This window comes from Sodalis sp. dw_96 (assembly GCF_018449575.1).
Lineage (GTDB): Bacteria > Pseudomonadota > Gammaproteobacteria > Enterobacterales > Enterobacteriaceae > Acerihabitans.
Window position 1 is genome coordinate 230,383 of the sequence record NZ_JAAVUT010000006.1, and the last position, 46,169, is coordinate 276,551.

The window sequence follows — 46,169 nt, forward strand, 5'->3', positions numbered from 1 at the left end:
GCGGCGCTCAAGGTATTGAATCGCTTGAAACAGGAAGCCGGCGTGGAGAAGGTCAACTATCTCTCGCGCGAGGAAGCGATGGGTGAATTCCGCAACTGGTCCGGCTTTGGCGGCGCGCTGGATATGCTGGAGCAAAATCCGCTGCCGGCGGTGGCCATCATCACGCCGAAGCTGGATTTCCAAAGCGCCGACACCCTCAAAACATTGCGCGATCGGGTCGCGGCGGTAGCGGGTGTGGATGAAGTGCGAATGGACGACAGCTGGTTCGCCCGTTTGGCGGCCTTAACCGGTTTAGTGGGCCAGGTTGCGGCCACTATCGGCCTGTTGATGATTGTTGCGGTATTCCTGGTGATCGGCAACAGTATCCGTCTGAGTATCTTCAGCCGACGCGATACCATTAATGTGATGAAGCTGCTGGGGGCCACCGACGGCTTTATCCTGCGGCCCTTTCTTAATGGCGGGGCCTTATTGGGGCTGGGTGGCGCCATTGTGTCGCTGATTTTGTCGGAAACCCTGGTGTGGCGGCTTGAATCGGTGGTGGAAAAAGTGGCCTCGGTGTTTGGCACTACGTTTACCCTGCATGGGCTTGATTGGTCAGAAATTCTACTGCTATTGTTGATTTCCACCATGATCGGCTGGCTGGCGGCCTGGTTGGCGACGGTTCAACATTTACGTCGCTTTACACCCCAATGAGGTTTTTTTGTTATACTCGGGTAACGATATTACAACCGCACAAGCTGATCCACGTTGCTTTTTAACCTGAACTAATATGCTGCGAGTCGGTCTTAATATCGGCTGTTGATACAAAAGTATCCCGTAGAACAACGGTTGCTTGATGTGACAGCATCAGAGAATTTAGCGAGAGGACTTGAATGATTAAAGATATGCAAGCTTTAGCCCTGGTTCCCCAAGGCAGTCTGGAAGCCTACATCCGGGCAGCCAATGCCTATCCTATGCTTACGGCGGAGGAAGAGCGGTCTTTGGCTGAACAACTGCATTATCAGGGCGATTTGGAGGCGGCCAAGCGGCTTATCCTGTCCCACCTGCGCTTTGTCGTCCATATCGCGCGTAATTATTCCGGTTATGGTCTGCCGCAGGCGGATTTAATCCAGGAAGGCAATATCGGCCTGATGAAGGCGGTGCGCCGTTTTAACCCTGAAGTCGGGGTCCGGCTGGTTTCTTTTGCCGTGCACTGGATTAAAGCGGAAATTCACGAATACGTCTTGCGCAACTGGCGCATCGTGAAGGTTGCCACCACCAAGGCCCAGCGCAAGCTGTTCTTCAATTTGCGCAAAACCAAACAGCGCCTGGGCTGGTTTAATCAGGCCGAAGTAGAGATGGTGGCGCAAGAGCTCGGCGTCACCAGTAAAGACGTGCGCGAAATGGAATCTCGTATGGCGGCCCAGGACATGACATTCGATCCGACCCCGGATGAAGACGCCCGCGAAGGCCAATCCATGGCCCCGATGCTCTATCTGCAGGATAAGTCTTCCGATTTCGCCGACGGCATTGAAGAAGATAACTGGGATGATCATGCGGCGGACAAGCTCGGCCTGGCGTTGGAAGGCCTGGATGAACGCAGTCAGCATATTATCCGCGCCAGATGGCTGGATGACGACAATAAGACCACGCTGCAGGAACTGGCCGATAAATACGGCGTGTCAGCAGAGCGCGTGCGCCAGCTTGAAAAAAACGCCATGAAAAAAATGCGGATGGCGATAGAGTCGTAACAGCGTTTCTTCGCGCTCAGTTAAAGTTAAAGGCCGTCCTCATTGCTGAGGGCGGCCTTTTTGCTTCCGATGGTTAGCCCTTGACGCTCGCTATCACCTCGCGGGCGGTGCGCACGATAGCATCGGTTGTGATGTCGAACTTGGCGTACACGTCTTGAATCTTGCCCGACTCGCCGAAGTCGTGCATGCCCACGAATTTGCCCTCAAAGCCGATGTACCTTTCCCAACCCAGTTCCACCGCCGCCTCAATGGCAACTCTGGCCGCCGTATCCCCTAATACCGATTTTTTATACTGGAGATCCTGCTCCTCAAAAAGCAGACGGCACGGCATCGAAACCACCGCGGTGGGGATCCCTTCATTTTGCATGATTTCCCGTGCCTGCACGGCAAGATGCAGTTCGGATCCCGTGGCGATCAAGGTCAGTTGGCGAGGCCCGCCCTCCGCGTCCAACAGGACGTAAGCGCCCCGGGCCGATTTGTTTTCCACCCCGGCTTCTTTTCGCAATAGCGGCATGGGTTGCCGGGACAAGGCGATTAAGGCGGCGCGGCGCGGCTGCTCCAAAATGAGCTCCCAGCACTCAGCGGTTTCAACCGCGTCACCCGGCCGATAAACGCCGAGAAGGGGAATCGCCCTAAGCGCCGCCAGATGCTCAACGGGCTGGTGCGTCGGTCCGTCTTCCCCCAGGCCGATGGAATCATGGGTCATGACGAAAATGGTTCGTATACGCATCATCGCCGCCAGCCGAATGGCCGGACGGCAATAATCGGAGAAACACAGAAACGTGCCGCCGTAGGGTATCAAACCGCCGTGCAGCGCCAAACCGTTCATCGCCGCGGCCATGCCGTGCTCGCGCACGCCGTAATGGATATACGAGCCTTTATACTCACCCGGCTTGATCTCTACCTGGTTTTTCGCCTTGGTATTGTTGGACGGCGTCAGATCCGCCGACCCTCCCAGCATTTCCGGAATCGCATCGAAGAGATGGTTGAGCACGGCGCCGCTGGCTTGTCGGGTGGCCATGTCGGCTCCGCTTTTGATAAACTCTTCGCGCGCGGCGGCGATGGCGTCTTTCCAGTTTACCGGCAGCTCACCGCTGGTGCGCCGTTCGAACTCGGTACGCAGCGCATCCGGTGCCTGTTTCACCCGTTCCGCCCATGCCATCCTGGCGGTCCGGCCTTTCGAGCCGATTGCGCGCCATTCCTTCAACAGGTCATCCGGGATCACAAACGGCGGAGAATTCCAGCCAAGGATCTTGCGGGCACCGGCGATTTCCTCCTCACCGGGGGCGTCGCTATGCGCCTTCTGAGTCCCGGCCTTGGTGGGGAAGCCAAAACCGATGATGGTTTTGCACGCAATCAAGGTTGGCTGGTCATCTTTAGCCCGGGCGGTCTTAATCGCCTCACGGATGGCGTCGGTATCGTGACCGTCGATTTCCAGCACATGCCAGCCTGACGCGCGAAAGCGTTCGATCTCATTGTCAGAAACAGAGAGACTGGTGGCGCCGTCAATGGAGATGGAATTATTATCCCAAAACGCAATCAGCCGGCCAAGCTTGAGGTGGCCCGCAAGGGAAATCGCTTCCTGGCTTATCCCCTCCATCAAACAGCCGTCACCCAGGAAAACATAGGTAAAGTGGTTCACCAGGGAGTCGCTGAACGTCGCATTCATGATGCGCTCGCCCAGCGCCATGCCAACGGATTCGGCTATCCCTTGTCCCAGCGGTCCGGTGGTCAGTTCAATCCCATCCGCATGTCGATATTCCGGATGGCCCGGCGTCTTGCTTCCCACCTGACGAAATCGCTCCAGTTCCTCTATCGGCATGTCCTTATAGCCGGTCAAAAATAACAGGCTGTAGAGCAGCATCGACCCGTGGCCGTTGGAGAGAATGAATCGGTCTCGGTCCAGCCAGTGTGGATCCGCGGCATCGAACTGCATGAATTCTTTGAACAAGACGGTGGCGATGTCGGCCATGCCCATCGGCGCGCCGGGATGGCCGCTTTTTGCTTTCTGTACGGCGTCCATTGAAAGGAACCGGATGCAGTCCGCCATATCGCGAAGATGCTGATCGCGAGGTGCCGGTACGCTTTTTGGTGCTGTTGATGTTCCGGAAGGTTGTTCTGTCATCGGTAAGTATACCTCTTTAGTCATGAACGATTGGCGCTCATCGCCGCGTAACGTAAATAGGAAAGCGCAAGGCGTAAGACAACGGCACCATCACTTGAAATATCCAACCAGGTAGATCAAAAGGTAGCACAGCGTGGGGTTGAATGCTTCCCGCAACGTAATAACGGTTGTGAAGAGAGCCGTTTGTCCGGGTGGTACGACCTCATGCTGACCACGTCGACCGCTGGCCCATGCATGGCTTGCTGAAGACAGCCCTTTCCCCGGTGTCGTGACCATATAATGAAGACGCCTGCTGCCGGGCAACAAAGCTAATGAGATGCGTATTCGCCAGTTAGACTTGCAAGTTTAACTTGCAAGTCTAGCGGGTTGCCTTCATCCTGATTCTATCCACAACCCTGCTGAATGTGAAAAATCATGCCTGCCAATACATTAGAGCAAGATGTCAACGATCTCATGCATGCCGTAGGGCTCTTGGTCCGGCGCACCCGCAATGAATCTTATGCGGGCGAACTTTCCATGACCGAGTCTATGGTCATGGCGCGGCTGGCGAACGACGGGCCCGCCACTACCGCCGCGCTGGCGCGCGCCGAAGGCATAAAGCCGCAATCGATGGGAACCACCATAACTTCCCTTGAGGATATGGGTATCGTCAAGCGCACGCCCCATGCCACCGATGGACGGCAGATGTTGATCGAATTGACGCTGAAGGGCGTCCGGCTGCGCAACAAAAATCGCGAGGCAAAGCAGTTATGGCTATCCCGGGCCATCGCCGAACTCAAACCGGAAGAGCGCAACACACTGTTCAAGGCGGCCGGGATCGTTAAACGTCTGGCCGAGCAACCGCTGAAATGAGCAATCGCGATTCCGCCACCGCGATCAACGTTTCGCTGTCAACCATCAGTCATACCCTTGGTCCGTCCATTGCCACCGCGATCGTGGCGGTGGCGGGCCATTTGAGTCAAGTAGAAAATAAAGAGTTATATTCAGGCATTGCTTTACCCTAATTATATTAATTGTTATTTTAGTCTTCTCACGAAAAATATATCAATTTAATAAGCGTAAATATAAGTTATGATGAAATGATTTATATTTATTAATTATTATAAATAGTATTAAGAATAACTAATACTTTTGATTAAACTGTTTTTGAGGAGCTATATAATGAATTCTATGGGCTATTTTGATGCTTATTGTCAGTCGTATTTCTTACCTATATGCCCGCAACCCAGTCAACATAATATAATAAGAGCCCTGCCTTTTTGCCACTTCCCGGTTATGGACAATCATTATGTCCCGGTACTGCCCATGATGACTCCGCTGATTAATGTGGGTTATAGCTGGCCCGGACCCTATATTATCAGGTCTTTACCGGTGCATGTTCCCGTGAGAAACGCGGTTCTCGCAATAGGCGGACATCAGCAAAGCAGGCAAGCCGCCCCGCAATTACAGTGTTCATGCCTTTCCCGGCGTTCGTCGCAACACTTGCCGTTATATCCCAGAGGCGTATATGTTGCTCACTCCAGTGCGGTCAACCATCCCGCCCGGCAACGAGCCAGGACTCCCGGCTCTTTTAACTCTAGACAAAATGTCGTGATGCCGCTGACTTGCCGCAACCTCAAGCGGTGGGAACAGGAGCATCACGGCCAGTCCGGCAGGATATTCAGCTTACCGACGACGACCCCCCCCGTTTGTCCGCCGAAAGCCAAAAAATGAATCATGCGTTAATGCGTAAACAAAGGCGGGACGTCAACGGAGCAACATTAATGGATGATTAACAGCTGTGTTACTCACGTAGGGCTAAAACGGGATTACTTAACCTGCCGATAGGCTGGATCTCAATTTCCACACGGTCGCCGTGACGCAGAAATTTGGGCGGGCTAAAGCCGATTCCGACACCCGCGCATGTGCCGGTTGCAATGATATCGCCGCTCTCCAGGGACATGGTGCGGCTGATGGTTTCAATCAGCGTGGGGATATTGAAAATCAAATCAGCCACGCCGGCATTCTGCCGCAGCTCGCCGTTGACCCAGGTCCTGAGCTGTAGCCGCTCCGGGGCCGATATTTCGTCCGCCGTGACAAGCGTCGGTCCCATCGGACAATAACCGTCCAGGCTTTTGCCCAAATACCATTGGCGATGGGTTTGTTGCAGGGTGCGGGACGTCACGTCATTTACGATGGTGTAGCCAAACACATGTGCCATGGCGTCCGCTTTGGCGATATTTCGACCGCCTTGACCTATCACCACCGCCAGTTCGCCCTCGTAATCGGTGGATTCGCTATAGTCAAGATAGGCCGGTATGGCCGTGTCGGGGCCGATGACCGTGGACGGCGCCTTGGTGAATAACACCGGGGATTCGGGGATGCTCTCGCTGGCGCTGGCATCGAACCCGCTGGCCTGGAATTCCACCGCGTGCTGTCGGTAATTTTTCCCCACGCAAAAAATGTTGCGCGCCGGTCGGGGAATGGGGGCCAATAGCTGAACCCGGTCCAATTCCACCCAGTCTGTATGAGTTTCGTCGGGTTGATGCAACTGATCAAACAAACGGATCAGGGTCAGCATACTGCTGCCCGCATCACCGTGAAAAGCCTGTACCGCTGTGCCGGCGACATTAAGGCGGCCGACCCGCACCACTCCTTCGAAGGCATAACTTACCAATTTCATGATTGGTTTATCTCCTTTGATAGCTTGGTTCTGAGAAGTAACAGCTTAGAACCTCTGTTATAGCATGGTGGTTTTGCCGACGGAAACCATTACTGATAACCGGCGGTCTCCCTTTAACAGGCTCGGTTTAAGCATTGGTGATTGCGGGCCTGGCGTGCCCGCCTTAGCGCCTTTTATGCCAGCCGTCCTGCTCCGGGCAAAATCCGCAGGCGGCCATGAATTGCTCCATTACGGCCTGATCCTCCGCTGGCTGGGTATTGCTTAACCACCAGTGATTGATTTCCGGCAGCTGTCGCTGCGCTTCATTAAACAAATACAATCCCACGCCGCGGCGCCGGGTTACCGGCCTTACCAAGGGGGTAACCAGCCGGCCTTCCCCCCATTCATTATCAATGACCACTTGTACCGCACCTAGTAACCGATCGTTGAACCTGGCGGCGAATACCGCATATGAAGGTGAGAGTTTGTCCTCTAGCGAGGCGATATCCTGTTCCGGCCATATTTTGGCCAGATCAATTTTATCCTGTTCGGTAAAACCGGTGAGTCGTTCGATTGTCAATTTCATGCGTGTGATCACTTAATGACGTAAAGGAATAATGTAGCGAATTTGTTTATAAAAGATTATGTAAATCTTGCTATAGGAAAACTTAGGTAAAGCTTCTCATATTCAACCATTTTCGTGGCAATTAATCTTACATAAAACGACAATCTAGCATGACAATCTGAAAGTTTGTCGAAAGACGGATAATTATACCATTATTTTGTGCTACCAATGCAGCTTATTTCTTAAAGTATAAGTTGATTTACAGCATAATATTTCTGTTTAATAATATGAAAAATAAAAGCTTATTTTGGATCTTGCGTTCCAGAAGGCTAAATCACTATTACATATAATAAAAACATCTGGTTGCCGTGAAAAGCCGGTGAATAATCAGACAGCAAACACAACAAAAACGGAGAATAGGTGGATGAAATTCAACAAAGGTAACGCTTTGCTGGCCGGTTGTATGGCCATGGCGATGAGCCATACCGTCTGGGCGCAGGATATCAAGGTGGCGGTTGTCGGCGCAATGTCCGGTCCGGTTGCTCAATACGGCGACATGGAATTCACCGGCGCGCGTCAGGCGATTGCTGATATCAACGCCAAAGGCGGCATCAAAGGCAATAAACTGGTGGCGGTGGAATATGACGACGCCTGCGATCCTAAACAGGCGGTGGCGGTGGCCAATAAAGTGATCAATGACGGCATTAAATATGTTATCGGCCACCTCTGTTCCTCCTCCACCCAGCCGGCGTCGGATATCTATGAAGACGAAGGGGTTATCATGATCACCCCCGCGGCCACCAACGCCGATCTCACCACGCGCGGTTATAAAATGATCCTGCGCACCACCGGCCTGGATTCGGATCAGGGCCCCACCGCCGCGAAATATATTCTCGATCAGGTCAAACCCAAGCGTATCGCCGTGGTCCATGACAAGCAGCAGTACGGTGAAGGCTTGGCCAGGGCCGTACAGGACAGCCTGAAGAAAAACGGCGGCAATGTGGTGCTGTTTGAAGGCATCACCGCCGGCGACAAGGATTTCTCCACCTTGGTGGCGCGCCTGAAAAAAGAAAACGTCGATTTCGTTTACTTTGGCGGCTATTACCCGGAAATGGGCCAGATCCTGCGGCAGTCCAGGCAAGCCGGTCTGAATATTCAGTTCATGGGGCCGGAGGGCGTGGGCAACTCATCGCTGTCCAATATTGCCGGCGCCGCCTCCGAAGGCATGCTGGTTACCCTGCCGAAACGTTATGATCAGGTGCCGTCCAACCAGCCGATCGTTGCCGAGTTTAAAGCCAAAAAACTGGATTATACCGGACCTTTCGTCTGGACAACCTATGCGGCGGTGCAATCCCTGACCACCGGTATGGAACGGGCCGGCATGGACCCGGCGGATATCGTGAAAAACCTCAAGGCCAATTCGGTGGATACCGTGATGGGGCCGCTGAGCTGGGACGAAAAAGGCGATCTGAAAGGATTTGAGTTTGGCGTATTTAAATGGCACGCAGACGGTACTTCCACTCCGGTGAAGTAATCTGCCCCCTCCTCTTGTCATGAAAATTGCCGCCCCCGGTCTCTTTCCCGTACCGGAGGCGGCTACAAAGGTTACGGTATGTCCGAGCAGTTCCTTTATTTTTTGCAGCAGTTGTTCAACGGTTTGACGTTGGGCAGCACCTATGCATTGATTGCCATTGGCTACACCATGGTTTACGGCATTATCGGTATGATTAACTTCGCCCATGGCGAGGTGTATATGATCGGTAGTTATGTTTCGTTCATTGTGATTGCCGCATTGATGATGATGGGTATCGACGCCGGCTGGATATTGATTGGCGCCGGCTTCATCGCGGCCATCGTCATCGCCAGCGCGTATGGCTGGAGCATTGAACGGGTGGCCTATAAACCCGTGCGCTCTTCCAAACGCCTGATCGCCCTGATTTCCGCAATCGGCATGTCCATCTTCCTGCAGAATTACGTAAGCCTGGCGCAGGGATCGCGGGATCTGGCGTTGCCGAACCTGGTGAACGGCCAGTGGATCCTGGGACAAAAAAACGGTTTCGTCACCAGCATCAGTTCCATGCAATTTATCATCTGGCTGGTGACCTTTGTCGCCATGCTGGCATTAACGCTGTTTATCCGCTATTCCCGCATGGGACGCGCCTGTCGCGCCTGTGCTGAAGATTTAAAGATGGCCAGCCTGCTGGGCATCAGTACCGACCGGGTCATTTCGCTGACGTTTGTTATCGGCGCGGCGATGGCGGCGGTGGCGGGCGTGTTGCTGGGCCAGTTTTACGGCGTGATTAACCCCTATATCGGTTTTATGGCCGGCATGAAGGCGTTTACCGCCGCGGTGCTGGGGGGGATCGGCAGTATTCCCGGCGCCATGCTCGGAGGCTTGATTCTCGGCGTGGCGGAAGCCCTTACGTCGGCTTATCTGAGCAGCGAATATAAAGACGTGGTCTCGTTCGCGCTGCTGATTGTGGTGCTGCTGGTGCTGCCTACCGGGATTTTGGGCCGTCCGGAGGTTGAGAAGGTATGAGAATCAATACGTTTTTCGGCGCGCTGTTATCCGCGCTGATGTTATTGGTGCTGGCGTCGATCGTGATGGGGATGCAGCTTAGCCTGGATGGCACCCGGCTGGTGGTGCACGGTGCCGGACAGGTGCGCTGGTATTGGATCGGCGCCGGTTGCGGGGTGGTGTTCCTGTTCCAACTGTTGCGGCCTGTTTTCCAGCACAGCCTGCAAAAAATAAACGGCCCGTCCTGGGTGCTGCCCAGTTTCGACGGTTCCACGCCGCGCCAGAAATGGCTGGCGCTGGTGATGATCCTGGCCGCCATTGCCTGGCCGTTCCTGGTGTCACGCGGTACGGTGGATATCGCCACCTTGACCCTGATTTATATCATGCTGGGCCTCGGCCTGAACGTGGTGGTGGGACTGTCCGGCTTATTGGTATTGGGGTATGGCGGTTTTTATGCCATCGGCGCGTATACCTATGCCTTGCTGACCCATTATTACGGCTTGAGTTTCTGGGAGTGCCTGCCGCTGTCCGGGCTGGTGGCGGCGGTATTCGGCCTGCTGCTGGGATTCCCTGTATTGCGGTTGCGCGGCGACTATTTGGCGATTGTGACGCTGGGCTTTGGTGAAATCGTCCGCATCCTGTTGCTGAATAATACCGAATTGACCGGCGGCCCGAACGGCATCAGCCAAATCCCGAAACCGACCCTTTTCGGCCTTGAATTCAACCGCGAAGCCCGTGAGGGGGGATGGGATACCTTCCATCACTTTTTCGGCATGAAGTATGACCCCAACGACCGCATCATCTTTTTATATATGGTGGCGCTGCTGTTGGTTATCTTGACGTTGTTTATCATCAATCGCCTGCTGCGCATGCCGTTGGGACGGGCCTGGGAGGCGCTGCGGGAAGATGAAATAGCCTGTCGTTCCCTGGGACTGAGCCCGACCAAAATCAAGCTGACCGCCTTCACCATCAGCTCGGCGTTCGCCGGATTTGCCGGTACGCTGTTCGCCGCCCGGCAGGGGTTTGTCAGTCCGGAGTCGTTCACCTTCGTGGAATCAGCTTTTGTGCTGGCCATTGTGGTATTGGGCGGCATGGGGTCGCAGTTCGCGGTGATCCTGGCGGCGGTTCTGCTGGTGGTCTCCCGTGAATTGATGCGCGACTTGAACCAATACAGCATGCTGTTGCTGGGCGCCCTGATGGTGTTGATGATGATCTGGCGGCCGCAGGGTTTGCTGCCGATGAAACGTCCGCAAATGAAAATGAAGACCGGTAAAGGAGCGCAGGCATGAGCGACGCTGTTTTACAGCCGTTATTATCCGTCCGGCAACTGTCCATGCGTTTCGGCGGCCTGCTGGCGGTGAATCAGGTGGATTTGGACCTGTTCCCCGGCGAAATTGTCTCTCTTATCGGTCCCAACGGCGCGGGCAAGACCACGGTATTCAATTGCCTCACCGGTTTTTATCGCCCCAGCGGCGGCACTATTCTGCTGCGTGATCAGCATTTGGAAGGGCTGCCGGGCCAAAAGATCGCCCGGATGGGCGTGGTGCGGACGTTCCAGCACGTTCGGTTGTTCCGCGAGATGACGGTGATTGAGAATTTGCTGGTGGCCCAACACCAGCATCTGAAAAGCGGCGTTTTCGCCGGATTGCTCAAGACCCGCGCCTTTCGTCAGGCGGAAGCCGAGGCGCAGGATTATGCCGGCACCTGGCTGGAACGCGTGGGTTTGCTGGAGATGGCCAACCGACAGGCGGGAAATCTGGCTTACGGCCAGCAGCGCCGGCTGGAAATCGCCCGCTGCATGGTGACCCGCCCCTCGCTGCTGATGCTGGACGAGCCGGCGGCGGGCCTTAACCCGAATGAAACCGCCGAACTGAATAATTTGATCGCCGAATTGCGTTCACAGCATAACGTCTCGGTACTGTTAATCGAGCATGATATGAAGCTGGTGATGGGCATTTCCGATCGTATTTACGTGGTTAACCAGGGCATGCCCCTGGCGAACGGCACGCCCGCCGACATCCGTCGCAATCCGGACGTGATTCGGGCTTACCTGGGTGAGGCCTGATGAGTAAGAGAACAGAGATGCTGTCATTTAACCAAGTATCGGCCCATTACGGTAAAATCCAGGCGCTGCACGAGGTAAGCCTGCATATCGAACAGGGTGAAATCGTGACGCTTATCGGCGCCAACGGCGCGGGCAAGACCACCCTGTTGGGTACATTATGCGGCGATCCCCGGGCTACCGCCGGTGAGATTTTCTTCGACGGTAACGAGATAACCCACTGGCCGACGGCGCGTATCACCCGCGCCTCTATCGCCATCGTACCGGAGGGACGCCGGGTGTTTTCGCGCATGACGGTGGAGGAGAACCTGGCGATGGGGGGCTTTTTTGCCGACCGCGGACAGTACCAGCAGCGCATCAAACGGGTTTATGAACTGTTTCCCCGGCTGTATGAACGGCGCATTCAGCGCGCCGGCACCATGTCCGGCGGCGAACAGCAGATGCTGGCCATCGGCCGGGCCTTGATGAGCCAGCCCAGGCTGTTGCTGCTGGACGAACCCTCTTTGGGCCTGGCGCCGATTATCATCCAGCAGATATTCGACACCATCGAGCAGTTGCGCCAGGAAGGGATGACCATCTTCCTGGTGGAACAGAACGCCAACCAGGCGCTGAAGCTGGCGGATCGCGGTTATGTGCTGGAAAACGGCCGCATCGTGCTGGAGGATACCGGCGCTGCGCTGCTGGCTAACGAGGCGGTGCGCAGCGCGTATTTGGGGGGGTAAGGGCGGGGATTTGGTTCGGCTGAAAGGATGGCACGACAAGCGAAACCCGCAGGTTAAGAGGTGGTCGGGCCCGAAAGCCCGACCGGTGCTCAATTCGGCACCAGCTAATGTCGGCTCGTTATCTTACGAGATGTGTGCAGAACACGTATGATTTGCACGAGATTCGGTTCAACGGCATACACCATAATGAACGGCAGCCGTGTCATAACAAATTTGCGCCGAGAGCTTTTTTTTCCCGCTTGGACTCCGTCCAGCGGTGTTTTTTCCAGTAATGTTGCCATGGCGATGAACTTTTCATCCACCGAGTCGGCAACGTCCATTCCGGCTTCCCGGTAAAGATAGGCATAGATGGATTCCCGGTCTGCCTGAGCCTCTTTTGCCCATTGCACCACCGATGTCACAGTTTCCCCTGCATGGCGAGTTTCTTGAGTTTGTCCATTTGTGCATTCATTTCTTCATTGCTGATGAACTCGACTTGACCGGCATCATAACTGTCGAACGCTTCTTCTATCTGCTGTTCTAGCCAGTATTCATGCTCATGGCTCTGATGCTCCCGCTCTTCTTCCGCCAGCTCTTCCGCGCGTTGGCGCATCAGCTCCGTCAGACTCACTTTATGTCTTTCCGCCGCCTGCGTTGCCAAGCGTTTGGTCTCTTCATCGATTCGGAAGTGGATTGTGCTCATCTTGGTCCGCGACTGTGGTGTCATCTGTGTTGTCATTATGCATATTACCACCGTCGATGTCATCTAGACGCTTGAGCTCCGCCGGGTGGGTCGCTGCGTGTACCGCCGACAGCATCTTTCTTTTTCCAGCGTTTTCCGAGTACCGCGATTTGCGCCCGGTGCGGCGCGTCATGTTATCAACGGGATGATGGTGTTCCATTGGGTAATAAAGGGGCTGTGTTAGTCAATTCTGCCGACAATTGACTGTGAGATTAATCCCTTGCGTTGCCAGGCATCTATTCTATAAAGCTGACGTCCTGTAAGAATATTCACCTTATCAAAAGAAATGTTCAGGGTGATTTTTTATCAAAAAATTTACATAGATAGTGCCTCGAAAACTGATGTGCAAAGCCGCCAAGACTACCATATTCGACATAACCGAGCTTTTTATAAAGATCTGGCGCTTGAATACTTAGGGTCTGCAAATAGGCGAAGTGGCAGCCTCTTATCAACGCCTCATTTTCAGCCATCATCATAAGATTGCGTCCGTATCCTTTTTTTCTGTACTCATCCGCTACCCATAAATAGATAATATCAAGCCCACCCCACCAGGTTTTTGCGATAAGTCCTCCCTTCATCATACCCGTCGGATCTTTCATCGTGATTCTGAGCGGCTGAACATCAACGGGCGAGAAAAGACCGTTATGCCTTCTTAAAGCATTAAGAATCAGCTTTTCTTCGCTCTCATCAGCTACGTTGCTTAATATTAGTTCCATGATTATTCCTAAATTAAAAAATGTTACTATTTAGAAATGGCACGAGTCGGTTCTTGTCTTTTTTTTGAAAATTTCAGGATTTATGCAAAAAAATTATCCTAACGGAATATAAGGTTTAGGATTATCAAACCGATAAGGTGCAAATTTGTGATAGCCATTTTTAATACAAAACTCTACTAGGTTTGGTACGTCGTAGACGCCGGTTTTATGATAAATATTTTGCATATACAGATCAACGCTATCAGATGAAATGTCCAGTTTGTTAGCAATTTCTGTCATACTCAGTGATTGTAGCACCAAAAAAACCACATCGAATTCACGGTCGTTAAATAAACGGTCCGGATTGTAAAAATCCCCCATGGGTGAATATTGTTCTTGTTCAAAATCGTACATGGAATAAAGATCTAATTTTTTAGCTCTGCCGATGATACCAATGGATTTGCCGTTCTGCATCAGCGGGACAATATTTGCAAGAAAGGGCTGTATGATTTTTTCTTTGCGGCCGTGAATAAAATTGGTCAACACATCAACGCTTTTCTGCCGCTGCATAACGGTGCTGTCATTGGTTTGGATAATGTCTGCGATTTCCGACCACGGCGCGGGGCATTCGCTGTCGAGCCGGCCTTCAATATTGAATTTTTTGGGAAGATTATTGTAATAAAGAAAGGATTTATTAACATAAACGAATCTTGACTCGTGGTCCTTTATAGCCCATAGGTCGTTACACTGCTCCATATGCGATATAAACGCTTCATAACTATTTGAGCGAACATGTATTCCCGGTTTTAGGGAAAATTCCATTATTCCATTTTCCATTATGTATTCCATGATTTATAAGGTTGTTAATAAATATTCTCATGACATTCTTTGTTTTAGTAGCTGCGATATTGTGTGTCGTTGCTCTTTTTTTTAGGAAAAATAACGGCGTTATCGGCAAGTTTGTAACTTTATATAGACCGGCGGCGTTATTAATAATATCGCGTTGTAATTCATAGATCGGGCACTCCTTAAATTTTTTTTACTTAATAAAAATAGTGAATTATAAGTTTGATCATTATGTGCGTTAAAACTCATTTTTGAGTCATGCATTATGCTAAAGGTATATAGGGTTGAGGATTGATAAATCGATTGGGTGCAAATCGATGATAACCATTTTTGATACAAAAATCTATAAGCTGCGATAGGGCGCTGACGCCGGTTTTTTGATAAATATTTTGCATATGTTTATCGACCGTACCCGGCGTAATGCCCAATCGTTTGGCGATTTCTTTCATACTAAATGATTGCAGCGCAAAAAAAACCACGTCGAATTCGCGGTCGGTAAATAAACGCGAAGGATTGCCGAAATTTAAAGCGTCTGGCGGCTGTTCTTGTTCAAGGTGATACATTGAATACAGCTCTAATTTTTTAGCTCTACCAACAACGCCTATTGATTGGCCATTCTTTATCAACGGGGCAACATTGCCAAGAAAGGGTTGTACGATTTTTTCTTTGTTGCCATGAATAAAATTTGTCAATACATCAACGCTTTTTTGCCGTTGCATAACGGTGCTATCATTGGCTTGAATAATGTCTGAGATTTCGGCCCAGGGCGCGGGGCATTCGCTGTCAAGCCGGCCTTCAATATTATAATCTTTGGGAAGATTATTATAAAAGAGAAAGGGCTTATTGGCATAAACAAATCTCGACTTGTGGTCTTTTATAACCCATATGTCATTACTGTGTTCCATGTAGGAGATAAACGCTTCATAGCTCTCCGAGCGAACGTCTATCCCCGGCTTCAAGGAAAATTCCATTATATCACTTTCCATGTCATACCTCATAATTTGTAGGGTTGGTTAAAAAGGTTTTTTTGCCGAGATTAATCTTGTCTGAAGGACTATTTGACGTAAACAAAAATTCCTGCGTGCTTGGCCAAATTATCCTCTTTAAAAATTTTTAAACGAGCTGTCGTCTTATCAGATGTAATAAAAATTTTTACTTCCAGGCTGCTTCTGCGAGGGAATGCAGTCACAATTTATCTCTATCCGGTTGTATATCATGCCTAAATTTTCAAATCCCCTTTTTTCATCTTTCGCTTGCTAAGCTTAAATTGATTTTTTTATATCTTTTATCTCACAAAACAAGGTGACTTTATCTGGCTTATCACTTCCCCCTTTTCAGGATGATTTTTAGTGACCAGGTTCACAGCTATCCTTATCAAGTAAAACGTGGGAGAATTAAACTGAGTAGGGTGACTCTTCTACCATTAAACGCATAATAATAATCTATACAATTAAAAACTTAATCTTGACACTGTCGTTCTCTAATTAGCACAGCTCGGTCAATCAAATTGAAATGCGCATCATAAAATCTGCTGGGCCAGATTTCTGACGGATGAATGCTAAGCGCATTGGCGATAATAAATTCACCCTTGGGCCATGGACGATCCAGAGCATTGGCCAACGTATTTGATCTCAATCCCGCCTTGCGTGATTCGGCAGCTAAACACGTTCCTGCTTTTCGTAAAGCCGCGATAATATCTGCTTTATGCCAGTCTTTTCCCATTTTCTCACCGTAATATAATCGAAGTTTTTGTGAAAGAATTAAACTAATTAAAATAATCAGGTATATATTAATTAATTATTAGTTAAGTGAATTCATATTTGTCCAGAGTGATATTTACCCGGTTAACGCGTTAACAGTAGTTATAACGCAGAGGGTTGTCTATTCGCCGAAAACCGTGTTGACAAACCATATTGCATGTGCTTTTTCGGTTTGATAATAGGATGCAAAAACTCTATACATTATAATGAGTTTTCAAATGGAATATTTCGGCTCCTGTGAGATAAATGCCGGCAAGGATGAGGTATGCCAAGCAAGACAGGTTTAAATACGAAACGGGAAGTCGTGTGCTTCATCCCGCTGTCACAACGCTGTTCTATTTCTGTCATTTCGACATGTCATGTTACAGGCCGATGAATTTTTTTCGTTTGGCATTCAGGAGACAGGCATGTTGAAGCACAGTATCCGTATAACAACAATGAGCATTGCGCTGACGCTGGCGTTAACCACCGGTGCGCAGGCTGTAACCGAGATCCCTTTCTGGCATTCGATGGACGGTGCGCTGGGCACCGAAGTCGACTCACTGGCGACCCGGTTTAACCAGTCCCAGTCGGATTATCGCATTGTCCCTTCTTATAAAGGCAACTACGAACAAAGCCTGGCGGCGGGCATAGCCGCGTATCGCACCGGCAACGCGCCGGCGATTCTTCAGGTATATGAAGTCGGCACCGCCACCATGATGGCAAGCCATGCCATTAAACCGGTTTATCAGGTATTTGAGCAGGCCGGTATCAAAAACGATGAATCGGCGTTTGTGCCCACCGTCTCGGGTTATTACAGCGACAGCAAAACCGGCCACCTGCTTTCCCAGCCGTTCAACAGCTCCACGCCGGTACTTTATTATAATAAAGATGCGTTCAAAAAAGCCGGTTTGAATCCCGACGTCGCGCCCAAGACCTGGCAGGAACTGGCGGAAGATGCGTCCAAACTGCGCGCCAGCGGCATGACCTGCGGCTACGCCAGCGGCTGGCAGGGCTGGATCCAGATTGAAAACTTCAGCGCCTGGCACGCCCTGCCGGTGGCCACTGAAAATAACGGTTTCGGCGGTTTCGACGCGGTGCTGGTGTTTAATAAGCCCCTACAGGTCAAGCATATCCAGCTGTTGGAGGATATGAACAAGAAAGGCGATTTCAGTTATTACGGCCGTAAAGACGAGTCCACCGCGAAATTCTATAACGGCGAATGCGGGATGACCACCGCCTCCTCCGGTTCGCTGGCGGATATTCGCCAATACGCCAAATTCAACTACGGCGTCGGGATGATGCCTTACGATGCCGACGTGAAAGAGGCGCCGCAGAACGCCATTATCGGCGGCGCCAGCCTGTGGGTCATGAACGGCAAAGATAACAATACCTATAAAGGGGTGGCGCAATTCCTGCAATTCCTGACCAAACCGGAGATCGCCGCCGAATGGCACCAGAAAACCGGCTATCTGCCCATTACCACCGCCGCCTACGAATTAACCCAATCCCAGGGCTTTTATGATAAAAATCCCGGATCGGATATCGCCACCAAACAGATGCTGAACAAACCGCCGCTGCCCTTCACCAAAGGCTTGCGATTAGGCAATATGCCGCAAATCCGCACCGTGGTGGACGAAGAGCTGGAACGGGTATGGACCGGTAAAGCCACGCCGCAGGAAGCGTTGGATAATGCGGTGAAGCGCGGTAATGAGCTGTTGCGCCGCTTTGAACAATCGGTACGTTAAATCCCTGTTTCCGACCCGCGGGTTATGCCCCCGGGTCGTTTCGCGTCCACCGGATTAGGTTGTCTATGGCTAACGCTCCGCATCGCGGTTTCACCAACACCTGGCTGCCTTATTTCCTGGTGCTGCCGCAGTTGGCGATTACCGCGGTTTTTTTTCTCTGGCCGGCCGGAAAAGCACTCTGGTATTCGGTACAGCAGGTGGATCCCTTCGGTATTTCCAGTACCTTTGTCGGCCTCGATAACTTTATCCGGCTGGCGCAGGATGAATATTATCTTGCCTCTTTTGAAACCACGATGATTTTCAGCGGGCTGGTGACCGGTATCGGCCTGGTGGCGTCACTATTTCTGGCCGCGCTGGTGGATCATGTCCTGCGGGCCAAACGCATTTATCAAACCCTGCTGCTGCTGCCTTACGCCATCGCCCCGGCGGTGGCGGCGGTGCTGTGGATGTTTCTGTTTAATCCCGGCATGGGGCTGGTCAGTTACCTGCTCAATCATTACGGTTATTTGTGGAACCATGCGCAGAACAGCGGGCAGGCGATGTTTCTGGTGGTGTTGATTTCCGTATGGCAGCAGGTCAGCTACAACTTTTTGTTCTTTCTCGCCGGGTTGCAGTCTATTCCCCGATCCCTGGTGGAAGCGGCGGCCATTGACGGCGCCGGCCCGGTCAGGCGTTTCTTTACCATCACGCTGCCGTTAATCTCGCCGGTGAGTTTTTTCCTGCTGGTGGTGAATCTGGTGTATGCCTTTTTCGATACCTTCCCGGTAATTGACGCGGCCACCGCCGGCGGTCCGGTGCAGGCCACCACCACGCTTATCTATAAAATTTATCGTGAAGGTTTCGCCGGGCTGGATCTGGCCAATTCGGCGGCGCAATCCGTGGTGCTGATGATCCTGGTGATGATCTTGACGGTTATTCAGTTTCGTTTTGTGGAACGTAAGGTGCGCTACCAATGATTGAACATCGCCGCGGACTGGATATCTTCAGCCACATCATGCTGATACTGGGCGTGGCCATCATTTTGCTGCCGTTATATATCGCTCTGGTGGCGGCGACGCTGGACGATAAGCAGATTTTCCAGGTGCCCCTTACTCTGTTGCCGGGCAGTGCGCTGTGGGATAACGTCCGCCATGTCTGGCTACAGGGGGTTGGTTCCCAGGCGGTGCCGTTCAGCCGGCTGCTGTTCAACAGCCTGGTCATGGCCCTGGGTATCACCATCGGCAAGATTTTTGTTTCGATTTTATCCGCCTACGCCATTGTCTATTTTCGTTTCCCGTTGCGTAGCCTGTTCTTCTGGCTGATTTTTATGACGCTGATGCTGCCGGTGGAGGTGCGAATTTTCCCCACCGTCGATGTCATCGCCAATCTGCATTTACTCGACAGCTACACCGGCCTGACCCTGCCGCTGATGGCGTCGGCCACCGCCACCTTCTTGTTCCGGCAGTTTTTTCTGACCGTGCCCCATGAATTGCTGGAAGCGGCGCGCATCGATGGCGCCGGCCCGCTGCGTTTTTTTTGGGATATTTTGCTGCCGTTGTCGAAAACCAACTTGGCGGCATTGTTCGTCATTACCTTCATTTACGGCTGGAATCAGTATCTGTGGCCGATTCTGATTATTAATAACAGCGCCATGGGAACGGCGGTGGCGGGCATCAAAAGCATGATATCCCTGGGGGACGGCACCACACAGTGGAATGACGTGATGGCGGCGATGCTGCTTACCATGCTTCCGCCGGTGGCGATCGTGCTGCTGATGCAGCGCTGGTTTGTGCGCGGGCTGGTTGACAGTGAGAAATAATTATCTATGGCAAGTCTAATTTTACGTTCGGTGGTCAAAAGCTATGACGGCCGCACCCCGGTGATAGCGCCGCTGGATCTGGATGTGGCCGACGGTGAATTTATTGTGCTGGTGGGGCCTTCCGGCTGCGGTAAATCCACTTTGCTGCGCATGGTGGCCGGGCTGGAAAGCGTGAGCAGCGGCGATATTTATATCGACGGCGAGCGGGTTACCGATCGGGAGCCCAAGGATCGCGGCATTGCCATGGTGTTTCAGAATTATGCCTTATATCCCCATATGAGCGTTTATGACAATATGGCCTACGGTTTGAAAATCCGCGGCTTCGGCAAGCAGCATATCCGCAAGCTGGTGGATAACGTGGCGCAAATGCTGGAGCTGGAGGGGCTATTGACCCGCAAACCGCGGGAACTGTCCGGCGGACAGCGGCAGCGCGTGGCCATGGGGCGGGCATTGGTGCGCGAGCCGGCGGTGTTCCTGTTTGACGAGCCGCTGTCGAACCTCGACGCGAAGCTGCGCACCCAGATGCGCCTGGAACTGCAATTGCTGCATCGCCGCCTGCGGACCACCAGTCTGTATGTCACCCACGATCAGGTTGAGGCCATGACACTGGCCGAACGGGTGATCGTTATGAATAAAGGCCGGGTTGAACAAATCGGTACCCCCACGGAAATCTACCGTCGGCCGGCGTCGCTGTTTGTGGCCGGATTCATGGGATCGCCGGCGATGAATCTGCTGCCCGGCCAGGTCAGCGAAGACGGCGGCTATTTCAACGTAAACGGCGGCCCGTCCATCCCTTTGCCCGGTTTTGCCGCGTTATGGCGCGGACGTGAGTTGACCGCGGGCATCCGTCCGGAGCATATTGAACAATCCAGGTCCAAAACCGGGGGCGTTGAGTTGGAAGTCGTGACCCTAGAACAGCTTGGGGCCGATAATCTGGTCCATGGACGTTGGGGCGCCTGCGATATCGTGATGCGTCTCTCCCATGACGACCAACCCGCCATCGGCACGGTCCTCCCTATATTGTGTCCGGCCCAGGCATGGCACTTTTTTGATCCCTTGAGTGGATCCCGGGTGGAAATATGACAGAAGACTGGCCTTACCCGACTATTGTCGCCCATCGCGGCGGCGGCGCACAGGCGCCCGAAAACACCTTGTCCGCCATTGATACCGGTGCGCGTCTCGGACAGAAAATGATTGAGGTGGACGCCAAGCTCTCCGCCGACGGGCAAATATTTTTATTGCATGACGATACCCTTGAGCGCACCACCAACGGCCGGGGCATCGCCGGCGACTTGCCCTGGGGAACACTCTCCCGGCTGGATGCGGGGGAGTGGTACAGCGATGCGTTTCGCGAAGAGCCCTTGCCCCTGCTTACCGAGGTGGCGGCCCGCTGCGTCAAGTATGGACTGGCGGTGAATATTGAAATAAAACCCACCACCGGCGCCGAGATTGAAACCGGCCGTGCCGTTGCGCTGGCGGCCAGGGAGCTATGGCGCCATATATCGCCGCCGCCGCTACTGTCCTCGTTTTCCGTCGAGGCGCTGGCCGAGGCGCTGAAAGCCGCGCCGGAACTGCCACGCGGACTGTTGCTCGATGAATGGGATGACAACTGGCCGGCATTGTCACAGCGGTTGGAATGCAGCGCCCTGCATCTGAATCACAATCTGCTGACCGAAGAACGGGTCACCATGATTACCGACGCCGGTTTGCATATCCTGGCCTATACGGTAAACAGCCCTTATCGTGCGCGCACATTATTGAGCTGGGGTGTCGATTCCCTCTGTACCGACCGGATAGACCTGATTAGCGCCGATTTTGGCGCCGATTTTGCCGAGAGTTAACGTCCGTAAACCGGTCAGATTTCACCGAGAATGGATACCCTGCTTAAACGGTATTGATTTCGTCGAGAGTTGGCTTCCTGTTTAAATGGTACCGATTTGGCAAAGCGCTGAGGTTTTGCTTAAACGGTACCGATCCTGCCGCTACGGATTTTGCTGCGGTTGGTTACCGGGAGCATTCTGCTGTACCCGCTGCCGATCGGTGTTTAACTGAGATTGCAGCTGGCTTCGTTGCTGGTCGCGTTGCATCTGCTGCTGAAGCTGTAAACGGGTTTGCTGCTGTTGGGCGCTTATTTGCATTTGCTGCTGCAACTGTTGCTGAGCCAGCGGCGGCGTGGGGGGCTGGTAAGGCCGCCCTGCTACCAGGGGCTTTTGCGCCGCCGATACCGCGCATGCCGCCAACACCACCGGCAACCCCAGCCATAGTATTAATCTCATATACACCTCTTTGGTAACATCCTAAGCTAATTTTACGCTCAAACCGGGGGAAACGCAGGGTAAGACTGTGCTTATTGCTAGTCATGCCGCAGGATAAAAACACCCGACGGTGCTAAGTTAATTAATAATTCATTAGTTAACCATTTGGGTGAAGAATGTTTCTTTCCATTGGCCCGCGTTGCCGGGCCGGCTTACTGCTGGCGGCGGCGCTGCTTTTTCCGACGCTGCTGTTCCCGGCCGCCGCCGCACCCCTTACTTACGGGGTTGAGAGCGATATACATCATCCGGTTACCGCCCGGCACGGCATGGTCTCCACCGTGGACGAGACGGCGACCCGTGTGGGGCTGGATGTTTTGCGCGCCGGCGGCAATGCGGTGGACGCGGCGGTGGCGGTGGGTTATGCCCTGGCGGTAACCCATCCCCAGGCGGGTAATCTGGGGGGCGGCGGTTTCATGTTGATCCGCACTGCCGCGGGCAAGACGGTGGCGGTGGATTTTCGTGAAATGGCGCCGGCACGCGCCACCCGTAATATGTTTATCGGGGCGGACGGCAAGGCCGACAGCCGGCTATCCTTGTTAAGTCCCCTGTCTTCCGGCACCCCCGGCACGGTGGCGGGATTATCCCTGGCGCTGGATCGATACGGCTCCTGGCCGTTGCAACGGGTGATGCAACCGGCCATCGCCCTGGCGAAGGACGGATTTATCGTTGACCAGGCCCTGGCGTCCGATCTGGCCGGTTACGGCAAAGAAGCGCTCATCAACCACCCAAACAGTAAAGCGGTGTTTTTTAAAGCCGACGGGCAGCCCTACGCCCAGGGGGAAAAACTGGTGCAGCCGCAATTGGCCCACAGCCTGGAGTCCATCGCGGCCCAGGGACCACGGGCTTTTTATCAGGGTGCTATCGCCGATGAAATCGCCGGCGAGATGCAGCGGCAGGGGGGGCTGATAAGCCTGGCGGATCTGGCGGCGTACCGTGCGGTGGAACGCCAACCGGTATCCGGCACCTATCGCGGTTACCGGGTCTACTCCATGCCGCCGCCGTCCTCCGGTGGAATCCACATCATCGAGATCCTGAATATCCTGGAGAATTTTGACCTGGCGAAAATGGGCGCAGGCAGCGCCGATGCCATCCAGGTGATGTCGGAAGCGATGAAATTCGCTTATGCCGATCGCTCGGAATATCTCGGCGACCCTGATTTCATCAAGGTGCCGCTCACCGCCCTCACCAGCAAAGCCTATGCCAAAACCCTGGCGCAGCGTATCGACCTGGCTCACGCCATACCCTCTTCTCAGATCAAGCCCGGCCAGATTCAGCCTTACGAGAGCAATCAAACCACCCATTATTCCATTGTCGATGGGCTGGGGAACGCGGTGGCGGTGACCTACACCCTGAACACCTTCTTCGGCAGCGGAATCATGGCGGGCAACAGCGGCATCCTGCTGAATAACGAAATGGATGATTTTTCAGCCCAGCCGGGCGTACCGAACATGTACGGACTGGTGGGGGGCGATGCCAACGCGGTGCAGGCCGGCAAGCGACCGCTGTCATCCATGTCGCCCACCATCGTGGAAAAAGACGATAAAGTCTGGCTGGTCACCGGCAGCCCGGGCGGCAGCCGGATCATCACCACCGTCCTGCAAATCCTGGTGGATACCATCGATTTCAAACAGAATATCGCCGACGCCACCAATGCGCCGCGTTTCCATCAGCAGTGGACGCCGGATGAGCTGCGGGTGGAAAAGGGCTTCAGTCCCGATACGCTGAAGCTATTGTCTGAAAAAGGCCAGCATGTGTCGGTTCAACCGGTCATGGGCAGCACGCAAAGCATTATGGTCATGCCCGACGGCACGCTCAGCGGCGCGTCCGACCCGCGAACCCAGGATGATCTGACCGCCGGTTATTAGGGCTGGCCATTTCGCCGCCGCCGCCGCATTGGCCCAGCTTTATCGTCGGCGCCTCGGTGATTATGGCCTCGCTATGGGTACACCGGCGCTGGATCGTTGCGCGTCCCGCACATAAGGCAGATGCGCGCACGCATGCTGACGGGCTGAACGAATAAACGCCTCTATAGCCGGCTGACGCTGCTCTCCGTCACGGGCCGCCGCGTACAGCCGGCTCCACAAACCGTTGCCCAATGTTTTGGTGACAATCAGTCCCTGGTGTTCAAAACTCTCCACTACCCAGTGCGGCAGCGCGGCGATACCCATGCGCGCCGACACCATCTGAATCAGCAGCAAAGTATTGTCCACGCTTTTCAGCACCGGGCTGACGCCGGCCGGCTGCAGAAATTGCCGCCAGATATCCATCCGCTGGCGCTGTACCGGATAAATCATCAAAACTTCTTCACTTAAATCCTCGGGGGTGATGTGCTCTTTTTGCGCCAGGGGATGATCCGGGGCCAACACCAGCCGCACCTCAAAATCAAACATCGGCACATAAAACAATCCGCTGCGCGGCAGGATATCCGAGGTCAGCACCAGATCGAGTTCGCCCTGTTGCAGAGCAGGCTGCGGGTCGAAGGTGACGCCGGAACGGAAGTCCACCAGCACCTCGGGCCACTGCTCGCGAAACTCGGTCAACGCCGGGGTCAGCCATTGGATACAGCTGTGACATTCGATAGCCAGACGCAGCGTTGTTTGATGGGGCTCCAGGCAATTTTGCAGCGCCTGCTGCACCTGGGGCAGGATTTGCTCGGCCAGTTGCAACAGAATCTCTCCCTGAGGCGTGAAACGCAACGGCTGGCTTTTGCGGACAAACAGCTTGAAACCCAGCCGTAGTTCAAGATCGCTGAATTGATGGGATAGCGCGGACTGGGTCTGATGAAGCTGGGCCGATGCGGCCGCCAGCGAACCGCTGTTACGCAGGGCTTGCAGCGTCCGCAGATGTTTAAGTTCGATCATGAGGGTGTTTCACCTGGAAGTGAATAATTTGCGCTTGTGGTTAATACAGTACATGGTGATTATGGATGTGTAAACATCTGGACGTCTAAATGGGAGAAGGCAATGACAATACTAAGCCACACACTGGGTTTTCCGCGCGTCGGTTTGCACCGTGAGTTGAAAAAAGCGCAGGAGAGTTACTGGGCAGGTAAATCCTCGCAACAAGGGCTATTGGCGGTGGGCCGCGAGTTGCGGTCACGTCACTGGCAACAGCAAAAAGATGCCGGGATTGATCTCCTGCCGGTGGGTGATTTCGCTTGGTACGATCATGTGCTCACCACCAGCCTCATGGTGGATAACATCCCGGCGCGGCATAGACATGGCGCCGGTCCGGCCGATCTGGACACCCTGTTTCGCATAGGCCGCGGCCGCGCGCCGGATGGTGAGCCCGCCGCCGCCGCTGAAATGACCAAATGGTTCAACACTAATTACCACTACATGGTCCCGGAATTTACCCGTGGACAATCTTTCCGCCTGGGCTGGACTCAGTTGCTGGATGAAGTGGATGAAGCCCTGGCGTTGGGCCACCGGGTTAAACCGGTTATCCTCGGGCCGGTGACCTATCTGTGGCTGGGCAAGACCAAGGGGGAGCCCTTCGACCGCCTGTCGCTGCTGGCGGAACTGCTGCCGGTGTATCGGCAAATACTCGGCGAGTTGGCGCGGCGCGGCATTGAATGGGTGCAAATCGACGAACCCGCCCTGGTGCTGGAGCTGCCCGCCGATTGGCAACAGGCCTATGAAACCGCCTACCGTGAATTGGCGGGACCGGTTAAATTACTGCTGACCACCTATTTTGACAGTATCGGACACCATCTGGATCTTATCCGATCGTTGCCGGTCCAGGGTTTGCATGTGGATCTGGTGGCGGGGCAGGACTCCCCCGACGAGTTGCACCGGCGCCTGCCCGCCCAATGGGTATTGTCCCTGGGGGTGATTAACGGTCGCAACGTCTGGCGCGCCGATCTCGGCGTCTGGTTTGATCGTTTGCGCCCGTTAGCGGGGGAACGGCCGATTTGGGTGGCCACATCCTGCTCGTTATTACATAGCCCCATCGATTTATCGGTAGAAACGCGCCTGGACGAGGAAGTTAAAAGCTGGTTTGCATTTGCCTTGCAAAAATGCGGCGAACTGGGATTGCTGCGAGCCGCGCTCAACCAGCCCGATGAGGCGCATGTGTCTTTGTTGGAGGAATACAGCAAGCCGATCCGCGCCCGCCGCCACTCGGCCCGGGTGAACAATGCCCAGGTGCAGGGGCGTCTGACGCGCATCACCCCGCAAGACAGCCGGCGCGGGCAATCGTATGAACAGCGTGCCGAGCTGCAGCGGCAGCGTTTTAATCTGCCGGCCTGGCCCACCACAACCATCGGTTCCTTCCCGCAAACCACTGAAATACGTGGCCTGCGGCTGGATTTCAAGCAGGGCCGCCTGGACAACACCCGCTACCGTGCCGGTATCGGCGAACATATCCGCCAGGCGGTGGCCGAGCAGGAACGGCTGGGCCTGGATGTGCTGGTGCATGGGGAGGCCGAGCGCAACGATATGGTGGAATATTTCGGCGAGCACCTGGACGGGTTTGTCTTTACCCAGAACGGCTGGGTGCAAAGCTACGGATCCCGGTGCGTGAAACCCCCGGTTATCATCGGCGATATCAGCCGTCCGGCGCCAATCACCGTCGAGTGGGCAAAATATGCCCAATCCTTAACGGATAAACCCATGAAAGGCATGCTCACCGGGCCGGTCACGATTTTATGCTGGTCTTTCCCCCGCGAGGACGTCAGCCGCAAAACCATCGCCCGGCAAATCGCCCTGGCGCTGAGGGATGAAGTGGCGGATCTGGAACAGGCGGGCATCGGCATCATTCAGATAGACGAGCCTGCGCTGCGGGAAGGTTTGCCGCTGCGCCGATCCGAATGGCGGGAATATCTCCAATGGGCGGTGGAGGCCTTCAGGCTGAACGCCGCGGTGGCGCGGGACGATACCCAGATCCATACCCATATGTGTTATTGCGAGTTTAACGACATTATGGATTCCATCGCGGCCCTGGACGCCGATGTCATCACCATAGAGACATCGCGCTCGGATATGGAATTGCTGGAAACCTTCAAGGAATTTGACTATCCCAATGAAATCGGGCCGGGTGTCTATGATATCCATTCCCCCAACGTGCCAAGCGAAGAGTGGATCGTGGCGTTATTGCGCAAGGCGGCGGAGCGTATTCCCGCCGAACGGCTATGGGTTAATCCCGATTGCGGGCTGAAAACCCGAGCCTGGCCGGAAACGCGACAGTCTCTGGAGAATATGGTAAGCGCCGCGAAGCGACTGCGGGCAGAAAACGTTTGATTCAGTGATAAACGGGCGGCGACGGGTTATTTGCCGTTGCCGCTCATTCCATGCTGCGAAAACCATTGCAACATGCGCTGCCAGCCGTCTTTCGCCGAGGCGGCATGATAATTGGCACGGTAATCGGCATTAAAAGCATGACCGGCCTCGGGATAAACCCGGATATCCGCCTCGGCGTTGGCCGCATTCAGAGCCTGACGCATGGCGTCGATATGCTCCGGAAGGATACTGGTATCCTGCCCACCGTATAAACCCAGCACCGGCGCCACCAATTCTTTGGCGATATCCACAGGATGCCGTGGCGTCATCAGGGTTTTATCCCCCACCAACTTGCCATACCACGCCGCAGCCGCTTTTAACTGGGGATTATGGGCAGCGTATAACCAGGCGATGCGACCGCCCCAGCAAAATCCGGTTACCGCCAAATGCTGCCCGTCGCCGCCATGGGTGGCCGCCCAATGAGCGGTATGATCCAAATCCGCCATTACCTGTGAATCCGGCACTTTTCCCACCAGTTCCTTAAACAACTCTCCGATGTCGTCATAGGCTGACGCATCCCCTTGACGGAAATAGAGTTCGGGCGCAATCGCCAGATAGCCCTGTTTTGCCAGCCGGCGGCATAAATCGCGGATATGTTCGTGAACGCCAAAAATTTCCTGGATAACGACAACGATGGGCAACGGACGGCTTTCACCGGCGGGTTTTGCCATGTAAGCGGGCATCCGTTCGTTTTGTGAAGGGATGGTGAGCTGGCCCGCCTCCAGGCCGGCATCGTCGGTATAAATGGTCGTGGATGCAACACTGCCTGCTGCCGGGGCAAAGGCGGCCGGTTTCTTGTTCAGCTCGAGGGTATCGTCGATGTTCATATCGCTGCCTTGTTTAGTTTTTAACATTAGGTTGATTATAGCTAAAGTTAATGCCTTGTGAATCATTTTAACAAAGCATTCATATACATCAGTTACTCCAAAATAATCATTATTTTTAATAATATAAGTTTATAAAATTTCAGGTCATTCAGGCTTATTTATATAATAGAAAGTCTATTTCGAAAACATGGCCTCTAAATTAATGTGTTAAGAATAATTCTATGAAGAACAAGCCTTTTAAGCGGCTTAATTACCTATTCATGAATCATTCATAAATGCCGAGCGGTAGTAGAGGAGTTTCATTTATATGTCGGCTGACAAATAACGGCCGGTTGATTTGTTTAATCTTCGTCACACTTTGGAAAATAGTATTACGGGCGCGATCGTTTTTTGCAATTTATCCACTGCGAAGCGCTATAGGTTTAATTTTTATTATCGATTCCTCTTGTTTGGAATAGCGTGTGACATTGAATTTTTAAGGATCCCAGCAGGGAAATAAATGCATCATTCATTAATTCATGCAAGATAATATCATTATAAAAAGATCCATCAATAATTATAACATCGGAAAATTGTTATTTCTTTATTAAACACAATTTGAACTATTTCATAATGAAATTAATAGCTATGTTAAAAGAGCAATACTTTTTAAAATTTCTGTTTTGGGAGTAACCACCATGACTATACCAGTAACTTATTCCGTGACCGCCACTCAACCTGTTGTTGGTAATGACGTGTCAAACGTTGACACCGGCAAGCTGGCTACCATGCTCGGTTCGGTCAAAAATAGCCCTGAGAATATCTCGACATCTGCATCATTGACGTCGTCCATATCCGCCTCGGCCGGGAAACTATTCGCTGCCCTCGGGTTTGACAAGCTAGTCCAGGGATTGACATGGGTGGGCAATAGGGCGGGGAACATGGCGCAAATCACTCAATTTACCGCCGAAGCCGCGCAGAGGTTACATGACGGAGCCAAAATCGTAAAATATGGCATGGAACATGGCATTAAAGGGTTGCTGTATGAAGTGCTGGTGTTGTTGAAAGACCAGGCGCCGCCCATTCTTGAAAGCTGGATCGGTAAAGTCTATGAGGCCGGGGAAAACGTCACCTTGGGCGAAGTTATGAAGAGTTTAATGGATTGTATCATTAACAACAAAGAAATCAGTGGGTTGTTTAAAGGAATAATTGCGGCCTGATTAAGATGTGAATGTGAGATGCCCCACGGACTTCGGCGGATAAATATTAGTATTCTAACGATATTATGTTTGGGTTAACATGTTATTTTTAGAGGTATCTGCCATGTCCTCATCTGATGTTTTTCATCTTGGTTTAACACATTCCGATCTAAAGGGCGCCACCCTCGCCATCATCCCGGGGGATCCGCAACGGGTGGAAAAAATCGCCGCGCTGATGGAGAATCCGGCGCCCTTGGCTACCCGCCGGGAGTTCACGACCTGGCGTGCTGAAATCGTCGGTAATCCGGTTATTATCTGCTCAACCGGCATCGGCGGCCCTTCTACTTCCATCGCGGTGGAAGAACTGTCGCAACTGGGCATTCGCACTTTTTTACGGGTCGGCACCACCGGCGCGATTCAATCTTATGTCCAGGTGGGCGACATATTGATCAGCACCGCAGCGGTGCGGCTGGACGGCGCCAGCCTGCATTTCGCCCCGGTGGAGTATCCGGCGGTAGCGGATTTTGAATGCACTTCCGCGCTGGTGGCGGCGGCGAAACATCACCGAACGAAATTTCATGTGGGAGTGACCGCCTCCTCCGATACCTTCTACCCGGGTCAAGAACGCTACGATACCTATTCCGGACGGGTGCTAAACCGTTTGAAAGGGTCGATGCAGGAGTGGCAGAATCTGGGTGTCATGAATTATGAAATGGAATCCGCCACGCTCCTGACCATGTGCGCCACCCAAGGCCTACGGGCAGGTATGGTGGCCGGCGTTATTGTTAACCGTACCCTGCAGGAAACCCCCGATGTCCGCACCATGCAACAGGCTGAAAGCGCCGCGGTAAGTATCGTCGTTGATGCCGCCCGACGTCTTCTTGTCTGATCCTGTTACGAAGACCGGTGTAATTAACCCGGTCATTTTAGTCCGGTTTATCCGCTGATATACCCTTATCTTTCACGTGGCGGCAATGTTGCCGCCACTCGAAATCTACTGGGTAAAAAACGGGCTGGACATTTATACAGTTCCCACTTAACGTGACGGTTGGCATAGTTTATGGCGGAGGTTATATGGATTTCAGCCTGTTATACGCGGCGGCGGGGACGCTGGCGGGGTTGCTGCTCGGCCTGTTCATCGCCAGCCACCGATATCAGAAACAGCTTGGGTATCACCAGGGGACACTGAGCCTACATGAACAATCCCTGGCGTCGTCACGGCAAGAGCTGGAGCGGTCGCAAGCGGCATACCTGCAAAGCGAGCGGCAGCTCCGTGACGGCGAGCGCGAGCTGCGCGATCTTTACAGCCGTCTCGCCGCCGCCGAAGAGCGTTTGCAACCGCTGGAACACTGGCGAAAAGAGTGTGAACAGCTCAACGGCGAATTACGGGCGCTGCGGGAAGTGAACAGCGCGCAAGAGGCCGAACTGCGGGAAGTCACCATCCGTCTGGAAGAGACCCGTATCGGGGCTGAGGAAAAACAGCGCCTGCTGGTAAACAGCGAACAGCGGCTGGCGGCGCAGTTCGAGAATCTCGCCAATCGCATTTTCGAGCAAAGCGGACGCAAAGTGGATGAGCAGAACCGGCAGAGCTTGGATCTGCTGCTGACGCCTTTACGTGAACAATTGGACGGTTTTCGCCGCCAGGTCCAGGACAGCTTCGGCCAGGAGGCGCGGGAACGTCATACACTGACCCATGAGATCCGAGGCCTGCAACAGCTTAACGCTCAAATGGCGCAAGAAGCGGTCAACCTCACCAAGGCCCTCAAAGGTGATAATAAAACCCAGGGCAACTGGGGCGAGGTGGTATTAAGCCGGATTCTGGAAGCATCGGGCCTGCGGGAGGGATATGAGTACCAAACCCAGGTCAATATTCAAATCGATGATGCGCATCGAATGCAGCCCGATGTCATCGTGCGTTTGCCCCAGGGAAAAGATGTGATTATCGATGCCAAAATGTCGCTGCTGGCGTACGAACGTTTCTTCAACAGCCAGGACGAAAGCGAACGCCAACTGGCGCTGACGGAGCATATTCAATCATTGCGCGGACATATGCGGCTGCTGAGCAGAAAAGATTACCAACAATTACCCGGTTTACGCTCGCTGGATTATGTGTTGATGTTTATCCCGGTGGAGCCGGCTTTTATGCTGGCCATCGATAAGCAGCCCGAATTGATTGGCGAAGCCCTGAAACAAAATATCATGCTGGTGAGCCCCACCACGCTGCTGGTGGCGTTGCGGACCATCAGCAATCTCTGGCGCTACGAGCACCAGAGCCGCAACGCTCAGCATATCGCCGAGCGTGCCACGCGTCTGTATGACAAAATGCGCCTGTTTGTGGACGATATGTTAGCCATGGGTCAAAGTCTCGATAAGGCCCAGGGCGGCTATCGTTCGGCCATGAACAAGCTGGCCCGGGGACGCGGCAATATTCTCAGTCAGGCCGAGGGTTTCCGAGCGCTGGGGGTAGAAATTAAACGCCCCATCAATTCCGCGCTGGCGGAGCGGGCGGAGCAAGGTTTTAACGATGCCGATATCAGCAATGAGCAAACCGTCGATGAAGACAGCGATGAACAAGGCGAAACACCGTTTACGGCGCCGGACTCTGACCGCTCGCCGGCTCACGGCGTTTACCCGGATGCCGAGCCGGTAAGTGTTTTCGAAGACGCCTCACAGCCGGATACCGTCACGGCCCGCCGTGGGGAAACGCCGTTAACCCTCCCCGATAATTATTCGCCGCCGGTTGACGACAACGCTGTCCGGGGCGAAACTCCGGAGCAGGCGTAAGAAGAATATACGCCGCCGATGCAAGCGGGCCTCCGGCGCGGGGGCGATAAGACTCCCGCCGAGTTGACGAGCCCTTCTGTGGGGCTTTGCGCTCGCTTCTGTTACACTTCTCTGATATCTCATTAAGCAGGATGAATAACATGGCAGATGAAGACAAACGTGAAACGACCCATTTCGGCTTTCGCACCGTAGCTAAAGATGAGAAAGCGGTCATGGTGGCGGATGTCTTTCATTCCGTCGCCGCAAAATATGATCTCATGAATGATTTGATGTCTTTCGGTATTCATCGGCTGTGGAAGCGATTCGCCATCCACTGCAGCGGCGTGCGAAAGGGACAAAAGGTGTTGGATCTCGCCGGCGGCACCGGCGATCTGACGGCAAAATTTTCCCGTCTGGTGGGGGAAGAGGGTGAAGTGGTATTGGCGGATATCAACGATTCGATGTTGAAAGTCGGCCGCGAAAAACTGCGTAATAAAGGTATTATCGGCAATGTGAGCTATGTTCAGGCGAATGCCGAATCGCTGCCCTTTCCCGACGATACCTTCGATTGCATCACCATCTCGTTCGGCCTGCGCAACGTCACTGAAAAAGAGCAGGCGTTGCGATCCATGTATCGTGTGCTGAAACCCGGAGGCCGTCTGCTGATCCTGGAATTCTCCACCCCATTGTTCAAACCATTGAACAAGGCTTATGATCTCTATTCATTCCATGTGTTACCTCGCATTGGCGAAATGGTGGCGCGGGACGCGGGCAGTTACCGCTACCTGGCTGAATCCATCCGCATGCACCCGGATCAGGAAACCCTGAAAGCCATGATGCTCGACGCCGGTTTCGACTCCGCCGAGTATTTTAATATGACCGGAGGTATCGTTGCGTTGCACCGCGGTTATAAATTCTGATCGGGACATGACATGTTGAAGTTATTGATTGCCTCAGCCCTTGAAATGGCCCTCAAACACTTGCTGTATCGGGATCAGTTCATGAAAACGGCCCGTCAGCGCCTAAAGGGCAAAACCTTGCGCTTAGAGCTGGCCGAACTGGACGGTCCGGTTATTTTGGTTTTCGGCGAATCACAGGCGGATGTGCTTACTTCTTGGGACGACCCGGCGGATTGCACCGTCAGAACGCATCTTTCCGCCATTCCGGCGCTGCGTGGGCGGCGGCAGCTTCCCGCCCTGCTTAAACAGGGTGATTTGGAGGTGGACGGCGACATGCAGGTGGTGCAGCAATTTGTCGCCTTGCTGGACATGGCCGAGTTCGATCCGGCGGAACTGTTGTCGCCCTATCTCGGTGATGTCCTGTCGGAGGGGCTGACGCAGCGCTTTTCCAACCATGCCGATAAGATAAAACGCCGCTGGCTTGACCGACAAACCCAGTGGGGACAGGCGGTCACTGAAGAGTGGCGTTTATCCCCGTCAGCCCTTGAACTGGCTTGGTTTAGCGAAGAGGTGGACACCCTGGAACGGGATGAAGGCACTCTGGCGTCCCGCCTGGAACAAATGGAGATCAGCCGATGATTTTTGGAGAAATCGGCCGCCTTTATTATATCGTGCGGGTGTTGCTCAGCTACGGACTGGATGAACTTATCCCCAAAGTGCGCCTGACTCTGCCGCTTCGCCTGGGGCGTAAGCTGCTGTTCTGGATCCCTAATGTGCATGCTCAACAGCCATTGGGTGAACGATTGCGGCTGGCCCTTGAGGAATTGGGACCGGTGTGGATCAAATTCGGGCAAATGCTGTCCACACGTCGTGATTTATTCCCGCCGGTGGTGGCCGATCAGCTGGCGATGCTCCAGGACCGAGTGAAGCCTTTCGACGGCGCGCTGGCGCGCCAGCATATAGAACGGGCAATGGGCAAGCCGCTGGAGTCCTGGTTCGACGATTTCGATCAGCAGGCGCTCGCGTCGGCTTCCATCGCCCAGGTACATACCGCGCGCCTGAAAGAAAACGGCAAGGAGGTGGTGATCAAAGTGATCCGCCCCGATATCATGCCGATGATCAAAGCCGATATGCGCCTGATGTACCGGTTGGCCAGCTGGTTGCCGAGACTGTTGCCCGATGGGCGGCGTCTTCGGCCGGTGGAAGTGGTGCTGGAATATGAAAAAACCCTGCTGGATGAATTGAACCTGCTGCGCGAAGCGGCGAACTCCATCCAGCTCAGACGTAACTTTGAAAATAGCCCGATGCTCTATATACCGGAGGTCTATCCGGATTATTGCAGCGAAACCATGATGGTCATGGAACGCATCTATGGCGTTCCGGTGTCAGATGTGGCGGCCCTCGAGAAACAGGGCACCAATTTGAAATTACTGGCGGAACGTGGCGTACAGGTCTTTTTTACGCAGGTGTTTCGTGATAGTTTTTTCCATGCGGACATGCATCCGGGCAATATTTTCGTCAGCTTTGAGCACCCGGAAAATCCGCAATATATCGGTATCGACTGCGGTATTGTCGGTTCCCTTAACAAAGAAGACAAACGTTACCTGGCGGAAAATTTTATCGCTTTTTTCAATCGTGATTATCGCAAGGTGGCTGAACTGCATGTGGATTCCGGATGGGTGCCCCCCGATACCAATGTGGAAGATTTCGAGTTTGCCATCCGTACCGTGTGCGAACCGATTTTTGAAAAACCGCTGTCGGATATCTCTTTCGGGCATGTTTTGTTAAATCTGTTCAATACCGCGCGGCGCTTCAATATGGAAGTGCAGCCGCAGCTGGTGTTATTGCAAAAGACCCTGCTGTACGTCGAGGGTGTGGGACGCCAGTTATATCCGCAGCTGGATTTGTGGAAAACGGCCAAGCCTTTTCTGGAAAATTGGATCAAGGATCAGGTGGGTATACCGGCCATCCTGCGGGCGCTGAAAGAGAAAGCCCCCTTTTGGGCGGAAAAGCTGCCGGAATTGCCCGAGCTCATCTACGAGGGATTCAAGCATCATAAATCCCTGCAAAAGAGCGTGGATAAGCTGGCGGTGGAGTTCGAACAGCAGCGCGTAAAACAGGGACAGGCGCGGTTTTTGTTCGGCATCGGCGCAACGTTGCTGCTGTGCGGGACTTTTCTGTTATCCCAGGGAAATGAGATGACATCTTTTCCCGCCTGGTTGATGGCTGCCGGTATTGTAAGCTGGGTCGTTGGTTGGAAACGCACGACATAATAAATAGAAAGATGTACCCAATAGCTTTCACGCTGCGGCCAACACAGCTGCAACATGAAAGATGACGGGTATAACCTGCATCCGGCCTGTAACCGGTAACATGAACTAACCCCTACAAAGAGGTGGCCTATGGGCGGTATCAGTATCCCACAATTGTTAATCATCGCGGTGATCGTAGTATTATTATTCGGCACCAACAAATTGCGCGGGCTGGGGTCGGATCTCGGGGCGTCAATCAAGGGCTTTAAAAAAGCCATGTATGGCGACGACGATAAAAAAACGCCGTCCAATGCGGATCACACCGCACAGGATGCGGACTTCACGACCCAGCCCATTGCTCAATCCAGGCAATCCGAGTCGGAAGAGTCGAAAAGTAAAAATAAAGAGCAGGTATAATCCGTGTTTGATATTGGATTTGGTGAGCTGGCGCTGATATTCGTGATTGGACTGGTGGTCCTCGGGCCCGAGCGTTTGCCCGTGGCGGTCAGAACGGTTGTGGGCTGGATCAGGGCCTTGCGCTCGCTGGCCTCGACGGTGCAAAACGAATTGAGCCAGGAGCTGAAACTGCAGGAATTGCAGGACAGCCTGAAAAAGGTTGAGGAAGCCAGCAAAAACAATCTCTCGCCGGAGCTGAAAGCCTCGATGGAGGAACTGCGCGAAGCGGCCGATTCAATGAAAAAAACCTTCCAGAGCAAGCTCGTTCTCGATGAGGACAACCCGCCTCATACTATTCATAATCCGGTGGTAACCGACCCCGCGGCGACGCACAGCGGCGTGACTCCGGCCGACGGCGCCAGTCAGGCACAAGCGCCGGCAATGACCCCCGGTACAAATGGCGGGGGCATCACGCCGGACGAAATGGCCCGTCAGGCGGAAGAGACATTGCCGGTTCCGCAAGGCATCGTCGATAGCGTCACGCCGGACAAGATGGCTCGTCGCCCGGACGAGACATTGCCGGTTTCGCAAGGCATCGGCGATAGCGTCACGCCGGCTAAAGCAGCCTGTCAGGCACAAGCGCCGGCGGCGGTCCCGTCCGCCACCGTCGAGTCCGGCAATGAAGGGAAAAATTCATCCGCAGCGGAGCCGAGTCAGCACCAGGCGCCACCCATTCCTCCCTCACATAACGATCGCTAAAACATGGCCGTTGAAGATACTCAACCGCTTATCAGCCATTTGATTGAGCTGCGTAAGCGATTATTAAACTGCATTATCAGTGTGCTGGTGGTATTCCTGGCATTAGTCTATTTTGCAAACGACATCTACCAGATCGTGTCGGCGCCGCTTATCAAGCATATGCCGGCGGGCGCCAGCATGATAGCCACCGATGTGGCGTCGCCGTTTTTTACCCCCATCAAACTGACCATTATTGTCTCGGTGTTTGCTTCCGCCCCGTTGCTGCTTTACCAGGTCTGGGCCTTTATTGCGCCGGCCTTATACAAGCATGAGCGGCGACTGGTCATGCCGTTGCTGTTCTCCAGCACATTTTTATTTTATGCCGGCATGGCTTTCGCCTATTTTATCGTTTTCCCGCTGGCCTTCAGTTTCTTCGCGCATACCGCGCCCCACGGGGTCCTGATTGCCACCGATATCAATAAGTATCTCGATTTTGTCATGGCGCTGTTTATGGCGTTCGGCGTGTCGTTCCAGGTGCCTATCGCCATTGTCCTGCTGTGCTGGACCGGCGTGGTTACCCCGGAAAGCCTGAAGAAAAAGCGGCCTTATGTCCTGGTGGGCGCCTTCGTGGTAGGCATGCTGCTGACGCCGCCGGACGTCTTTTCCCAGACTCTGCTGGCAATTCCACTGTACCTGCTGTTTGAAATAGGCCTGTTCTGCGCACGGTTTTATGTCGGCAAGGGCCGCCGGGATCGGCAGGATGCGGATGAAAACGAGGATAGCGGCGATGGCGAGTAAGCGAGGTTGAGGCGAGGCAATTGGGCTTATTGATAACCAGCGCTCGGCCGGAACAGCATGCTAGATCGTAAACACGCCGTGAATCCATCCATGGAGGCTCGATCCGCGCCTTCCCTGGCGCGGACGGTTTACTCTTCTAGCACCCTGTCCCGTCTTATATATTCCGAGCTAGCTTGCCAGCGGTCTGAACCCCCTCCCCAGACTGTTCTTGATTGAGTAAAATAAACGCCGCCTTGGTTATGAACGGCGTTATTCAGGAGATAAGATTATGAGCAATGTCTATGGTGCGTATCCACACCGCCGCTTGCGCAGGGTTCGTCGTTACGATTTCAGCCGCCGGCTGGTGGCGGAAAACCAGCTGACGGTTAACGACTTGATTTATCCGGTATTTGTGATGGAAGGTAAAAACCGGCAGCAGGAAGTACCGTCCATGCCCGGCGTTTACCGGATGACCCTGGATTTGCTGATAAAAGAAGCGGAAACGGTGGCTAAATTAGGGGTGCCGGTGCTATCACTGTTTCCGGTGATAGAGTCCGATTATAAATCCCTCATGGCGGAAGAAGCCTACAATCCGGCCGGGTTGGTGCCACGCACCGTCCGGGCGCTGAAAGACGCGGTACCGGAATTAGGGTTGCTCACCGACGTGGCCCTTGACCCTTATACCACCCATGGACAGGATGGCATTATCGATGACCAGGGTTATGTCATTAATGAAGTCACCAAAGAGATCCTGGTCCGGCAGGCGTTGTGCCATGCCGAGGCGGGTGCGGAAATCGTCGCCCCCAGCGATATGATGGACGGCCGTATCGGCGCCATCCGGGAACAGTTTGAACAGCATGGCCTGGTGAACAACCAGATCATGGCCTATTCGGCCAAGTATGCCTCCTGTTATTACGGTCCCTTCCGCGACGCGGTGGGTTCCAGCGCCAATCTCAAGGGCGGCGACAAAAAAGCCTACCAAATGGATCCCGCCAATAGCGATGAAGCCTTGCAGGAAGTGGCGCAGGATTTACAGGAGGGGGCCGACATGGTGATGGTCAAACCGGGCATGCCTTATCTGGATATGATTCACCGTGTAAAGCAAGAGTTCGGCGTACCGACCTTCGCCTATCAGGTTTCCGGCGAATACGCCATGCATATGGCGGCGATTCAAAACGGCTGGCTACAGGAAAAACCGGCGATAATGGAATCCTTGCTGTGCTTTAAACGGGCTGGCGCGGACGGTATCCTGACCTATTTCTCCAAACGCGTGGCGCAATGGCTGCATGACGACCACCAACGGAACTATTAAAATACCCGTCATACTTCAAGTAGCAGGTCCGTTGGCTTTCCTCGCTCACCCCAGTTACTTACTAGAGTAAGCTCCTGGGGATTCACTGCGTCGCCGCCTTCCTGCAACTTGAATTATTTAGGGTATATACCCGTCATCTTTCGAGCCGCGGCGGCGTTGGCTGCGCTCGCTCACCCGTTGACAATCTACTGCATTTTTTGGAATTGGCGATTGTCCAGGCTTTGGGAAATCTGCTTGTTGAGGAAATTAAGCAGCAGCATCGAGCGGGCTTCACCGTCCGGCTCGGTATAAATCGCCTGAAGTCCTTCAAAGACGCCTTCGGTAATCAGGACGGTATCGCCGGCATGGGGCGTTTGCGGATCCTGAATCCCTTCATAAGTATGTTCCCGCAACTCATTGATGACATCCTCCGGAATGGTTACCGGCAAATTGCCGAAACGGACAAAGTGGCTGACGCCGCGCGTGGCGCTGATGGTGGTGGTATGAATGCGTTCGGGATCGAACTCGATAAACAGATAATTGGGAAACAGCGGCTCATTAACCTCGGTGCGCTTGCCCCGGACGATTTTCTCCAAGGTGACCATGGGCGTCAGGCAAGCAACCGCCTGTCGTTCCAAATGTTCTTTAGCGCGCATTAACTGTCCGCGTTTGCAATACAACAAATACCATGCTTCCATAATCTGCTTTACTCGGTTCACTGATAATTCAGCATAGCAAAAGCCTTGAACTATATATAGCATCCGCTATTAATGCCGTGGATATACCCGTCATACTTCAAGCTGCAGGTGCGTTGGCTTTCCTCGCTCACCCCAGTCACTTACTTGTGTAAGCTCCTGGGGATTCGCTGCGTTGCCGCCTTCCTGCAACTCGAATTATTTAGGGTATAGGTGGCATAAAAAATAATCTATTTACCCCGAATTTTGACAAAAGGCCAGCACGGTTGGTAAACAGACTTTATAATGCACCGATAACCCGGCTCCCGACGACTTTATGAAATACCGTGACTTGCGCGACTTTCTCTCTTTGCTGGAACAGCGAGGGGAGTTAAAACGAATTACCCTGCCCATCGACCCCCATCTGGAAATGACGGAAATCGCCGATCGCACTCTCCGGGCCGGCGGGCCCGCGCTATTGTTCGAAAATCCCAAAGGCTATGCTATGCCGGTGCTATGCAACCTGTTCGGTACCCCCGAACGGGTGGCGTTGGGTATGGGGCAAGACAGCGTCTTGGCATTGCGTGAGGTCGGGGAATTATTGGCTTTTCTTAAGGAACCGGAGCCGCCGAAAGGGTTTCGAGACCTGCTGGATAAAGCGCCGAAGTTTCGCCAGGTACTGAATATGCCGGTGAAACGGCTCGGTTCCGCGCCCTGCCAGGAGCAAATATGGCAGGGCGCAGATGTCGACCTATCCCGTATCCCGGTGATGCACTGTTGGCCGGGGGATGCCGCTCCCCTGATCACCTGGGGCCTCACGGTGACCCGCGGCCCCCATAAAGAGCGCCAGAACATAGGTATTTACCGCCAGCAGGTACTGGGTAAAAACAAAGTGATCATGCGCTGGCTTTCCCATCGCGGCGGCGCGCTGGATTTCCAGGAGTGGCGCCAGGCTCATCAGGGTGAACGTTTCCCGGTGGCGGTGGCATTGGGAGCCGACCCCGCTACTATCCTGGCGGCGGTGACGCCTATACCCGATACCCTTTCCGAATACGCCTTCGCCGGATTGCTGCGTGGTTATAAAACCGAAGTGGTTAAATGCATTTCCTGCGATCTCGATGTGCCCGCCAGCGCCGAAATCGTCCTGGAAGGTTTCCTGGAACCGGGGGAAACCGCACCGGAAGGCCCTTACGGCGATCATACCGGCTACTATAATGAAGTGGATGAGTTCCCGGTGTTTACTATTACCCACATTACACAGCGCCGTGACGCCATTTATCACTCCACCTACACCGGCCGGCCGCCGGACGAACCGGCGGTGATGGGTGTGGCGCTTAATGAAGTCTTTGTTCCAATTTTACGTAAACAGTTTCCGGAAATTGTCGATTTTTATTTGCCGCCGGAGGGCTGTTCCTATCGGCTGGCGGTTGTGACGATCAAGAAACAGTATGCGGGCCATGCCAAGCGGGTCATGATGGGCGTCTGGTCTTTCCTGCGTCAATTCATGTATACCAAATTTGTCATCGTATGCGATGATGATATTAACGCGCGTGATTGGAAAGATGTTATCTGGGCAATGACTACCCGCATGGATCCGGCGCGCGATACGGTGTTAATGGAAAATACGCCGATTGATTATCTGGATTTTGCCTCGCCGGTTTCCGGATTGGGTTCAAAAATGGGAATGGATGCCACCAATAAATGGCCGGGTGAGACACAACGGGAATGGGGCACGCCCATTCTGATGGACGCTGAGGTTCGCGCTCGTGTTGATGCTATCTGGGACGATCTGGCCATCTTTGAAAACAGTGGTAAAGGGCTTTGATATTTTTGGCCTTCCATTCCGTTTTGTATAATGACCCGACAGAGGGAATGCATGACAACAATGACCTGTAAGGTCACTTCCGTGGATGCTATCACCGATACGGTATATCGGGTATGTTTAGTCCCTGAAGCGGCTTTTAGTTTTCGCGCCGGCCAGTATCTGATGGTTGTAATGGATGAACGCGATAAACGCCCTTTTTCCATGGCCTCAACGCCGATGGAGAATTCCTTCATCGAACTGCATATCGGTGCCTCAGAAATTAATCTTTATGCCATGGCCGTGATGGATAGGATATTGAAAAATCGTGAAATTACGGTGGACATTCCCCATGGCGACGCCTGGCTGCGGAACGATACCCAGCGGCCGGTGGTGTTGATTGCCGGCGGCACCGGGTTTTCTTATGCCCGCTCCATCCTGCTGACTTTACTGGATAAACAACCGGAACGGGAAGTCGCTATTTACTGGGGCGGCCGCGAATTACAGCATCTGTACGACCTGGGCGAACTGGAAACCCTGACGTTGCAACATCCCCGCCTCAAAGTGGTCCCTGTGGTTGAGCAGCCTGACGAAAATTGGCAGGGCAGAACCGGCACGGTGCTCAGCGCGGTGATGCAGGATTACAGCAACCTGGAGCCATATGACGTTTATATTGCCGGTCGTTTTGAAATGGCCAAAATCGCGCGGGAACGTTTCTGCGCTGAACGTGGCGCCACCGCAAGCCGAATCTTCGGTGACGCGTTTGCCTTCATCTGACACTGGTTTGAATCCAGCGGTAAATTAAGGTCGGACTATGGAATCTTTTTCAACGCTTTATCAGGACCATCTCGCGACGCTGCAAAAGCGGACCCGAGAGATTCTTGCCAGGCAGAATCTTGACGCGTTACTGATTCATTCCGGCGAACCCATCACGGCTTTCCTCGACGATCATGATTATCCGTTCAAGGTTAACCCGCAGTTCAAGGCCTGGCTGCCGGTGACCAACGTCGCGCACTGCTGGCTATGGGTCGACGGCGTCAATAAACCCACTTTATGGTTCTACCTGCCGGTGGATTATTGGTACAGCGTTGAACCGGTGCCTGACAGTTTCTGGACGCCTTTTATCAATATCGTGCCCATAAGAAACCCCGATGATATCGGCGGATTGCTGCCGGCGCGCCGCGACAAGGTGGCTTACCTGGGTTCCGCCCCACCTCGGGCATTAAGTCTCGGCCTGACGGCGGAGAACATCAACCCGAAACCGGTATTGGATTTTCTGCACTACCACCGCGCTTACAAGACCGAATATGAACTCGCCTGCATGCGTGAAGCGCAAAAAACCGCTGTTGTCGGACACCGTGCCGCCAAAGAGGCATTCCTGTCCGGCATGAGTGAATTCGATATCAATATCGCCTATCTCAGCGCCACCGGTCACCGCGATATCGACGTTCCCTATGGCAATATTATCGCGCTGAATGAGCATTCAGCGGTATTGCATTACACAACGCTTGAAAATCGGCGCCCGGATGACGTCCGCAGCTTTCTCATTGACGCCGGTACCGAATATCACGGCTACGCGGCGGATCTGACCCGTACCTACGCGGCGCGAAAAGACTCCGAGTTCGCGGAGCTGGTAGCCGCCATGAATACCGAACAGCTGGCGTTAATCGATACCATCGAAGCCGGTGTCAACTACCTTGATTATCATATCCAGATGCACGGGCGGATTGCCAAACTGCTCAAGACCTTCGATATCGTCACCGGCATCAGTGAAGAAGCCATGGTGAAAGAGGGCATAACAGGCCCGTTTCTGCCGCACGGCCTGGGGCATCCCCTCGGACTGCAGGTACATGACGTGGGCGGATTCATGCAGGATGATACCGGCACCCATCTGGCGCCCCCGTCCGTGTATCCCTATTTGCGCTGTACCCGCGTTATGCAGCCCGGCATGGTAATGACCATCGAACCCGGCCTGTATTTTATCGAATCGTTGCTTTCACCCTGGCGCAACGGCGCCTTCAGCGGGCATTTCAACTGGCAACGCATCGAGATGTTCAAAGCCTTCGGCGGTATCCGTATCGAGGATAATATCGTTATCAAAGATAAGCAGACAGAAAATATGACCCGCGATTTGAAGCTGGCATAATGCAGGCCTATTTCGTTCCCGCGGCGCCGGTCACCGCGGTGATGGAAATAAAAAAAAGTCGATTTATTACCTTTCTGTCGCCAGCCCGGGGGATAGATGCCGCCAGGGAGTGTATCCGGCAGGCCCGACAGCAACATCCCTCGGCGACCCACCATTGCTGGGCCTATATCGCCGGACCGCCCCAGGATTCATCGCAGTTTGGCTTTTCGGACGATGGGGAACCCTCCGGCACCGCGGGCCGCCCTATGCTGGCTCAATTACAGGGCTGCGGGACGGGAGAAATCACCGCGGTGGTAGTGCGCTATTTCGGCGGCATAAAGCTGGGTACCGGCGGGCTGGTGAGAGCTTATGGCGGAGGTGTGCAGCAGGCGCTAAAACTCATGGCCCGTATGGAAATAGTCCCGCAGGTGGAATTCGTTGTATCTTGTCGTTATGAACAGCAGACATGGATTGAAATAACGGTCAAACAGGTTGCCGGTCGCATTGTCCAGAGCGATTATGGCGAATCCATTAGCTTGAGGGTGGCCATTCCCTTTGACAAGGTGAGCGAGGCTTCCCGAAAATTAAGCGATTTAAGTCGCGGCGCCTTGCATTTCATGCCGATTACATAATAATCCCGTCCCCGGCTACAGTTGAATTTTTATTAAGGAACATGCTGAAATGCATTTTCGCGCCATAATCCGCATAGTCGGCCTGCTCGTCATTTTATTTTCCGGGACCATGATTATCCCAGGCCTGGTGGCGTTGATCTACCGCGATGGGGCCGGCAGCGCCTTTACCCAGACCTTCTTTTTCACCTTGATGATTGGTTTGCTGCTTTGGTTGCCGAATCGCCGCCAGAGACATGAATTAAAACCCAGGGAAGGCTTCCTGATTGTGGTGCTGTTCTGGACGGTACTGGGGAGCGTCGGGGCATTGCCGTTCCTGTTCGCCGACCATCCCGACCTGTCGATGACCAATGCTTTTTTCGAGTCCTTCTCCGGCTTGACCACCACCGGCGCCACCTCGTTGGTGGGTTTGGATAACCTGCCCAAGGCGATTCTCTTTTATCGCCAGATGCTGCAATGGTTCGGCGGCATGGGGATCATCGTACTGGCGGTGGCGATTTTGCCCATACTGGGCGTCGGCGGCATGCAGCTTTATCGCGCCGAAATGCCCGGGCCGTTAAAAGACAACAAAATGCGGCCAAGGATTGCCGAAACGGCTAAAACCCTTTGGCTGATATATCTCATACTGACCATCATTTGCGCCGCGGCGCTCTGGGGCGCCGGGATGTCGGTTTTCGACGCCATCGGCCACAGCTTTTCCACCGTTGCCCTTGGCGGGTTCTCCACCCATGATGCCAGCATCGGCTATTACCACAGCCCGATGATAAATTCCATTGTCGCGGTATTTTTGCTGATTTCCGGTTGTAATTACGGCCTGCATTTTGCCGTGCTGAGCGGGCATAACCTGCGGGTGTATTGGCGTGACCCGGAGTTCAAGGTATTTATCTCCGTGCAGTTTATCCTGGTGCTGGTGTGTACGCTGATCCTGTGGCGTTACAACGTTTACCAGACCGGCCTGCAAACCCTGAACCAGGCTTTTTTCCAGGTGATATCAATGGCCACCACCGCCGGTTTTACTACCGACAGCATCGCCCGTTGGCCGCTGTTCCTGCCGATACTGCTGCTGTGCTCGGCGTTTATCGGCGGTTGCGCCGGCTCCACCGGCGGCGGTTTGAAGGTCATCCGTATCTTGTTGCTCTATCTGCAGGGTTCGCGAGAACTCAAGCGTTTGGTCCACCCAAACGCGGTCTATACCATCAAACTCGGCAACCGGGCTTTGCCGGAGCGCATCCTGGAAGCGGTGTGGGGATTTTTTTCAGCTTATGCCCTGGTTTTTATTGTCAGCATGCTGGCGATTATTGCAACCGGTGTCGATAATTTTTCCGCGTTTGCGGCGGTAACCGCCACACTGAATAACCTGGGCCCCGGACTGGGCGTGGTTGCGGAAAATTTCACCGCCATGAACTCGGTGGCCAAATGGATACTGATTGCCGACATGCTGTTCGGTCGTCTGGAGGTCTTCACCGTATTGGTGCTCTTTACGCCCACTTTCTGGCGCGAATAGGTTTGTTATGCACATTTTGATTCTTTATTCCAGCCGGGACGGACAAACCCGAAAAATCTCGCAGTTTATTGCAGCCGAGCTCGCCGCCGCCGCAGTCTGTGATGTGGTTGACCTCAGTCAGGCCGGTGAGGGTCCGTTGCCGCAATACGATGGCGTTATTATTGGCGCCGCCATCCGGTACGGCCATTACGCCGCCGAGCTGCATGCATTCATCCGGCGGCATCTGGACTGGCTTAATGCGCTGCCCAGCGCTTTTTTCTCGGTTAATCTCACGGCGCGTAAAGTGGATAAATGCACGCCGGAAACCAATGTGTATACCCGTAAATTCCTGGCCGCTACGCCCTGGCGGCCGGATGAATGCGCTGTTTTCGCCGGCGCGCTGCGCTATCCGCAATACCGCTGGCTGGATCGGGTCATGATCCAGTTGATCATGCGCATGACCGGCGGCGAGACCGACAGTTCCAAAGAGGTTGAATATACCGACTGGCGGCAGGTAACGGCCTTCGCGCGGGACTTTGCGGTTTTAGCGGGCAAAACCCCCTATCTGGGGCAACAAGTGAAGTGATTTGCTGAAAAATAAACCGATCGGTTGAAATTTTGCAATTAGCACTTGTCTCGTCTCAGGAAGTCCCTATAATGCGCCTCCACTGACCGGGATTAACCGCTGCGACGGACCGGGTCGGGAAGGGAAAAGCGCTTCGCTAAAGCAAATAAAAGCTTGACTCTTCAACGGGAAAGCGTAATATACGCAACCCGCGCCAGGTGAGAATAGTGCTCCCTGCCGCATGCTCTTTAACAATTTATCAGACAA

The 46,169-nt window shown here is 53.7% G+C and carries 44 protein-coding genes and 2 pseudogenes (1 of these 46 running past the window's edge); 33 read left to right on the forward strand and 13 right to left on the reverse strand.

Annotation, left to right across the window (positions count from 1 at the left end; genetic code table 11):
• Together ftsX and rpoH are read left to right on the forward strand one after the other, a co-directional pair.
• Nucleotides 1–693, forward strand: the 3' portion of a protein-coding gene (gene ftsX, locus HB631_RS12125) for a permease-like cell division protein FtsX (protein ID WP_213991407.1). Its footprint begins 288 nt before the window's first position; 693 of the gene's 981 nt are visible here — the last part of the coding sequence; its start codon lies beyond the left edge, outside the window; its stop codon occupies nt 691–693.
• Between the two features lie 179 nt (nt 694–872).
• Nucleotides 873–1,730: an RNA polymerase sigma factor RpoH gene (gene rpoH, locus HB631_RS12130; protein WP_213991408.1), complete on the forward strand. Its 858-nt coding sequence runs from the start codon at nt 873–875 to the stop codon at nt 1,728–1,730.
• 73 nt (nt 1,731–1,803) lie between these two features.
• On the opposite strand, the gene tkt is transcribed toward rpoH, so the two are convergent.
• Entirely contained in the window at nt 1,804–3,780 is a 1,977-nt protein-coding gene (tkt, locus tag HB631_RS12135; protein WP_345945711.1) for a transketolase, read from the reverse strand.
• A gap of 489 nt (nt 3,781–4,269) precedes the next feature.
• On the opposite strand from tkt, the gene HB631_RS12140 reads away from it, so the two are divergent.
• Both HB631_RS12140 and HB631_RS12145 read left to right on the forward strand, forming a co-directional pair.
• Nucleotides 4,270–4,707: a MarR family transcriptional regulator gene (locus tag HB631_RS12140; RefSeq protein WP_213991410.1), complete on the forward strand. Its 438-nt coding sequence runs from the start codon at nt 4,270–4,272 to the stop codon at nt 4,705–4,707.
• Nucleotides 4,704–4,859 (forward strand): hypothetical protein, encoded by a 156-nt coding sequence (locus HB631_RS12145; RefSeq protein ID WP_213991411.1) that lies wholly within the window; start codon nt 4,704–4,706, stop codon nt 4,857–4,859. Before HB631_RS12140 ends, HB631_RS12145 begins: the two co-directional genes overlap by 4 nt.
• A gap of 779 nt (nt 4,860–5,638) precedes the next feature.
• Here HB631_RS12145 and HB631_RS12150 read toward each other — a convergent pair.
• Complete coding sequence (locus HB631_RS12150) at nt 5,639–6,517, reverse strand: fumarylacetoacetate hydrolase family protein (protein WP_213991412.1); 879 nt, start codon at nt 6,515–6,517, stop codon at nt 5,639–5,641.
• A gap of 163 nt (nt 6,518–6,680) precedes the next feature.
• Entirely contained in the window at nt 6,681–7,082 is a 402-nt protein-coding gene (gene panM / locus HB631_RS12155; RefSeq protein ID WP_213991413.1) for an aspartate 1-decarboxylase autocleavage activator PanM, read from the reverse strand.
• A gap of 403 nt (nt 7,083–7,485) precedes the next feature.
• Here panM and HB631_RS12160 point away from each other — a divergent pair, with 403 nt between their 5' ends.
• The 5 genes from HB631_RS12160 to livF all read left to right on the forward strand — a co-directional run bounded on the left by HB631_RS12160 (nt 7,486) and on the right by livF (nt 12,363).
• Nucleotides 7,486–8,595, forward strand: a complete 1,110-nt coding sequence (locus HB631_RS12160; protein ID WP_213991414.1) for a branched-chain amino acid ABC transporter substrate-binding protein — start codon at nt 7,486–7,488, stop codon at nt 8,593–8,595.
• A 78-nt stretch (nt 8,596–8,673) separates the two neighbouring features.
• Nucleotides 8,674–9,600, forward strand: a complete 927-nt coding sequence (gene livH / locus HB631_RS12165) for a high-affinity branched-chain amino acid ABC transporter permease LivH (protein WP_213991415.1) — start codon at nt 8,674–8,676, stop codon at nt 9,598–9,600.
• The gene (locus HB631_RS12170) at nt 9,597–10,868 is read left to right on the forward strand and encodes a high-affinity branched-chain amino acid ABC transporter permease LivM (RefSeq protein ID WP_213991416.1); all 1,272 of its coding nucleotides are present in this window, start codon (nt 9,597–9,599) and stop codon (nt 10,866–10,868) included. The genes livH and HB631_RS12170 overlap by 4 nt, the downstream gene beginning before the upstream one ends.
• Nucleotides 10,865–11,644, forward strand: coding sequence for a high-affinity branched-chain amino acid ABC transporter ATP-binding protein LivG (gene livG, locus HB631_RS12175; RefSeq protein WP_213991417.1), 780 nt, complete (start codon nt 10,865–10,867; stop codon nt 11,642–11,644). Before HB631_RS12170 ends, livG begins: the two co-directional genes overlap by 4 nt.
• 17 nt (nt 11,645–11,661) lie before the next feature.
• Nucleotides 11,662–12,363, forward strand: coding sequence for a high-affinity branched-chain amino acid ABC transporter ATP-binding protein LivF (gene livF, locus HB631_RS12180; RefSeq protein WP_213991469.1), 702 nt, complete (start codon nt 11,662–11,664; stop codon nt 12,361–12,363).
• Nucleotides 12,364–12,467: 104 nt separating this feature from the next.
• Here the strand turns inward: livF and HB631_RS12185 are convergent, their stop codons facing one another.
• The 6 genes from HB631_RS12185 to HB631_RS12210 all read right to left on the reverse strand — a co-directional run bounded on the left by HB631_RS12185 (nt 12,468) and on the right by HB631_RS12210 (nt 16,347).
• Nucleotides 12,468–12,764 carry a type II toxin-antitoxin system RelE/ParE family toxin gene (locus tag HB631_RS12185; protein ID WP_213991418.1) on the reverse strand — a complete coding sequence of 99 codons (297 nt, stop codon included), beginning with the start codon at nt 12,762–12,764 and terminating at the stop codon, nt 12,468–12,470.
• Nucleotides 12,761–13,045: a damage-inducible protein J gene (locus tag HB631_RS12190; protein WP_213991419.1), complete on the reverse strand. Its 285-nt coding sequence runs from the start codon at nt 13,043–13,045 to the stop codon at nt 12,761–12,763. Before HB631_RS12190 ends, HB631_RS12185 begins: the two co-directional genes overlap by 4 nt.
• A 329-nt stretch (nt 13,046–13,374) precedes the next feature.
• Nucleotides 13,375–13,800, reverse strand: coding sequence for a GNAT family N-acetyltransferase (locus HB631_RS12195; protein WP_213991420.1), 426 nt, complete (start codon nt 13,798–13,800; stop codon nt 13,375–13,377).
• Between the two features lie 93 nt (nt 13,801–13,893).
• Nucleotides 13,894–14,616 (reverse strand): PAS domain-containing protein, encoded by a 723-nt coding sequence (locus HB631_RS12200; RefSeq protein WP_213991421.1) that lies wholly within the window; start codon nt 14,614–14,616, stop codon nt 13,894–13,896.
• A gap of 272 nt (nt 14,617–14,888) precedes the next feature.
• Nucleotides 14,889–15,611 carry a PAS and helix-turn-helix domain-containing protein gene (locus tag HB631_RS12205; protein WP_213991422.1) on the reverse strand — a complete coding sequence of 241 codons (723 nt, stop codon included), beginning with the start codon at nt 15,609–15,611 and terminating at the stop codon, nt 14,889–14,891.
• A gap of 472 nt (nt 15,612–16,083) precedes the next feature.
• A complete protein-coding gene (locus tag HB631_RS12210; RefSeq protein ID WP_213991423.1) occupies nt 16,084–16,347 on the reverse strand; it encodes a helix-turn-helix transcriptional regulator in 264 nt (87 codons plus the stop codon).
• Between the two features lie 445 nt (nt 16,348–16,792).
• On the opposite strand from HB631_RS12210, the gene ugpB reads away from it, so the two are divergent.
• From ugpB to ugpQ, 5 genes are all read left to right on the forward strand, one after another.
• Nucleotides 16,793–18,112 (forward strand): sn-glycerol-3-phosphate ABC transporter substrate-binding protein UgpB, encoded by a 1,320-nt coding sequence (gene ugpB, locus HB631_RS12215; RefSeq protein ID WP_213991424.1) that lies wholly within the window; start codon nt 16,793–16,795, stop codon nt 18,110–18,112.
• A gap of 65 nt (nt 18,113–18,177) precedes the next feature.
• Nucleotides 18,178–19,068 carry a sn-glycerol-3-phosphate ABC transporter permease UgpA gene (ugpA, locus tag HB631_RS12220; RefSeq protein ID WP_213991425.1) on the forward strand — a complete coding sequence of 297 codons (891 nt, stop codon included), beginning with the start codon at nt 18,178–18,180 and terminating at the stop codon, nt 19,066–19,068.
• On the forward strand, nt 19,065–19,910 hold the full coding sequence (gene ugpE / locus HB631_RS12225) for a sn-glycerol-3-phosphate ABC transporter permease UgpE (protein ID WP_213991426.1): 846 nt from the start codon (nt 19,065–19,067) through the stop codon (nt 19,908–19,910). Before ugpA ends, ugpE begins: the two co-directional genes overlap by 4 nt.
• 6 nt (nt 19,911–19,916) lie before the next feature.
• Nucleotides 19,917–20,993: a sn-glycerol-3-phosphate import ATP-binding protein UgpC gene (locus HB631_RS12230; RefSeq protein ID WP_213991427.1), complete on the forward strand. Its 1,077-nt coding sequence runs from the start codon at nt 19,917–19,919 to the stop codon at nt 20,991–20,993.
• Nucleotides 20,990–21,751: a glycerophosphodiester phosphodiesterase gene (ugpQ, locus tag HB631_RS12235; protein ID WP_213991428.1), complete on the forward strand. Its 762-nt coding sequence runs from the start codon at nt 20,990–20,992 to the stop codon at nt 21,749–21,751. Before HB631_RS12230 ends, ugpQ begins: the two co-directional genes overlap by 4 nt.
• Before the next feature lie 141 nt (nt 21,752–21,892).
• On the opposite strand, the gene HB631_RS12240 is transcribed toward ugpQ, so the two are convergent.
• Entirely contained in the window at nt 21,893–22,186 is a 294-nt protein-coding gene (locus HB631_RS12240; RefSeq protein ID WP_213991429.1) for a DUF2756 domain-containing protein, read from the reverse strand.
• A gap of 155 nt (nt 22,187–22,341) precedes the next feature.
• Here HB631_RS12240 and ggt point away from each other — a divergent pair, with 155 nt between their 5' ends.
• Together ggt and HB631_RS27020 are read left to right on the forward strand one after the other, a co-directional pair.
• Complete coding sequence (ggt, locus tag HB631_RS12245; RefSeq protein ID WP_213991430.1) at nt 22,342–24,090, forward strand: gamma-glutamyltransferase; 1,749 nt, start codon at nt 22,342–22,344, stop codon at nt 24,088–24,090.
• Nucleotides 24,084–24,185, forward strand: a pseudogene (locus HB631_RS27020) (EamA family transporter); the annotation flags it as partial. The gene ggt and the pseudogene HB631_RS27020, both read left to right, overlap by 7 nt.
• On the opposite strand, the gene metR reads toward HB631_RS27020, so the two are convergent.
• Nucleotides 24,151–25,086 carry an HTH-type transcriptional regulator MetR gene (gene metR / locus HB631_RS12250; RefSeq protein ID WP_213991431.1) on the reverse strand — a complete coding sequence of 312 codons (936 nt, stop codon included), beginning with the start codon at nt 25,084–25,086 and terminating at the stop codon, nt 24,151–24,153. The pseudogene HB631_RS27020 and the gene metR overlap by 35 nt on opposite strands.
• 102 nt (nt 25,087–25,188) lie before the next feature.
• Between metR and metE the strand changes: the two genes are divergently transcribed.
• Nucleotides 25,189–27,465, forward strand: a complete 2,277-nt coding sequence (gene metE / locus HB631_RS12255) for a 5-methyltetrahydropteroyltriglutamate--homocysteine S-methyltransferase (protein ID WP_213991432.1) — start codon at nt 25,189–25,191, stop codon at nt 27,463–27,465.
• Nucleotides 27,466–27,491: 26 nt separating this feature from the next.
• Here the strand turns inward: metE and HB631_RS12260 are convergent, their stop codons facing one another.
• Complete coding sequence (locus HB631_RS12260; protein WP_213991433.1) at nt 27,492–28,331, reverse strand: dienelactone hydrolase family protein; 840 nt, start codon at nt 28,329–28,331, stop codon at nt 27,492–27,494.
• A gap of 677 nt (nt 28,332–29,008) precedes the next feature.
• Between HB631_RS12260 and HB631_RS12265 the strand changes: the two genes are divergently transcribed.
• From HB631_RS12265 to hemB, 10 genes and pseudogenes are all read left to right on the forward strand, one after another.
• Nucleotides 29,009–29,530 carry a hypothetical protein gene (locus tag HB631_RS12265; RefSeq protein WP_213991434.1) on the forward strand — a complete coding sequence of 174 codons (522 nt, stop codon included), beginning with the start codon at nt 29,009–29,011 and terminating at the stop codon, nt 29,528–29,530.
• A gap of 103 nt (nt 29,531–29,633) precedes the next feature.
• Complete coding sequence (gene udp, locus HB631_RS12270) at nt 29,634–30,398, forward strand: uridine phosphorylase (protein WP_213991435.1); 765 nt, start codon at nt 29,634–29,636, stop codon at nt 30,396–30,398.
• 185 nt (nt 30,399–30,583) lie between these two features.
• A pseudogene (gene rmuC, locus HB631_RS12275) lies at nt 30,584–32,017 on the forward strand (DNA recombination protein RmuC); the annotation flags it as partial.
• 416 nt (nt 32,018–32,433) lie between these two features.
• Nucleotides 32,434–33,192 carry a bifunctional demethylmenaquinone methyltransferase/2-methoxy-6-polyprenyl-1,4-benzoquinol methylase UbiE gene (ubiE, locus tag HB631_RS12280; protein ID WP_213991437.1) on the forward strand — a complete coding sequence of 253 codons (759 nt, stop codon included), beginning with the start codon at nt 32,434–32,436 and terminating at the stop codon, nt 33,190–33,192.
• 12 nt (nt 33,193–33,204) lie between these two features.
• Nucleotides 33,205–33,810 (forward strand): SCP2 sterol-binding domain-containing protein, encoded by a 606-nt coding sequence (locus tag HB631_RS12285; protein ID WP_213991438.1) that lies wholly within the window; start codon nt 33,205–33,207, stop codon nt 33,808–33,810.
• The gene (ubiB, locus tag HB631_RS12290) at nt 33,807–35,444 is read left to right on the forward strand and encodes a ubiquinone biosynthesis regulatory protein kinase UbiB (protein ID WP_213991439.1); all 1,638 of its coding nucleotides are present in this window, start codon (nt 33,807–33,809) and stop codon (nt 35,442–35,444) included. Before HB631_RS12285 ends, ubiB begins: the two co-directional genes overlap by 4 nt.
• A 129-nt stretch (nt 35,445–35,573) precedes the next feature.
• Nucleotides 35,574–35,840, forward strand: coding sequence for a Sec-independent protein translocase subunit TatA (gene tatA / locus HB631_RS12295; RefSeq protein ID WP_213991440.1), 267 nt, complete (start codon nt 35,574–35,576; stop codon nt 35,838–35,840).
• Nucleotides 35,841–35,843: 3 nt separating this feature from the next.
• Nucleotides 35,844–36,578: a Sec-independent protein translocase protein TatB gene (gene tatB / locus HB631_RS27300; RefSeq protein ID WP_213991441.1), complete on the forward strand. Its 735-nt coding sequence runs from the start codon at nt 35,844–35,846 to the stop codon at nt 36,576–36,578.
• A 3-nt stretch (nt 36,579–36,581) separates the two neighbouring features.
• Nucleotides 36,582–37,355 carry a Sec-independent protein translocase subunit TatC gene (tatC, locus tag HB631_RS12305; protein ID WP_213991442.1) on the forward strand — a complete coding sequence of 258 codons (774 nt, stop codon included), beginning with the start codon at nt 36,582–36,584 and terminating at the stop codon, nt 37,353–37,355.
• 268 nt (nt 37,356–37,623) lie between these two features.
• Nucleotides 37,624–38,646 (forward strand): porphobilinogen synthase, encoded by a 1,023-nt coding sequence (hemB, locus tag HB631_RS12310; protein WP_213991443.1) that lies wholly within the window; start codon nt 37,624–37,626, stop codon nt 38,644–38,646.
• 185 nt (nt 38,647–38,831) lie between these two features.
• On the opposite strand, the gene rfaH is transcribed toward hemB, so the two are convergent.
• On the reverse strand, nt 38,832–39,323 hold the full coding sequence (rfaH, locus tag HB631_RS12315; protein ID WP_213991444.1) for a transcription/translation regulatory transformer protein RfaH: 492 nt from the start codon (nt 39,321–39,323) through the stop codon (nt 38,832–38,834).
• A gap of 313 nt (nt 39,324–39,636) precedes the next feature.
• Between rfaH and ubiD the strand changes: the two genes are divergently transcribed.
• From ubiD to hemG, 6 genes are read left to right on the forward strand one after another with little or no spacing between them, the layout of a single operon-like run.
• Complete coding sequence (gene ubiD / locus HB631_RS12320) at nt 39,637–41,124, forward strand: 4-hydroxy-3-polyprenylbenzoate decarboxylase (RefSeq protein ID WP_213991445.1); 1,488 nt, start codon at nt 39,637–39,639, stop codon at nt 41,122–41,124.
• Between the two features lie 51 nt (nt 41,125–41,175).
• The gene (gene fre / locus HB631_RS12325) at nt 41,176–41,877 is read left to right on the forward strand and encodes an NAD(P)H-flavin reductase (protein ID WP_213991446.1); all 702 of its coding nucleotides are present in this window, start codon (nt 41,176–41,178) and stop codon (nt 41,875–41,877) included.
• 37 nt (nt 41,878–41,914) lie between these two features.
• On the forward strand, nt 41,915–43,246 hold the full coding sequence (gene pepQ / locus HB631_RS12330) for a Xaa-Pro dipeptidase (RefSeq protein ID WP_213991447.1): 1,332 nt from the start codon (nt 41,915–41,917) through the stop codon (nt 43,244–43,246).
• Entirely contained in the window at nt 43,246–43,857 is a 612-nt protein-coding gene (locus tag HB631_RS12335) for an IMPACT family protein (RefSeq protein WP_213991448.1), read from the forward strand. The genes pepQ and HB631_RS12335 overlap by 1 nt, the downstream gene beginning before the upstream one ends.
• 49 nt (nt 43,858–43,906) lie before the next feature.
• Nucleotides 43,907–45,358 carry a Trk system potassium transporter TrkH gene (gene trkH, locus HB631_RS12340; protein ID WP_213991449.1) on the forward strand — a complete coding sequence of 484 codons (1,452 nt, stop codon included), beginning with the start codon at nt 43,907–43,909 and terminating at the stop codon, nt 45,356–45,358.
• A gap of 7 nt (nt 45,359–45,365) precedes the next feature.
• Nucleotides 45,366–45,923 (forward strand): menaquinone-dependent protoporphyrinogen IX dehydrogenase, encoded by a 558-nt coding sequence (gene hemG, locus HB631_RS12345; protein WP_213991450.1) that lies wholly within the window; start codon nt 45,366–45,368, stop codon nt 45,921–45,923.
• The last annotated feature ends 246 nt before the right edge of the window (nt 45,924–46,169 follow it).

Coding starts and splice junctions, on each gene's coding strand:
- HB631_RS12150 (WP_213991412.1), bottom strand. CDS start 6,517: ATGAAATTGGTAAGTTATGCCTTCGAAGGAGTGGTGCGGGTCGGCCGC.
- HB631_RS12170 (WP_213991416.1), top strand. CDS start 9,597: ATGAGAATCAATACGTTTTTCGGCGCGCTGTTATCCGCGCTGATGTTA.
- ubiE (WP_213991437.1), top strand. CDS start 32,434: ATGGCAGATGAAGACAAACGTGAAACGACCCATTTCGGCTTTCGCACC.
- HB631_RS12265 (WP_213991434.1), top strand. CDS start 29,009: ATGACTATACCAGTAACTTATTCCGTGACCGCCACTCAACCTGTTGTT.
- tatC (WP_213991442.1), top strand. CDS start 36,582: ATGGCCGTTGAAGATACTCAACCGCTTATCAGCCATTTGATTGAGCTG.
- tatA (WP_213991440.1), top strand. CDS start 35,574: ATGGGCGGTATCAGTATCCCACAATTGTTAATCATCGCGGTGATCGTA.
- pepQ (WP_213991447.1), top strand. CDS start 41,915: ATGGAATCTTTTTCAACGCTTTATCAGGACCATCTCGCGACGCTGCAA.
- livF (WP_213991469.1), top strand. CDS start 11,662: ATGCTGTCATTTAACCAAGTATCGGCCCATTACGGTAAAATCCAGGCG.
- HB631_RS12210 (WP_213991423.1), bottom strand. CDS start 16,347: ATGGGAAAAGACTGGCATAAAGCAGATATTATCGCGGCTTTACGAAAA.
- metE (WP_213991432.1), top strand. CDS start 25,189: ATGACAATACTAAGCCACACACTGGGTTTTCCGCGCGTCGGTTTGCAC.
- HB631_RS12240 (WP_213991429.1), bottom strand. CDS start 22,186: ATGAGATTAATACTATGGCTGGGGTTGCCGGTGGTGTTGGCGGCATGC.
- ugpB (WP_213991424.1), top strand. CDS start 16,793: ATGTTGAAGCACAGTATCCGTATAACAACAATGAGCATTGCGCTGACG.
- hemG (WP_213991450.1), top strand. CDS start 45,366: ATGCACATTTTGATTCTTTATTCCAGCCGGGACGGACAAACCCGAAAA.
- tkt (WP_345945711.1), bottom strand. CDS start 3,780: ATGGCGGACTGCATCCGGTTCCTTTCAATGGACGCCGTACAGAAAGCA.
- HB631_RS12335 (WP_213991448.1), top strand. CDS start 43,246: ATGCAGGCCTATTTCGTTCCCGCGGCGCCGGTCACCGCGGTGATGGAA.
- HB631_RS12200 (WP_213991421.1), bottom strand. CDS start 14,616: ATGGAAAATGGAATAATGGAATTTTCCCTAAAACCGGGAATACATGTT.
- rpoH (WP_213991408.1), top strand. CDS start 873: ATGATTAAAGATATGCAAGCTTTAGCCCTGGTTCCCCAAGGCAGTCTG.
- fre (WP_213991446.1), top strand. CDS start 41,176: ATGACAACAATGACCTGTAAGGTCACTTCCGTGGATGCTATCACCGAT.
- HB631_RS12230 (WP_213991427.1), top strand. CDS start 19,917: ATGGCAAGTCTAATTTTACGTTCGGTGGTCAAAAGCTATGACGGCCGC.
- HB631_RS12285 (WP_213991438.1), top strand. CDS start 33,205: ATGTTGAAGTTATTGATTGCCTCAGCCCTTGAAATGGCCCTCAAACAC.
- HB631_RS12160 (WP_213991414.1), top strand. CDS start 7,486: ATGAAATTCAACAAAGGTAACGCTTTGCTGGCCGGTTGTATGGCCATG.
- HB631_RS12145 (WP_213991411.1), top strand. CDS start 4,704: ATGAGCAATCGCGATTCCGCCACCGCGATCAACGTTTCGCTGTCAACC.
- livG (WP_213991417.1), top strand. CDS start 10,865: ATGAGCGACGCTGTTTTACAGCCGTTATTATCCGTCCGGCAACTGTCC.
- HB631_RS12190 (WP_213991419.1), bottom strand. CDS start 13,045: ATGAGCACAATCCACTTCCGAATCGATGAAGAGACCAAACGCTTGGCA.
- ugpE (WP_213991426.1), top strand. CDS start 19,065: ATGATTGAACATCGCCGCGGACTGGATATCTTCAGCCACATCATGCTG.
- rfaH (WP_213991444.1), bottom strand. CDS start 39,323: ATGGAAGCATGGTATTTGTTGTATTGCAAACGCGGACAGTTAATGCGC.
- ubiB (WP_213991439.1), top strand. CDS start 33,807: ATGATTTTTGGAGAAATCGGCCGCCTTTATTATATCGTGCGGGTGTTG.
- livH (WP_213991415.1), top strand. CDS start 8,674: ATGTCCGAGCAGTTCCTTTATTTTTTGCAGCAGTTGTTCAACGGTTTG.
- trkH (WP_213991449.1), top strand. CDS start 43,907: ATGCATTTTCGCGCCATAATCCGCATAGTCGGCCTGCTCGTCATTTTA.
- ugpA (WP_213991425.1), top strand. CDS start 18,178: ATGGCTAACGCTCCGCATCGCGGTTTCACCAACACCTGGCTGCCTTAT.
- udp (WP_213991435.1), top strand. CDS start 29,634: ATGTCCTCATCTGATGTTTTTCATCTTGGTTTAACACATTCCGATCTA.
- panM (WP_213991413.1), bottom strand. CDS start 7,082: ATGAAATTGACAATCGAACGACTCACCGGTTTTACCGAACAGGATAAA.
- HB631_RS12140 (WP_213991410.1), top strand. CDS start 4,270: ATGCCTGCCAATACATTAGAGCAAGATGTCAACGATCTCATGCATGCC.
- hemB (WP_213991443.1), top strand. CDS start 37,624: ATGAGCAATGTCTATGGTGCGTATCCACACCGCCGCTTGCGCAGGGTT.
- HB631_RS12205 (WP_213991422.1), bottom strand. CDS start 15,611: ATGGAAAGTGATATAATGGAATTTTCCTTGAAGCCGGGGATAGACGTT.
- HB631_RS12195 (WP_213991420.1), bottom strand. CDS start 13,800: ATGGAACTAATATTAAGCAACGTAGCTGATGAGAGCGAAGAAAAGCTG.
- metR (WP_213991431.1), bottom strand. CDS start 25,086: ATGATCGAACTTAAACATCTGCGGACGCTGCAAGCCCTGCGTAACAGC.
- ugpQ (WP_213991428.1), top strand. CDS start 20,990: ATGACAGAAGACTGGCCTTACCCGACTATTGTCGCCCATCGCGGCGGC.
- ggt (WP_213991430.1), top strand. CDS start 22,342: ATGTTTCTTTCCATTGGCCCGCGTTGCCGGGCCGGCTTACTGCTGGCG.
- HB631_RS12260 (WP_213991433.1), bottom strand. CDS start 28,331: ATGAACATCGACGATACCCTCGAGCTGAACAAGAAACCGGCCGCCTTT.
- ubiD (WP_213991445.1), top strand. CDS start 39,637: ATGAAATACCGTGACTTGCGCGACTTTCTCTCTTTGCTGGAACAGCGA.